Annotated in this window: 49 protein-coding genes (2 of these 49 running past the window's edge); 29 read left to right on the plus strand and 20 right to left on the minus strand. The window is 71.7% G+C overall.

The window, feature by feature from the left end:
• A protein-coding gene (locus ACZ7OU_RS15280) for an acyltransferase domain-containing protein (RefSeq protein ID WP_470255447.1) crosses the window boundary here: on the plus strand, positions 1-3,262 show its 3' portion. It extends 1,652 nt beyond the left edge of the window; the window shows 3,262 of its 4,914 coding nt (coding positions 1,653-4,914); its start codon lies beyond the left edge, outside the window; its stop codon occupies positions 3,260-3,262.
• 129 nt (positions 3,263-3,391) lie between these two features.
• On the opposite strand, the gene ACZ7OU_RS15285 is transcribed toward ACZ7OU_RS15280, so the two are convergent.
• The 4 genes from ACZ7OU_RS15285 to ACZ7OU_RS15300 form a co-directional block, all read right to left on the minus strand.
• Entirely contained in the window at positions 3,392-4,585 is a 1,194-nt protein-coding gene (locus ACZ7OU_RS15285) for a PucR family transcriptional regulator (RefSeq protein WP_470255448.1), read from the minus strand.
• 27 nt (positions 4,586-4,612) lie between these two features.
• Positions 4,613-5,968, minus strand: a complete 1,356-nt coding sequence (locus ACZ7OU_RS15290; protein WP_470255449.1) for a PucR-like N-terminal domain-containing protein — start codon at positions 5,966-5,968, stop codon at positions 4,613-4,615.
• 216 nt (positions 5,969-6,184) lie between these two features.
• Entirely contained in the window at positions 6,185-7,117 is a 933-nt protein-coding gene (locus ACZ7OU_RS15295) for an alpha/beta fold hydrolase (RefSeq protein ID WP_470255450.1), read from the minus strand.
• Between the two features lie 335 nt (positions 7,118-7,452).
• A complete protein-coding gene (locus ACZ7OU_RS15300; protein ID WP_470241319.1) occupies positions 7,453-8,661 on the minus strand; it encodes a PucR family transcriptional regulator in 1,209 nt (402 codons plus the stop codon).
• A gap of 196 nt (positions 8,662-8,857) precedes the next feature.
• Between ACZ7OU_RS15300 and ACZ7OU_RS15305 the strand changes: the two genes are divergently transcribed.
• A complete protein-coding gene (locus tag ACZ7OU_RS15305; RefSeq protein ID WP_470255451.1) occupies positions 8,858-10,054 on the plus strand; it encodes a PucR-like N-terminal domain-containing protein in 1,197 nt (398 codons plus the stop codon).
• 491 nt (positions 10,055-10,545) lie between these two features.
• Positions 10,546-11,241, plus strand: coding sequence for a GNAT family N-acetyltransferase (locus tag ACZ7OU_RS15310; RefSeq protein ID WP_470255452.1), 696 nt, complete (start codon positions 10,546-10,548; stop codon positions 11,239-11,241).
• Here the strand turns inward: ACZ7OU_RS15310 and ACZ7OU_RS15315 are convergent.
• Positions 11,131-11,664: a GtrA family protein gene (locus ACZ7OU_RS15315; protein ID WP_470255453.1), complete on the minus strand. Its 534-nt coding sequence runs from the start codon at positions 11,662-11,664 to the stop codon at positions 11,131-11,133. The genes ACZ7OU_RS15310 and ACZ7OU_RS15315 overlap by 111 nt on opposite strands.
• A gap of 39 nt (positions 11,665-11,703) precedes the next feature.
• Between ACZ7OU_RS15315 and ACZ7OU_RS15320 the strand changes: the two genes are divergently transcribed.
• Positions 11,704-12,297, plus strand: a complete 594-nt coding sequence (locus ACZ7OU_RS15320; protein ID WP_470255454.1) for a hypothetical protein — start codon at positions 11,704-11,706, stop codon at positions 12,295-12,297.
• Here the strand turns inward: ACZ7OU_RS15320 and ACZ7OU_RS15325 are convergent, their stop codons facing one another.
• Together ACZ7OU_RS15325 and ACZ7OU_RS15330 are read right to left on the minus strand one after the other, a co-directional pair.
• Positions 12,298-13,482 (minus strand): lipase family protein, encoded by a 1,185-nt coding sequence (locus tag ACZ7OU_RS15325; protein ID WP_470255455.1) that lies wholly within the window; start codon positions 13,480-13,482, stop codon positions 12,298-12,300.
• Complete coding sequence (locus ACZ7OU_RS15330) at positions 13,479-14,042, minus strand: hypothetical protein (protein ID WP_470255456.1); 564 nt, start codon at positions 14,040-14,042, stop codon at positions 13,479-13,481. Before ACZ7OU_RS15330 ends, ACZ7OU_RS15325 begins: the two co-directional genes overlap by 4 nt.
• 317 nt (positions 14,043-14,359) lie before the next feature.
• Here ACZ7OU_RS15330 and ACZ7OU_RS15335 point away from each other — a divergent pair, with 317 nt between their 5' ends.
• The 4 genes from ACZ7OU_RS15335 (at position 14,360) to ACZ7OU_RS15350 (ending at position 18,342) form a co-directional block, all read left to right on the plus strand.
• Complete coding sequence (locus tag ACZ7OU_RS15335; protein WP_470255457.1) at positions 14,360-15,586, plus strand: DUF6801 domain-containing protein; 1,227 nt, start codon at positions 14,360-14,362, stop codon at positions 15,584-15,586.
• 65 nt (positions 15,587-15,651) lie between these two features.
• Positions 15,652-16,704: a DUF6801 domain-containing protein gene (locus ACZ7OU_RS15340; RefSeq protein ID WP_470255458.1), complete on the plus strand. Its 1,053-nt coding sequence runs from the start codon at positions 15,652-15,654 to the stop codon at positions 16,702-16,704.
• A 79-nt stretch (positions 16,705-16,783) separates the two neighbouring features.
• Complete coding sequence (locus ACZ7OU_RS15345; RefSeq protein WP_470241310.1) at positions 16,784-17,122, plus strand: YciI family protein; 339 nt, start codon at positions 16,784-16,786, stop codon at positions 17,120-17,122.
• Positions 17,119-18,342: an RNA polymerase sigma factor gene (locus ACZ7OU_RS15350; RefSeq protein ID WP_470255936.1), complete on the plus strand. Its 1,224-nt coding sequence runs from the start codon at positions 17,119-17,121 to the stop codon at positions 18,340-18,342. Before ACZ7OU_RS15345 ends, ACZ7OU_RS15350 begins: the two co-directional genes overlap by 4 nt.
• Here ACZ7OU_RS15350 and ACZ7OU_RS15355 read toward each other — a convergent pair.
• Positions 18,329-18,676 carry a hypothetical protein gene (locus ACZ7OU_RS15355; protein WP_470241309.1) on the minus strand — a complete coding sequence of 116 codons (348 nt, stop codon included), beginning with the start codon at positions 18,674-18,676 and terminating at the stop codon, positions 18,329-18,331. The genes ACZ7OU_RS15350 and ACZ7OU_RS15355 overlap by 14 nt on opposite strands.
• A 196-nt stretch (positions 18,677-18,872) precedes the next feature.
• On the opposite strand from ACZ7OU_RS15355, the gene ACZ7OU_RS15360 reads away from it, so the two are divergent.
• Genes ACZ7OU_RS15360 through ACZ7OU_RS15385 form a run of 6 tightly spaced genes read left to right on the plus strand, consistent with a single transcriptional unit; the run spans position 18,873 to position 23,373 of the window.
• A complete protein-coding gene (locus ACZ7OU_RS15360) occupies positions 18,873-20,069 on the plus strand; it encodes a PP2C family protein-serine/threonine phosphatase (RefSeq protein ID WP_470241308.1) in 1,197 nt (398 codons plus the stop codon).
• Positions 20,066-21,586, plus strand: coding sequence for a sensor histidine kinase (locus ACZ7OU_RS15365; RefSeq protein ID WP_470255459.1), 1,521 nt, complete (start codon positions 20,066-20,068; stop codon positions 21,584-21,586). Before ACZ7OU_RS15360 ends, ACZ7OU_RS15365 begins: the two co-directional genes overlap by 4 nt.
• A complete protein-coding gene (locus ACZ7OU_RS15370) occupies positions 21,583-22,023 on the plus strand; it encodes a response regulator (RefSeq protein WP_470241306.1) in 441 nt (146 codons plus the stop codon). Before ACZ7OU_RS15365 ends, ACZ7OU_RS15370 begins: the two co-directional genes overlap by 4 nt.
• A 46-nt stretch (positions 22,024-22,069) precedes the next feature.
• The gene (locus ACZ7OU_RS15375; protein WP_470241305.1) at positions 22,070-22,429 is read left to right on the plus strand and encodes an STAS domain-containing protein; all 360 of its coding nucleotides are present in this window, start codon (positions 22,070-22,072) and stop codon (positions 22,427-22,429) included.
• A 20-nt stretch (positions 22,430-22,449) separates the two neighbouring features.
• Positions 22,450-22,869: an ATP-binding protein gene (locus ACZ7OU_RS15380; protein WP_470255460.1), complete on the plus strand. Its 420-nt coding sequence runs from the start codon at positions 22,450-22,452 to the stop codon at positions 22,867-22,869.
• A gap of 45 nt (positions 22,870-22,914) precedes the next feature.
• The gene (locus ACZ7OU_RS15385) at positions 22,915-23,373 is read left to right on the plus strand and encodes an alpha/beta hydrolase family protein (RefSeq protein ID WP_470255461.1); all 459 of its coding nucleotides are present in this window, start codon (positions 22,915-22,917) and stop codon (positions 23,371-23,373) included.
• Between the two features lie 51 nt (positions 23,374-23,424).
• On the opposite strand, the gene ACZ7OU_RS15390 is transcribed toward ACZ7OU_RS15385, so the two are convergent.
• The 5 genes from ACZ7OU_RS15390 to ACZ7OU_RS15410 all read right to left on the minus strand — a co-directional run bounded on the left by ACZ7OU_RS15390 (position 23,425) and on the right by ACZ7OU_RS15410 (position 29,420).
• Positions 23,425-25,047 carry a phospholipase C gene (locus ACZ7OU_RS15390; protein WP_470255462.1) on the minus strand — a complete coding sequence of 541 codons (1,623 nt, stop codon included), beginning with the start codon at positions 25,045-25,047 and terminating at the stop codon, positions 23,425-23,427.
• A 33-nt stretch (positions 25,048-25,080) separates the two neighbouring features.
• Positions 25,081-26,319, minus strand: coding sequence for a Dyp-type peroxidase (locus tag ACZ7OU_RS15395; RefSeq protein WP_470255463.1), 1,239 nt, complete (start codon positions 26,317-26,319; stop codon positions 25,081-25,083).
• A 191-nt stretch (positions 26,320-26,510) separates the two neighbouring features.
• Complete coding sequence (locus ACZ7OU_RS15400; RefSeq protein ID WP_470255937.1) at positions 26,511-27,668, minus strand: EfeM/EfeO family lipoprotein; 1,158 nt, start codon at positions 27,666-27,668, stop codon at positions 26,511-26,513.
• A gap of 204 nt (positions 27,669-27,872) precedes the next feature.
• Positions 27,873-28,655, minus strand: a complete 783-nt coding sequence (locus tag ACZ7OU_RS15405; protein ID WP_470255938.1) for an ArsR/SmtB family transcription factor — start codon at positions 28,653-28,655, stop codon at positions 27,873-27,875.
• Positions 28,656-28,733: 78 nt separating this feature from the next.
• Entirely contained in the window at positions 28,734-29,420 is a 687-nt protein-coding gene (locus ACZ7OU_RS15410) for a hypothetical protein (protein WP_470255464.1), read from the minus strand.
• Positions 29,421-29,695: 275 nt separating this feature from the next.
• Here ACZ7OU_RS15410 and ACZ7OU_RS15415 point away from each other — a divergent pair, with 275 nt between their 5' ends.
• Together ACZ7OU_RS15415 and ACZ7OU_RS15420 are read left to right on the plus strand one after the other, a co-directional pair.
• Positions 29,696-30,502 (plus strand): hypothetical protein, encoded by an 807-nt coding sequence (locus tag ACZ7OU_RS15415; RefSeq protein WP_470241298.1) that lies wholly within the window; start codon positions 29,696-29,698, stop codon positions 30,500-30,502.
• Entirely contained in the window at positions 30,499-32,385 is a 1,887-nt protein-coding gene (locus tag ACZ7OU_RS15420; protein WP_470255465.1) for a serine/threonine-protein kinase, read from the plus strand. Before ACZ7OU_RS15415 ends, ACZ7OU_RS15420 begins: the two co-directional genes overlap by 4 nt.
• Here the strand turns inward: ACZ7OU_RS15420 and ACZ7OU_RS15425 are convergent.
• Complete coding sequence (locus ACZ7OU_RS15425; protein WP_470241296.1) at positions 32,363-32,785, minus strand: hypothetical protein; 423 nt, start codon at positions 32,783-32,785, stop codon at positions 32,363-32,365. The two genes, ACZ7OU_RS15420 and ACZ7OU_RS15425, sit on opposite strands and share 23 nt — an antisense overlap.
• A gap of 282 nt (positions 32,786-33,067) precedes the next feature.
• Between ACZ7OU_RS15425 and ACZ7OU_RS15430 the strand changes: the two genes are divergently transcribed.
• From ACZ7OU_RS15430 to ACZ7OU_RS15470, 9 genes are all read left to right on the plus strand, one after another.
• Positions 33,068-33,619, plus strand: coding sequence for an AAA family ATPase (locus tag ACZ7OU_RS15430; RefSeq protein WP_470255466.1), 552 nt, complete (start codon positions 33,068-33,070; stop codon positions 33,617-33,619).
• Positions 33,620-34,027: 408 nt separating this feature from the next.
• Complete coding sequence (locus tag ACZ7OU_RS15435) at positions 34,028-35,794, plus strand: chitinase (protein ID WP_470255467.1); 1,767 nt, start codon at positions 34,028-34,030, stop codon at positions 35,792-35,794.
• 46 nt (positions 35,795-35,840) lie between these two features.
• Positions 35,841-36,578 (plus strand): IclR family transcriptional regulator, encoded by a 738-nt coding sequence (locus tag ACZ7OU_RS15440; RefSeq protein WP_470241293.1) that lies wholly within the window; start codon positions 35,841-35,843, stop codon positions 36,576-36,578.
• A gap of 69 nt (positions 36,579-36,647) precedes the next feature.
• Positions 36,648-37,799 carry a 4-hydroxybenzoate 3-monooxygenase gene (locus ACZ7OU_RS15445; RefSeq protein ID WP_470241292.1) on the plus strand — a complete coding sequence of 384 codons (1,152 nt, stop codon included), beginning with the start codon at positions 36,648-36,650 and terminating at the stop codon, positions 37,797-37,799.
• A 208-nt stretch (positions 37,800-38,007) separates the two neighbouring features.
• Complete coding sequence (locus ACZ7OU_RS15450; RefSeq protein ID WP_470255468.1) at positions 38,008-39,627, plus strand: FAD-dependent oxidoreductase; 1,620 nt, start codon at positions 38,008-38,010, stop codon at positions 39,625-39,627.
• A 48-nt stretch (positions 39,628-39,675) separates the two neighbouring features.
• Complete coding sequence (locus ACZ7OU_RS15455) at positions 39,676-40,731, plus strand: LacI family DNA-binding transcriptional regulator (RefSeq protein WP_470255469.1); 1,056 nt, start codon at positions 39,676-39,678, stop codon at positions 40,729-40,731.
• 73 nt (positions 40,732-40,804) lie between these two features.
• Entirely contained in the window at positions 40,805-42,097 is a 1,293-nt protein-coding gene (locus ACZ7OU_RS15460; RefSeq protein WP_470255470.1) for an ABC transporter substrate-binding protein, read from the plus strand.
• Complete coding sequence (locus ACZ7OU_RS15465; RefSeq protein WP_470255471.1) at positions 42,094-42,978, plus strand: carbohydrate ABC transporter permease; 885 nt, start codon at positions 42,094-42,096, stop codon at positions 42,976-42,978. The genes ACZ7OU_RS15460 and ACZ7OU_RS15465 overlap by 4 nt, the downstream gene beginning before the upstream one ends.
• Positions 42,968-43,795 (plus strand): carbohydrate ABC transporter permease, encoded by an 828-nt coding sequence (locus tag ACZ7OU_RS15470; RefSeq protein ID WP_470255472.1) that lies wholly within the window; start codon positions 42,968-42,970, stop codon positions 43,793-43,795. Before ACZ7OU_RS15465 ends, ACZ7OU_RS15470 begins: the two co-directional genes overlap by 11 nt.
• Positions 43,796-45,538: 1,743 nt before the next feature.
• Here the strand turns inward: ACZ7OU_RS15470 and ACZ7OU_RS15475 are convergent.
• Together ACZ7OU_RS15475 and ACZ7OU_RS15480 are read right to left on the minus strand one after the other, a co-directional pair.
• Positions 45,539-47,443, minus strand: coding sequence for a sensor histidine kinase (locus ACZ7OU_RS15475; RefSeq protein WP_470255473.1), 1,905 nt, complete (start codon positions 47,441-47,443; stop codon positions 45,539-45,541).
• Entirely contained in the window at positions 47,433-48,128 is a 696-nt protein-coding gene (locus ACZ7OU_RS15480) for a response regulator transcription factor (protein WP_470255474.1), read from the minus strand. Before ACZ7OU_RS15480 ends, ACZ7OU_RS15475 begins: the two co-directional genes overlap by 11 nt.
• Positions 48,129-48,285: 157 nt before the next feature.
• Between ACZ7OU_RS15480 and ACZ7OU_RS15485 the strand changes: the two genes are divergently transcribed.
• Positions 48,286-51,423, plus strand: a complete 3,138-nt coding sequence (locus ACZ7OU_RS15485) for a GH92 family glycosyl hydrolase (protein WP_470255475.1) — start codon at positions 48,286-48,288, stop codon at positions 51,421-51,423.
• Positions 51,424-51,427: 4 nt separating this feature from the next.
• Here ACZ7OU_RS15485 and ACZ7OU_RS15490 read toward each other — a convergent pair whose 3' ends face one another.
• Positions 51,428-52,288, minus strand: coding sequence for an esterase/lipase family protein (locus ACZ7OU_RS15490; RefSeq protein ID WP_470241283.1), 861 nt, complete (start codon positions 52,286-52,288; stop codon positions 51,428-51,430).
• Positions 52,289-52,403: 115 nt separating this feature from the next.
• Between ACZ7OU_RS15490 and ACZ7OU_RS15495 the strand changes: the two genes are divergently transcribed.
• The 3 genes from ACZ7OU_RS15495 to ACZ7OU_RS15505 all read left to right on the plus strand — a co-directional run bounded on the left by ACZ7OU_RS15495 (position 52,404) and on the right by ACZ7OU_RS15505 (position 54,639).
• Positions 52,404-53,516, plus strand: a complete 1,113-nt coding sequence (locus tag ACZ7OU_RS15495; RefSeq protein ID WP_470255476.1) for a PucR family transcriptional regulator — start codon at positions 52,404-52,406, stop codon at positions 53,514-53,516.
• A gap of 201 nt (positions 53,517-53,717) precedes the next feature.
• On the plus strand, positions 53,718-54,206 hold the full coding sequence (locus tag ACZ7OU_RS15500; protein WP_470255477.1) for a hypothetical protein: 489 nt from the start codon (positions 53,718-53,720) through the stop codon (positions 54,204-54,206).
• Positions 54,207-54,213: 7 nt separating this feature from the next.
• Positions 54,214-54,639, plus strand: coding sequence for a hypothetical protein (locus tag ACZ7OU_RS15505; protein ID WP_470255478.1), 426 nt, complete (start codon positions 54,214-54,216; stop codon positions 54,637-54,639).
• 106 nt (positions 54,640-54,745) lie between these two features.
• Here the strand turns inward: ACZ7OU_RS15505 and ACZ7OU_RS15510 are convergent, their stop codons facing one another.
• The 3 genes from ACZ7OU_RS15510 to ACZ7OU_RS15520 all read right to left on the minus strand — a co-directional run.
• Positions 54,746-54,841 carry a hypothetical protein gene (locus tag ACZ7OU_RS15510; RefSeq protein ID WP_470241279.1) on the minus strand — a complete coding sequence of 32 codons (96 nt, stop codon included), beginning with the start codon at positions 54,839-54,841 and terminating at the stop codon, positions 54,746-54,748.
• A gap of 102 nt (positions 54,842-54,943) precedes the next feature.
• Complete coding sequence (locus ACZ7OU_RS15515) at positions 54,944-56,566, minus strand: DUF885 domain-containing protein (protein WP_470255479.1); 1,623 nt, start codon at positions 56,564-56,566, stop codon at positions 54,944-54,946.
• Positions 56,567-56,588: 22 nt separating this feature from the next.
• Positions 56,589-57,340 carry the 3' portion of an IclR family transcriptional regulator gene (locus ACZ7OU_RS15520; RefSeq protein WP_470241278.1) on the minus strand. The gene runs 19 nt beyond the window's last position, so only the last 752 of its 771 coding nucleotides appear in the window; its start codon lies beyond the right edge, outside the window; it ends in the stop codon at positions 56,589-56,591.

The following is a 57,340-nucleotide window of genomic DNA, read 5'->3' on the forward strand; positions in this document are numbered from 1 at the left end:
CGCCAGCGGCGGGACGACGGCGGGCGTCGTGGGGGCTGCCGCTGTCACGTCTTCGCGTGCCAGGCTGGCCGGCGGCAGGACCACCGCGGACCTCGTGCGGGACCCGGCCGGGCGTGAGCCGCGTCCGGTCTTCGTGTTCTCCGGGGCAGGCTCGCAGTGGCCTGCGATGGGACGGCGGATGCTGGGCGCCGAGCCGGAGTTCCGGGCCGCGGTGGCCGCGCTCGAGCCGTTGTTCCTGGCCAAGGCGGGGTTCTCGCTGCGGGGTGCGCTGCGCCGCCCGCTCGGTGACCCCGCCGTGGTGCCGCCGCTCGTGTACGGCCTGCAGGTCGCGCTGGCGGAGTGGTGGCGGGCGCACGGCGTCGAGCCCGCCGCCGTGGTCGGGCACGCGGCGGGCGAGATCGCGGCGGCCGTGGTGGCGGGTGCGCTCGACCCCGGCGCCGGGCTTGACATCGTCGTCAGCCGGGCGAACCTCCTCGCGGAACTGCCGGCCGGCGCGATGGCCGTCGTCGAGCTGTCCGCCGACGAGGTGCTCGCGCTGGGGTTCCCGGGCATCACGGTCGTCGACCACGCGTCGCCGGCGCAGTGCGCGGTCACCGGCCGCGATGACGACATCGCCGCACTGGTGTCCCATGTGGATGGACTCGGCCTGCTGGCGCGCCGGCTGGCGGGAACCGCGAACTCGGCCGCCGCCGACCCGATCCTGGACCGGTTCCGCGCCGGGCTCGGGGACCTGCGGCCGCGGCCGCCGATGACGGCGTACTACTCGAGCGTGCTCGACGACCCGCGCGCGGTGCCGGCCTTCGACGCGGACTACTGGACGGCGAACCTGCGGCGTCCGGTCCGGTTCACCCAGGCGGTCGCCGCCGCGGCCGGCGACGGGCACCGGTGGTTCGTCGAGATCTCGCCGCACCCGATCGCCCTGCCCGCGGTCGAACAGACCGCGCCCGGCGTCCGGACCCTGCCCACCCTCAGCCGGCGCGACAGCGAAGAAAACGCTTTCGCGCGCTCGCTGGCCGAGCTCCACGTCGCCGGGCACCCGGCGGTGCTCGACCGGCGCTACCCGGAGGCGCCCGTGCTCGACCTGCCCCCGCCCCCGTGGGAACACCGGACGTTCCGGTCGCCGCGGCGGCCGTCCGGCCATCCGCTGCTCGGCGTCCGCGTCGAGGTGCCGGACGAGGGCCGGCACCTGTGGCAGGCGACGATAAGGCCGGAGGAGCCCGCGTGGCTGAACGAGCACCGGGTGCACGACGTCGCGGTGTTCCCGGCGACCGGGTTCCTGGAGCTGTTCCTGGCCGGCGCCCGGGAGCTGTTCGGCACCGGACGCGTCCGGGTCGACGGTCTGGAGGTGCACCGGACGCTCGCGGTGACCGGGGAAACGGTGCTCAGCACGGAGATCCGGGCCGACGGCACCGCCGTGGTGCGGGCGAAGGCCGGTGCGTCCTGGGTGCGGTACGCGACGGCGTGGGTCTCGGCCGACACCGAACCCGCCCCGCCGCCCATGTCCGATGTGGACGAACGGGCTTACCTGCCGGGGAAACCGCTCCTCGCCGCGGCCTTGCCCGAAGGTGCCGTGGCGAGCGGGTTCGGCCGGGTCCGGCTGCTCGGCGACGCGGACCTGGGCGTGCGGTGCCTGGCCGACGGCGCCGGCGCGGTGCAGCTCGTCAGCGCGGACGGCGAGGTCGTCGCCGACTTCGGCGACATCCGCGTCCAGGCCGCCGGCGGTGTCCCGCTCGCCGCCCGCGCGTTCGGGATCACCTGGCCGCGGACGCCGTTGCCGCCGGTCCCGCCGTCGGGGCCGGGATCGTGGCTGCTGCTCACCGACGAGCACCCGGCCGCGCTCGGCCGGGCCGTCACGCTCGCCCTGGCGCTGGCCGCGGCCGGGGACGAAGCGCTTTCCCTGCCGCAGGACGACCTCGACGAGCTGCCTGCCTTCCTGGCCGAACGGCCGGTGCGCGGCGTCGTCTTCCTCACCGGGGCGCCGCACGCCTACCGCGATCCCGGCGACTCCCAGTACCTGCTGCGCACAGTGCGCTCGGTGCTCGCCCGCGTCGGTCCCGGCGTCCGGTTCCACCTGGTCACGCAGTCGAGGGGCGAGCCGGGGCTGGAGTTCCTGCGCGGGTTGGTGCGGGTGCTCGCGTTCGAGCGGCCGGGACTGCGGGCGACCATTGTGGACTGCGACACGCGGTCCGATGTGGACGTTCTCGCGCGTGAGCTGCGTTCGGACGCGCCCGACGACGAGGTGTGCTGGCGCCACGACGTCCGGTACGCGGCGCGGCTGACCCGCGTGCCGCTCGTCGACGGCGTCTCGACCGGGCCCGGCGCGTACGTGGTCACCGGTGGATTTGGCACGTTGGGGCCGGCCACCGCGCGCTGGCTGGCGGATAACGGCGCGACGCGGATCGTCCTTTGTGGATCTTCGGGTGACGACATCGGACTGTCCGGAGTGGACGTCGTGTCCGTCGCCGGGGACATCGCGGCGCCCGGCGTCGCGGAACGGCTCGTCGCCGCGGCCACCGCGGACGGGCTGCCCCTGCGGGGAATCGTGCACGCGGCGGGCGTTCCCGGCGACGACGTCACGGCCGTGTGGCGACCCAAGGTGCTCGGCGCGCGACGGCTGCACGAAGCGACCGCGGACACTCCGCCGGAGTGGTGGCTGACGTACTCGTCGTCGGCTGCGTTGTCCGGCGCGCCCGATCGGACGGCCGTCGCGACCGCGGACGCGTGGCTGGACGCGTTCGCCGCCTGGCGCCGGTCGCGGGGACTGCCCGCGATGACGGTGAACTGGGGCGCGGACCCGGTGCTGGACCCGCTGCCGGTGGCCGAGTGCCTCGACGCCCTGCCCGCGGTGCTCGCGTCGGACCGGCCGTCGGTCGGGATCGCCCGGCTCGACGCGGATCGCGTCGCCGGACGGTTCCCGGACCTCGTCCGGCGCCCGTTCTTCTCGGCGGTGCTGGCCACCGTTCCCGTGCCGCCGACCGCGTCCGAGCGGCTCGCGGCGATCGTCGCCGGACTGCTCGGCGGCGCGGTGCCTCCGGACGTGCCGCTGGTCGAGCTGGGCCTGGACTCCCTGACGGCGATGCGGACCCGAACGGCGGCCGAGCGCGAGTTCGGCGTGACCCTCCCGGTCCCGCTCCTGCTGCGAGGCGCGAGCCTGGACGACCTCACCGAGTACGTAACCCGACCCCCGACCCGCCCCGGCCCAGGTCGCCCGGAACCCAAGATCCCGTCCCCCGACCCGTGTCGACCCTCCAATCACGAGTGATGCCCGCCCAATCACACGTGATGCCCCTCTGATCACACGAGAGTCCCGTTTCCGCACGGGACGGCCGAGTGGCGAGGGGCATCGGGCGTGATTGGGGAGGCATCACGCGTGATTGGAGGGTCGACACGGTCAGGTCAGGGTGGCGCGGAGGGCGAGGATCATCTCGAAGCGGTCGTCCGGGTCACGCAGGTGGTCCGCGAACAACGTCTCCAGCTCCTGGGCGCGGGCGCGGACCGTCTGGGGGTGGATCGCGAGGCGGTCGGCCACCTCGCGGACGTTGCCGCACGTCTCCAGCCACGCCAGCAGCGTCCCCGCCAGGCGGCTGTACTGCTTGGGGGTCAACGCCGTCAGCGGCGCCAGCCGGCGGCGGGACACCTCCGTCGCGAGGAACGGCTCCTTGCGCAACCACAGCGTCGCCAGGTGGTCCTCGCACCAGATCAGCGGCTCGTCCGGCAGGACCGCGGGGACCAGCCGCAGTGCCTCCTGCGCCGTCGCCAGCGAACGTCCCGCCTGACGCGGGGGTACCGGCGGGCCGACCGCGGCCCGGTGCCCCGCCAGCGCCGTGACCAGCGAAGAACGGTCCGCGGGCGCCGGGAGCAGCAGCCGCGGCGTCCCGTCTTCGAAGTCCTCCAGCGCGTCCAGGCCGGTGATGTCAACCGGCCCGTCCAGCGCCACCGCGACCAGCCGGTGCGGCAACGGCCAGTCCGCCGCCGTCGCCGCTTCCTGGACCGTCCGTGACGGCGCCGGCGGGTCCGCCAGCAGCAGGTCCAGCAGCCGGCGGCGACGGCGTTCGAGCGCGCCCGCCGCCCGGGCCTGCGCCGCCGCGTGCCCTTCGATCGACAACGCCGACAGCTCGTCGATGTAGGCGAAGATCGCCTCGGCCAGCACGCACAGCGTCGCCGACGGCACGCCCGCACGCGTCCCCACCTCGGCCATCCGCCGCCAGGTGACGCGCGCGCCGACGCGGTAGGCCGCCTGCAGGACGTCGAGGTTGCGGCCCTGCGCGAGCTCGTGCACCCCGAGCCCGACGAACACCTTCCGACGCGAGTCCGGCACCGGTCCGGACGTGGCGATCCGGTCGATGAACTGCAGGATCGCCGCCTGCACGCCCGCCCGCAGCGCTTTGCCGAAGGCGCCGTCGAGCGGCCGCGCGTAGTCCGGGATCGTCCGCTGGATCTCGCGCAGCACCTCGTCGGCGACGTCGAGCATCCGCGGCCGGAACACCCCGGCCAGCTCCCGCGGGAGCATGGCCCACAGCTGTCCCGGCCGCCCGTCGCCGCTCAGCATCGGCCCGAACGTCGTCTCGCCCGACGGTCCCGTCACGGAAACCCACCTCGCCCTTGAAGCGGTTCAGGAGCCGAGCAGGGCCTCCGCCCGCAGCGCGATCTCCATGTCGAGCCGGTCGTCGGCGTTGTTGAGCCGGTCGCCGAACAGGTCGATGAGCTGGTGCATGCGGTACCGCACGGTCTGCGGGTGCACCTTGAGCTTCTTCGCGATCTCGGGCGCGCTGCCGCGGGACTGCAGCCAGATCAGCAGCGTCTCGCCGAGCCGCGCCCGCTGCTTCGGCGTGAGGTCGCGGAACGGCTCCAGGCTGCGCGTGCACAGCTCGCGGACCAGGAACTCGTCAGCGAGCAGCCACAACGTGGAGAGGTGATCGGTGCAGTGCGTCACCGGCGCGTCCGGCAGCACCCCGCGCTGGACGAGCTTCAACGTCCGGCGCGCCCACAGCAGCGACCGCGGCGCGTCGGTGAGCCGCACGGTCGGGCCGATCACCGCACGCCAGCCCTGCAACCGCTCGGCGAGGTTCTTCAGGTGCTTTTCCGGGTCGCCGGTGACCAGGCAGGGCTCGCCGCCCTCGAGGTCGACGAGGACGTCGGTGTGCAGGTCGGGCGCGGCGAGACTGTGCTGGTCGGCGCGGGGTTCGAGGGCGATGACCGTGACCTCGGCGGGCAACGCCCACTGCGCGGTCGCGGCCTGCGCGCTGATCGTCTGCGGCGCCGACGGCGGGTCGGCGAGCAGCAGTTCGAGCAGCCGTCTCCGGCGGCGCGCGCGGGTGCCGGCGGCCCGGGTCTGCGCCGCCGTGTAGCCCTCGATCGAGAGCGCGGAAATCTCGTCGACGTAGGCGAAGATGGCCTCGGCGCTGGTGCAGAGCGTGTCGGCGGCGACGCCGTTGGCCTGCCCGAACTCCGAGATGTGCCGCCACGCGACGCGCCCGCCGACCCGGTAGGCCGTCTGCAGGCAGTCGAGGCTGCGGCCCTCGTTGAACTCGATCTTGCCCAGGTTGCGGAACACGGTCGTCCACGTCTCGAGCGGCACGGCACCGGGGGTGCCGACACTGTCGAGGCATTGGATGATCGACTGCCGGACACCCTGCGTGATGATGTGCCCGAACGCGCCTTCGAGCGGCTGGCGGTACTCGGGCACCGCCCGCTGGACCTCCTGCAGGATGGCGCGGGCCAGCGGGTCGACCCGCGGCTTGAAGCGGATCGCCAGCTCGCGGGGCAGGGACGCCCACAGCCCGATGGCGCCGGAAGCGCGTGCCGGCCGGGGTTCCCCCGAGGTCCGCTGGGTAGGAGGGTAGGTGGTCCTGGTCCGGTCGGCCGACACGGACTGCTGCCGGTACGCCGGTCCGGAAGAGCGCTCGCCGGGGTTGGGCCGGCCTGTCCGCAGTGCGGGGGCGGCGAACCCGGTGTCCACGTCGGTCATGTGTTTTATCCTTGCTGGCAACAAAACTGGCCTCTTCGTCGTCGAAGCCGGTCCGGATTTTGTGGCTCAGGCAACATAATTTCGCGCGAACGGCACTGTCAACGGGTTCGCCGCTGACTTCGGGGTAACCCGTCCGGACTACACCCGAACGGGTGGAGCGGCGCGATGTGAGGTGACACTTCCGCCGGGGGCGGATGGTGCGCGGATGACAACTTTTCAGGCGGGTGTTTTCGGGCCCGCGGCGGTCGTGAGCCGGGCGACGACGTCGTCGAGGGTCAGCCGCGCCGGTTCGGTCTCTCGGACGAACTCGTTCAGCAGCAGGCAGAACCCGTCCGGATCGGACACATGTGGAAAGTGTTTCGCGTTTTCCCGCACGGTCAATCGGCCGTTCGGCAGCAGCTCGGCCGTCCGGCGGCCGTGCGCGACGGGGATGAGCGGGTCCTTCGCGCCCCAGACCAGCAGTGTCGGCACGGCTTCGGCCAGGTAGAGCTTGTCGACGGCGCTCGCGCGCTGCCCGCGCAGGTCGATGAGGCTGCGCGCGATGAAGAGGAACGCCCGCCGCCGCGCGGGGTCGGCCAGCGAGCCGAAATGCCTGGCCAGCTCCCGTGTTTCGATTTTCAACGACCCGCCGAGGCGGCGTGCCGGCCGGGCGGCGGCCCGCGCGATCGCGAGCGTCACCCGGTTCACGGTCAGCGCCAGCACGACGGGCGCGCCCGGTAACGCCGTGGCCCGCAGCGCCGGGCTCACCTCCGGGCCCAGCCCGGCGCTGCCGACCAGCACCAGCCGGTCGCACATTTCCGGGAACTGGTAGGCGAACTGCATCGCGACGCCGCCGCCGAGCGAGTGGCCGACGACGGTCGCGTGCCGCACGCCCGACACCGCCAGCACGTCCCGCACGATGCTCGCCATCGCGCCGAGTCCGTAGTCCGCGCGCGGCGCCTCGGATCCGCCGTGGCCGGGCAGATCGAGCGCCAGCACGCGGCGGCCGAGCGCGGCGCACCGCGCCAGCACCGGTGCCCAGGTCTCGGCGCTGCCCGCGATCCCGTGCAGCAGCACGATCGCTTCGTCACCCGCATCGTCCGGGGGCAGGTGCTCGTGCAGCCGGATCCGGCGGCCGTGGAGGGTGAGCGTGTACGTTTCGAGTGTCATCGGCGGCCTTTCTCGGGAACCCGAAAATAGGGCATCCGACTACTCGCGCCCGATGTGTCGAACACCACTGTCGGCCGAATGCGGGCGGGCATGACAAGAACGGGGTCGAAAAGGCGATCACGCGTGCGCTTTTCCCCGGTTCCACCTGTTTCGCGGATCGACATTCCGCCGGTATCCGCGTATTCCTCGAAGGTATGGCCGCAATGACGCACCGGACGCCGTGATGTCCTGCCGCGCGAGTTTTTCCTGCCCCGATCGGGAGCGCCGGCCGCGGCTGGGCCGCCGTCCGTGGCGGCGCGTGCTGCCGATGCCGGTGCGCGTGCTCGACCGCGCCCTCAGCGCTCCCGCTCACCCTCCGGCCGGTGGGCGCGCATGAGCCGCTGGGCACGCAGCGCGAGCTGCATGCCGAGGCGGTCGTCGGCGTCCTTGAGACGGTCGCCGAACAGCTCCTCCAGCTGCCGCAGCCGGTTGCGCACGGTCTGCGGGTGCACGCCGAGGCGCTGCGCGATCTCCGGCGCCCCGCCGCGCGTCTCCAGCCAGGCCAGCAGCGTCTCGCTGAGCCGGTCACGCTGCTTCTCGCTGAGCGAGGCGAAGGGGTCGAGGCTCTGGCGGGCCAGCTCGGCGGCCAGGAAGTCCTCCGCGAGCAGCCAGAGCGTGGCGAGGTGGTCGCGGCACCAGATGATCGGGCCGGGGATGTCCGGGCCGGACAGCAGCAGCGCGCGGCGGGCGGTGCGCAGGGCGGCCGGGGCGTCGGCCAGCGGCACGGTCGGGGACACCGCGAGCCGCCAGCCGTCGAGCTTGGCCTCAAGGGGCGCCAGGTCGGCGTCGGGATCCCGGGTGAGCAGGTGCGGCCCGGGACCGTCGAGGTCGGCCAGGACGCCGTCGCCGAGCAGGTCGGCGGGGAAGTCGGCGGCGTCGGGGCCGCGTTCGAGGGCGACCATCGCGGCGGTCTCCGGCAGCGGCCAGCCCGCGCCGCCGGCGAGCCCGGCGATGCTGCTCGCGGCGCCTTCGGGACCTTGGACGATCAGCTCCAGGAGCCGTCTCCGCCGGACCGGGACGGCGCCCTCGGCCTCGGCCTGCGCCTGCTGGTAGCCCTCGATCGCGGTGGCGCACAGCTCGTCGACGTAGGCGAAGATGGCCTCCGCGGCGACGGAGATGACGGCCGGGTCGACCCCCGCGTTGACGACGCCGGGGTGCATCGCCCGCCAGGCGACCCTGGCCCCGATCGTGGCGCTGTCCTGCAGGGCGTCGAGGTTGCGGCCTTCGGTGAACTCGATCCGGCCGCGGCGGCGGTAGAACTCGACCCAGTGCTCGTGGGACAGGCTCGGCTCGCCCATCGAGTCGACGCAGTGCTGCACGGCGTACTCGACGCTCTTGACCAGGACTTTCCCGAACACGCCCTTGAGTGGCAGGCCGTAGGCGGGGACCGTGCGCCGGACCTCCTGGATCATCGAGGCCGCGGCGTGCCCGACGTGCGGGCGCAGGCCCGCGCCGAGTGCGCGCGGCAGCGAGGCCAGCAGGCGGAAGCTGCGGTACTCGACCACGAATCCCCCTTCGAGTTCGTCCGGGCGGAGCCGAGCGTATCCGACCGTTGTGTCACTGAAAAATCAACGAGCTATGGCCGGAAAGGGTGACGCGATGACGTCCTTTTGACACGGACGGGTGGGCGTTCTACGCTCCGTGTCGGATGGTGGGGGTCAATTCCGGGCGCCAATTCCCCAGTGAAGGACTGAATTCCGCATGCGTGGTTCGGCTGCCTCGGACGGCTCCGTGTGGGCCCGGCTGCCCCACGCGCTCGGCGACGCGGTGCGCCCGCGGATCCCGGAGATCGCCCGGGCCTGCGTCGACGGGATCGCCGCCGAGATTCCGGATTATTCCGTTGCTTTCGGCCACGGTCCAACCCGGACGGCCGCGATCGAGCAGGCGCGGCGCGGGATCGAGCGGGACATCGACCGCGTCGGCACGCCCGCGCTGTGGCAGGCCGACCGGCTGGCCGAGTTCCGCGGGCACGGGCGCGAGGCGTTCCACAGTGGTCTGAGCCGCGAGTCGGTGCAGGCGGCGGTGCGCGTGTCGAGCCGGGTGACGTGGCGGTGGATCGCCGACGTCGCCCGGGATGCCGGCCTGTCCGGCGACGTCCTGTACGGCGCGGCCGAGGGGATGTTCGCCGACGTCGAGACGTCGATGGCGGCGGTCGCCGAGGGTTACAGCGCGGCGGAAGCGGCGATGTCCGGCACCGGCGAGCGGCACCGCCGGCTGCTGCACGCCCTGATCGGCGGCCGCACACCGGCCGAAGTGGACGGTCTGGTCGCGGCGTCCGGGCTGCCGGTGCCGTCAAGTTTGGCGGTGGTGGCGTTCCGGGCGTTGCCGGGCGCCCCGGAGTTCCCGCCCGGGCTGCTGCCCGAGCACGTCCCGGCCGACCCGTCGGGCACCCCGCCGTCGGCGCTGACCCCGGCCCCGGACACGGACCTGGCGGGGCTGGCGTCGTTGCCGGCCGGCTGGCTGGCGGCGGTCGGTCCCCTGGTCCCGCCGGCAGCGGCCCCGGAGTCGTTCCGGGTGGCCCGCCGCGCACTGGACCTGGCGGCGCGCGGGCTGCTGGACGCACCGGGCCCGGTGGTGTGGTGCCGCGACCACCTGACGACGCTGTTGCTGCTGGCGGACGAGTTCCTGGTGGCCCAGCTGGCATCGACGACGCTGGCGCCGCTGTCGGAGCTGTCCGGAAGGCGCCGGGAGCAGCTGGCGGAGACGTTGCTGGCGCTGGTCCAGACCCGGGGGAGCGCGCCCGAGCTGGGGAGGTTGCTGGACTTGCACCCGCAGACGATCCGGGCCCGGTTGCGGAAGCTGGGCGAGCTGTTCGGGGCGCGGTTGGATGATCCGGGGGAGCGGTTGCGGTTGGAGTTGGCGTTGCTGGCGGAGCGGGCGTTGCCGGGTGAGGAGTGAGCGGGAGCTGGGTGAGTTGTTCGGGGCGCGGTTGGATGATCCGCGGGAGCGGTTGCGGCTGGAGCTGGCGTTGCTGGCGGAGCGGGCGTTGCCGGGCGAGGAGTGAGCCGGAGCTGGGTGAGTTGTTCGGGGCGCGGTTGGATGATCCGCGGGAGCGGCTGGAGCTGGAGCGGGCGTTGCCGGGCGAGGAGTGAGCCCGGGGGCTTGGCCCCGTCCGAGGAGGGGGCCAAGCGAGGTCGGCGCTGTTCTCCGAGCACCGAGCACCGAGCACCGAGCGGCGGCGGAGACGCCCCGCCCTTCCCCTGGGGGGCGTCCCCTGGTCCAGTTTATCGGCGGGGCACGACGAAACCCGGCGATCGTCAGGCGAGCGGCCGAGGCATCCACATTCGCGCCGGGCTGTGGACAACTCGCGAACCGCGGCGAAGTGGCCCGGTCCGCGCGGTGTCGATTGGCTCTGGGGGCCAGGCCACTCGCGTCCTAAGCTGCCCCGCATGACCGGACTGCTCACCGAACGTCTTCGGCAGGCCTCCGAGAACGCCGTCGGCATGTGGACCGCCCTTGCCCGCGCTCGTGGGGACCGCGTCCACGAACACTCCACCTTCACCGCCGTCGACGGCCGGCGGTTCCGGATCATGGTCACCACCGGTGCTCCGGACCAGGCCGAGCTGATCGCGGTCGCGAAGCGGCAGCGGGAAAACGGGCGGACCGTCGTCGTCGAGGATCCGTTCCGGGTCCTCGATCTCGGTGGGATCGGGATGAGCCCGCGGCAGCTGCCCGTCATGGTGCGTGAACCCGCGCCCGTCCCCGAAGAACCCACCGTCACCCGCGTCGAAACTCGCGCCGAGTTGCGGAAGGCCGAGGACATCGTCGTCCATGGCTTTCCGCTGGAGGAGTACCAGCCCCTCGAGGCCGGGACGGTCTTCCCGCCCACGCTCCTGGAGCAAGCCTGCTTCCTCAAAGACGGCGAAGGCGCCTGCGTCACCATGGCCGACGACCGGGTCGCCGGCGTCTACTGGGTCACCACCCTGCCCGAGCACCGGTCGAAGGGCGTCGGGCGAGCGCTCATGCACGCCGTCCTACGGCACTTCGAGGACCGTCCCGTCACGCTGACCGCCTCGCGGTCCGGCAAGCCGCTCTACGACAAGCTCGGGTTCACCACTCTGGGGGACGCCAACTGGTGGCGTTGATCTCGGGAACACCCACCGCCGGTAGCCGTACCAGCGGAACGCCGTGCCCGCGCCCGTCCCCAGCACCATCCCCGCCACGAAGTCCGCCACCTCCTGCGCCAGGTAGCTCACGTGCGGGACCGACAGGTGCAGCGCGTATCGCGAGACCAGCGGCGGCACCAGGTTCACCGCCACCGCACCCGCGTTGACCACGACGAACAGTGCCGCCTCGCGCATCGGCCGGTGGCCGCCGCGGCCCGCGAACGACCAGCGGCGGGACAGCAGGTACGCGAACGCCGTGGCGGCCACCGTCGCGAGGAAAAGCGCCGTTACCGGTTTCTCACGGAACACGGTGAGCTTCAGGCTGTAGTCGCCCAGTAGGGTGACCCCGTACGCGGCCAGGCCGACGACGGCGAAGCGGAGCAGCTCTCGCGGCTCGGGCATGGTTCCTCCAGGTGATGCCGACAGGGTGGAGGTCTTTCGATGGCACGCACGGGCGGTGAGGGTGAGCTCCCCTCGGTCGCCGAGCTGGTGAACCTTTCGCAGACGAAACCGCTGATGATCCGCGGCGACCTCGACGCGATGCTCACCAGGGAAGCCGAGGCCGAGCCCGAGACCAAGCCCGACCCGCTCGCCATCCTCGACGCCGAGCTGGCGGCGCCGGAGCCCGAGGACGAGCGCCCGCTCGAAGCTCCGCCCGCCGACTCCCGCCGGACCAAGCCGTACGTCCTCGCCGCCGGTGCGGCCGTCGCGCTCGGGCTGGCCGCTGTCGTGCTCTTCCAGCCGCAGCAGGTCGGCGGGACGGCGACGCCGCCGCCGGGCGCGACCGCCCCCGCCGCGCCGCCCGCCTCGAGCGAGGCGGTGGAGACGATGAGCGCCTCCGCGGAGCCGCCCCCGCTCACCGCGGAGGTCCACGACTCGCCGGTCCGGACCACGAACCCGCCGGCCGCCGCGGGACGCAAGCCCGCGCCCCCCACGACGTCGGCGCCGCCGGCCGAGGACCAGTGGCAGCAGTACGTGAGCTCGGTGGTCAGCTCGTGGCAGCAACAGCACCCGCACGGCCGGCCGAACCGCTGATCAGCAGTTCGACGTCGCCGGCTTCCCGGCGATCCGGTCCTTGACGAACGCCAGTACGTCGGCGTTGCCGGTGTAGACCAGCGTGATGTGGTCGGTGTCGTAGGTCTTCCACGTCTCCTGGACGCCGGCCGCGCAGTACGTCTTGTGCAGGCTGTCCGCCTGCGCGAACTGCACCAGCTGGTCGCCGGTCCCGTGGTACTGGAACACCGGCACGCGCGGCGGGCTGCCGCCGAGCTTGTTCTCGGTCAGCCGCGCCACCCACGCGGGCTTGATGTAGCCCGGGCCGGTCGTGTAGTCCGCGATCTTCTGGTTCGCGTACGTCGTGAGCAGCTCGAACGTGCACGCGCTCTGCTTCATCTCGGCCAGCTTCGCGCGGCCGTTGTCGCTGAGGAACGAGTCCAGCTGCAGCTCCGGGTAGGCCTGGTCGAGGCCGAGCAGGGCGTAGGCGAACACGCCGAACCCGAACTTGCCGTCGAGCTGCAGCGTCACCTGGACGAGGTCGGCCGGCACCCCGCCGGCCGCGACGCCAACGAGGTTCAGCTCCGGCGCGTACGCCGGCTGCAGCTCCCCGGCCCACGCCGCGGCGCCGCCACCCTGGGAATACCCGCGGAAGACCACCTTCGACGTCGCCGACAGCCCGGCCGCGGGGAGCCGCTGGGCCGCGCGGACCCCGTCGATCACCGCCGGGCCTTCGGACCGGCCCACGACGTACGTCGTCTTCGGCGCGCTCTGGTAGCCCTCGTAGTCGGGGACGGCGACGGCGTAGCCCGCGTCGAGCAGGTCGTCGAGGCCGGGCTGCTCGTAGAACGCGCCGATGTCGATCATCTTCGACGGCGTGCACTCGAAGGCCGGGCCGTGGGTGCCGGGGTCGAACGAGACGATCGGCGCGGTCGCGCGGTCGGCGTTCTTCGGGACGAGCACGGTTCCGGTGACGGCGTCGGGCTGCCCGAGCGCGTTGGTGGACAGGTACATCACCTGCCACGCATCGACGGATGCCTTGCGCGGCCCGGCGTTCGACGTCCGCCAGCGGATGACGTCACCCGGTTTGCCCGCGGGCAGCGGCGAGGGCGGGGTGTAGAAGGAGTCGTCGGACGGACCGGGAACCGGCGCCGCCGACGCCGCGGGCGCGAGGGCCGCGGTGACGACCAGCGCGGCGAACGCGGCGAGCGCCCGGCGGGCCGTCACGAGCCCGTCCCGTAGACGCGCTTGCAGGTCGCGGACTCGCTGAAGGCCAGGTTCAGCTCGGGGTTCGCCTTGAGGTCCTTGATCGGGCCTTCCGGGTCGGCGAGCTGGCCCATGGTCGCGTCGGCCTCGGAGATCACCTGGCGCAGGCTGCCGTGGTCGGTCACCTTCGCCTGCTCCATCTTGGACTTCGTCTCGGCGAGCTTCGTCCTGGTCTGGGTGAGGTTGCCGGTCGCCTTGTCCACAGCGGACTGTCCATCCGGGACGGGTGGGACGCCGGCGCCGCGGATGCCGCCCGCCATGTCGTCGAGGGCCGAGCCCAGGCGGCCGAGGAAGTCGACCATCGCGTCCCGGGTCTTCACCGGGTCGCCGTCGTCGACCGCCGGCGGCTGCGAGAGCTTCGCCGAGCCCGCGGCCACCCCGGTGCACACCTTGTCGACCCAGGCCAGCGCCGCGGGGTCGGCGTGCCGGCCGGGGTCGGCCGGGGTGTCCGACCCGCAGGCGGCACACGACAGAAGTGCGGCCGCCGCCATTGCGAGCACCGCGCTGTGCATTCTTTTCATGGGTTTCGAAGCTACGCGGCGCGGTTGTGCGCGAGCAAGGATAGAAAGACCGATTGGCACCCGCGTCAACATTTCGCGACGAGGATTTGTCACGCACGTCAGCGCTTCGGCGACCGTGCTGTGCTGGGGAAACCTTCCCGCGCCTGCTAGGAACCCGAGCCGGGTGACGTGTCGGCGTGACAATTTGCCGATGCCGTGTGACGTTTTCACCAAAAGCTCTTGATTGACGCCATCGGCGCTCGTTAGCTTACGGTCGGTCGCGATTCTCGGAAAGTGCGCGCAGTTTCGTATCACTGTTGATACACGGAAGGACCAACGTGAGTCACCCAAGAGGCAAGAAGAAGACGGTCGCGGCCGCCGCGGCCACGGCGGCGGTGGGGCTGGTCGCCACCGCACTGGTGCTCGGGGCGCAGACCAGTGCCGCCGACCCGATCTCGCTGACGCTGAACTACCACTGCACGCTGCCGCTGGTGGGTTCGCAGTCGCTGAAGGTGGTGATCAACACCGACCTGCCGACCACGGTGAACACCGGACAGCCGACCGGCGCGTTCGACATCAAGGCGGTGTCCACCATCAACGCGGACACCGTCGCCGGCCTGAGCCTGATCGGGGCCACGACCATCGAGGGCACCGCGACGGCCGCCGCGACCGTCGCCGCGCCGAGCCTCAACCTGCCGGTCAACGTCCCGATCACGCTGGACAAGACGAACATCCCGGCTTCGGGCGAGCTGAACATCAACGCGGCGGGCAAGACCCCGTCGCTGACGTTCACCCAGGCCGGCCAGGCGAAGATCACCGTCGGCGACCTGAACCTCAAGGTCACCCCGCGCAAGGCCGACGGCTCGGTCACCGGCATCACGCCGGACGGCACGATCGACGCGCCCTGCACGCAGGACGCCGGCCAGAACAACACCCTGGCCACGATCACCATCGCCGGCGGTGGCGGGACGACCCCGCCCACCACCACCCCGCCGACGACGACACCGCCGACCACCACACCGCCGACGACCACCCCGCCCACCACGACCCCGCCGGGCGGCGGCATCAAGTACTCGTTCGGCATCACCGGGTCGACGTCGCTGAAGTCGCTCGGCAGCACCGCGCCGATCACCGGCTCCTTCGACGCCGACGTCAACCTGTCGGCCAAGACGTTCACCGGCGACCTGAAGCTGAACCCGACGCACACCGACTTCAAGCTGTTCGGGTTCATCCAGGGCAGCTCGGACGTCAAGGTCGTGCAGAACGGCCAGCAGACCGGTGAGCTGGTCGGCACCGGCTTCAAGGCGCACATCAAGTTCGACACGTTCCTCACCACGGTCAACCTGTTCGGCATCCCGATCAGCACCGACCCGAAGTGCGGCACGGTCAGCTCGTCGACCAGCGAGATGACCACCGGCGCCGACTTCGACCTGCTCAAGGGCGGGAAGCTGTCGGGCACGTACTCGCTGTCCGCGCTGCAGAACTGCGGCTCGTTCAACGACATCATCAGCGCGTTCGCCAAGAGTGACGGCAACTCGCTGGACCTCGTGCTCGCCAAGAAGTGATCCGAGCTGCCGGCCCCCGTCGCGCCGCGGCGGGGGCCGGTGCCACGCCCCGGAAAGGAGTGCCCGTGCCGAAAGCCCGGTCGTCGCTCGCGGCGGGCCTCGCCTGCCTGGTGCTGCCGTTCGCCGCCCCGCCCGCGGACGCGTCGACGCCGATCGACGAGGTGCTGAGCTTCACCTGCCCGTTCCCGTTGATCGGCAAGCAAAAGCTGGACGTCGAGGTGCGGGCGTCCTTCGAGGTGCCGTCCGCGCCCGGCGGCACGTTCACGACCTCCGACCTCACGGTCGCGGTGACCGTGCCGGACAAGTCCACCCGCGGCCTGGCACTGGTCGGCGCGGCGAGCATCGAAGGGACGGCGTCCGCAGGGGTGACGCTGGCCAACGGCTCGTTGACGCTGCCGCTCGCCCTGCCGCTGACCGTGGCGAAGACGGCCGTACCGGCGTCCGGGGCGTTCACCACGCGGGCGACCGGGTCGGTGCCGCCGGTGCGGCTGCCGAACTCGGGCCGCACGACTTTGACGATCGGGGACTTCAGCACCCGGCTGACGCCGAAGAAGGCGGACGGCTCGTTCACCGGGCTCGGCTCGTTCACCTCGGACTGCACGCTCGACCCGGGGCAGGACCCGGTGCTGCTGAGCTTCGACGTGGGCGCGGCGGCGCGCGACTACGGCGTCACCGGCACGACGACGCTGAAGGCGCTCGGGGCGACCGCGCCGATCACCGGGTCGTTCACGGGGTTCAGCCCGGCGTTCGACCGGACGCGGGCGGAGTTCAAGGTCTTCGGTTTCGTGCCAGGGACGGCCGACCTGGTGTTCACACCCGAAGGCCCGCAGACCGGCGAGCTGACCGGCGACGGCTTCGTCGCGCATTCCCGGCTGGCCCTGACGCTGCCGCAGGTGACGCTCTTCGGGCTGCCGGTCGCCGACGCGGGCTGCCGCGCGAGCGCGCCGATCCCGGTCGACCTGCGCACCGGCGGCGGGTTCGCCCTGGCCACGGGTGGTCCGGTGACCGGCACCTACGCGATCCCGGCCCTCACCGGCTGCGGCACGTTCACGGCGTACCTGAGTTCGCTGGTCCAGGGGGACGGCACCACGTTCGCGCTCACCCTGACCCCGCGCTGAAAAGATTTCTCCGGCGTTGTCGATTCCGCCGATCCCCGCGTGACGGGGTAGGAAAGGACCACGACGAGAGGAACCGGACATGGCGCAGTACGCGGTGCTGATCTACGAGCGGGTGCCCCCGGAGGACCTGCCGAAGGAGATCATGGACCGGCACCTCGGGTTGCCGGACCGGATCGGCGCGCTGGGCGGCAAGGTGACCGCGGGCCTGGCCCTGCAACCGAACGAGACGGCCACCGCGATCCGCGGCGACCTGGTCACCGACGGGCCGTTCGTGGAGACCAAGGAGGTGCTGGCCGGGGTGTACGTGCTCGAGGCCCGCGACCTCGACCACGCGCTGGCGTGCGCGAAGCTGACGCCGGTCGTCGAGGGCGGCGTCGAGGTCCGGCCGCTCGTCGACTTCCAGGTGGTGCCGGACTGACCGACGTCACCGACGCCGTCGCCGAGGCGCACCGTCGCGAGTGGGCCTACGTGCTCGCCGCGACGGTGCGGGTCACCCGCGACCTCGACGAGGCCGAGGAGGCCGTCCAGGACGCCTGCCTCCAGGCGCTGAAGCGCTGGGCGAGCGACGGCGTCCCGGACCGGCCCGGCGCGTGGCTGACCACGGTCGCGCGCCGGACCGCGCTCAACGGCGTCCGGCACCGGGAAGTGCTGCGGCGCAAGCTGCCGCTGCTGGTCGAGCCGGACGCCGCCGAGCCGCCCGAGCCGACCGGGCCGATCCCGGACGACCGGCTCCGGCTCGTCTTCACGTGCTGCCACCCGGCGCTGGCGCAGGAGGCCCAGATCGCGCTGACGCTGCGGCTGGTGTGCGGCGTCGCGACCGCCGACATCGCGCACGCGTTCCTGGTGCCCGAGCCGACGATGGCGGCCCGGATCACCCGCGCCAAGAAGAAGATCGCCGCCGCGCGGATCCCGTACGCGGTGCCGTCGGCCGAGGACCTGCCGGCGCGCGTGTCCGTCGTGCTGACGGTGCTGCACCTGCTCTACTCGGCCGGGCACACCGCGGCGTCGGGCGACGACCTCGTGCGGGATGAGCTGACCGCCCGCGCGCTGGACCTCGCGCGGATGCTGCGGGCCCTGCTGCCCGCCGACACCGAGGTCGCCGGACTGCTCGCGCTCCTGCTGGTCCACCAGGCCCGCCGGGCCACCCGGACCGACGCCGCCGGACGGCTGCTGCGGCTCGAAGACCAGGACCGGTCCCGCTGGGACACCGCGATGATCGCCGAGGCCGACCGGCTCGTCGTCGAGGCGCTCAAGGGCGGGCCGCCCGGGCGGTTCAGCGTGCAGGCCGCGATCGCCGCCCTGCACGCCCAGGCGCCGAGCTACGCCGAAACCGACTGGCCGCAGATCCTGGCCCTCTACGACGTGCTGCTGCGGCTGTGGCCCTCGCCGGTGGTGGCGCTCAACCGCGCGGTCGCCGTCTCCCTGGTCGACGGCCCGGCGGCGGCGCTGGCCGAGATCGCCCGGCTGGAGGACGACGGGCGGCTCGCCGGCTACCGCTACCTGCCCGCCACCAAGGCCGACCTGCTGCACCGCCTCGGCCGCGACGCGGAGGCGGCCGAGGCCTACCGGGCCGCGCTCGCGTTGAGCGACAACGCCGTCGAGCAGGAGTTCCTCGCCGCGCGGCTCAGCGGGGCCTGAACAGCAGGACGTACCCGGCGCCCGAAAGGACCAGCGCGGCCAGGAAGAACCCGCCGTGCAGCGCGGCGCCCATGGCGACGTCCCCGAACAGCTGCACGACCAGCTCCACGATGCCGAGCGCGCCGGCGATCGCCAGCGCGACGCGCGTCCCCCTGACCCCGCGGTAGGCGCCGTAGACCAGCAGCGCCCACAGCCCGGCGCAAACGACGTACGCGAGGATCGCCACCGGGAACGGGACGGCGGCTTCGACGGCCGTCCGCCGGCCGCCCAGCAGTGAACCGAGGAACCAGCACGCGGTCGCGCCCCACCAGGCGAAGGCGGCGCGCGAGGACATGACGGCAGCGTAAAACCGGACCGTCCGGTTCCGGCACGGTCACGACCCGAACCGTTACCCGCGGGGTGTCACACCGAGGTGCTATAAAACGCTACCTCCGTGGGACCGGTTCCACGGTCGTAGGCGGCCGCCGCCGGTGCCGCTAGGGTGATCGTCTGGATGTGCTGGCTCACGAGCAGCCGAACGGGAGAAGCCGGTGACCGCCGCGCACGACTCATCGTGGGACTCCGGCACCCGCCTGCGCGTGCTGCTGGTCGAGGACGACGACGGCGACGCGCTGCTGGTCGAGGAGATGCTGGCCGACACCTCCGTCCCGTTCTCGCTCGAACGCGTCGACACGCTCGCCGCGGCCCTGGCCGGCCCGCTCACCGCCGACTGCGTCCTCCTCGACCTGCAGCTGCCCGACGCCATGGGCCTGAGCGGGCTGACGAAGCTCGGCCAGCGCGCGCCCGGCGTCGCGATCGTCGTCCTGACCGGCGGGCACGACCAGGCCACCGGCGTCGCCGCGGTCGCCGCCGGCGCCCAGGACTACCTCGTCAAGGACCAGGTGGACGGCCCGCTGCTGGTGAAGGCCCTGCGCTTCGCCCGTGAACGCAAGCGCGCCGAGCAGGTCGAGCAGCAGTTCCTGCAGCAGCAGCTGCTCGCCCGCGAGAACGCGCGGCTCGAACGCGGCCTGCTGCCCGTCCCGCTGCTGCGCGACCCGCACCTCGAACTGGCCTCCCGCTACCGCCCCGGCCGCAACGGATCCCTGCTGGGCGGCGACTTCTACGACGCGATCGAGCTCGCCGACGGCACCGTGCACATGATGATCGGCGACGTCTGCGGCCACGGCCCGGACGAGGCCGCGCTCGGCGTCGCGCTGCGGATCGCGTGGCGCTCGCTCGTGATGGCCGGCCTGCCGATGGCCGACGTGCTGAGCATGGTCGAGCGGGTGCTGGTGCACGAGCGGATCGAGCCGCTGTTCGCCACCGTCTGCATGGTCGTCGTCGCGCCGGACCGAAGATCCCTGCGCCTGTCGCTGGCCGGGCACCTGCCGCCGCTGCTGCTCACCCCCGGCGACGGGCACCTGCTGTCCGGGAGGTGCCTCGGGGTCCCGCTCGGCGTCGTCGAAGGCACGAAGTGGGAGGCCCTCGACGTGCCGCTGGAACCGGGCTGGTCCCTGCTGCTCTACACCGACGGCGTGTTCGAGGGCCGCGTCGGCGCCGGGTCGGAACGGCTCGGCCACGAGCGGATGGCCGCCATCGTCCTCGAGATCCAGCACGACGCCGGGCTCGACGGCACCGACCTGCTCGACGAGCTGATCGCCCGCGCCGAACGGCTCAACTCCGGCCCGCTCGACGACGACGTCGCCCTCGCCCTGCTCAGCCACGACCCGGGGAAGCAGGTTCGATGAGCGCCGACGCACGCGGCTGGACGATCCGCCGCTGGCTCACCCTGTTCGCCGTCGTCGAAGCGGTCCTGCTGCTCGCGGCGCTGGCCGGCGGCGGGATCGCGATGAACAACCTCACCGACGCCCGCAACCGCCTGCTCGACGTCATCGGCGCCCAGCGGCTCGCCGCCATCCAGCTGTCGACGGCCCTGCTGAACCAGGAGACCGGGGTCCGCGGCTACCAGCTCGGCCGGCAGCCGGACTTCCTCACCCCGTACACCGACGGCGTCCGCGCGCAGGCCGACGCCGTCACCCAGCTGCGGCGGCTCGGGGCCACGCCGGGCACGCAGATCGGCGACGACCTCGAGCGCGTCCAGCGGGCCGCGTCGATCTGGCAGGCGACGATCGCGCCCACCATCATCCCGGCCGCGCCCCCGGTCACCCCGGCCCAGGCCGACCGCAACCGGACCCAGTTCGACGCGGTCCGCGGCGCCCTCGACGCGCAGGCCGCGCACTTGGCGACGCTGCGCAACGAGGGCCGCGCCGACCTCGACGGCGCGGCGAGCTTCCTGACCGCGATGCTCATCGCCGTCGCGGTACTGGTCGTGCTGCTGTTCGTGGTGCTGTTCCTCGGGCTGCGGCGAGTCATCACCCGGCCGATCCTGCGGCTGGCGGGCGAGGTCCGCCAGGTCGCCGACCAGGACGTCCACCGGCCGGTGCACGGGAGCGGGCCGCGCGAGATCGCGCAGCTCGGCGCCGACGTCGAGGCGATGCGGCAGCGCATCCTCGACGAGGTCGCCGAGCTCGAGCGGGCGCACGCGATGCTGGACCGCCGGACGCGCGAGCTGGAGCGGTCGAACGCCGACCTGGAGCAGTTCGCCTACGTCGCTTCGCACGACCTCCAGGAGCCGCTGCGCAAGGTGGCGAGCTTCTGCCAGCTGCTGCAGAAGCGGTACCAGGGCCTGCTCGACGAGCGCGGCGAACAGTACATCGAGTACGCCGTCGACGGCGCGAAGCGGATGCAGATCCTGATCAACGACCTGCTGGCGTTCTCGCGGGTCGGGCGCAAGCCGGGCGAGCACGTCATGGTCGAGGCGACCCGGCTGGTCGACGACGCCGTGGCGAACCTGGAGGTCGCGCTCTCGCTGAGCGCCGGCAAGGTCGAGCACGGCGAGCTGCCCGAGGTGCGCGTCGAGCCGGCGCTGATGACGGCGGTGTTCCAGAACCTCATCGGCAACGCGCTGAAGTTCAAGGGCGAGACGCCGCCGGAGGTGCGGGTCACCGCGGAGCGCGACGGCGACGACTGGGTCTTCGCCGTGTCGGACAACGGGATCGGCATCGACGCGGAGTACGCCGAACGGGTCTTCGCGCTGTTCCAGCGGCTGCACACCCGCACCGCGTACCCCGGCACCGGCATCGGCCTGGCCCTGTGCCGCCGGATCGTCGAGCACCACGGCGGCCGGATCTGGCTCGACACCGAGGCCGAGAACACCACGTTCCGCTTCACCATCCCGGCCGGCGAGGACCAGGGGGACGCATGACGCAGACGCACGGCCCGATCGACATCCTGCTGGTCGAGGACGACCCCGGCGACGTGCTGATGACGCGGGAAGCCTTCGAGCACCACAAGATCCGCAACGCGCTGCACGTCGCGAGCGACGGCGTCGAGGCGCTCGAGTTCCTGAACCGGAAGGGACGCTTCGGGCAGGCGCCGCGGCCGGGGCTGATCCTGCTCGACCTCAACCTGCCCCGCAAGGACGGCCGGGAGCTGCTCGGCGAGATCAAGCAGGACCCGTCCCTGCGCACCATCCCGGTGGTCGTGCTGACGACGTCCGAAGCGGACGAGGACATCGTGCGCAGCTACGACCTGCACGCCAACGCCTACGTCACCAAGCCGGTCGACTTCGACAAGTTCGTCGAGGTGGTCCGGAAGATCGACGACTTCTGGGTCACGGTCGTCCAGCTGCCGCACCGGTGAGGCCATCGTTGGCGTGCCGGCGGAGATTGGGGCACCATAAAGCGCCGTGACCTCTTCATCCCGGGATCTTCCCGCCGTCGAGCTGGCGGTCACGCTCGACTGGCGGGACACGGCCGCGGTGCTGCGCGTCGCGGGGGAGATCGACCTGGTGAGCGCGCCGGAGTTCGAGGAGGTCGTCGGCGTCGTGCTGGCCGGCGAGCCGCGGACGCTGGTGGTCGACCTGCGCGAGGTGACGTTCTTCTGCTCGGCGGGCCTGCAGGTGCTCGCGGCGGCGCACCGCAGGCTGCCCGAGCACGCACTGCGGGTGGTGAGCGACTCGCCGGTGACGTCGGGGCCGCTCAAGACCACCGGCCTCGACACGTGGATCGGCATCCACGCGACGGTCGACGAAGCGCTGGCCAAGTGACGGGCCCGGAAAGGCAACCGATGGACGAACCTCCGGGACCGTTCCGCTGTCACGGCGTGCAGGCGGTGCCCCAGGCCCTGCGGCGGCTCCGGCACGACCTGATGGCGTGGGTCCTCACGGCGGGCGTCGACGCGGGCCGGGCGCAGGACATCGTGCTGGCGAGCTACGAGGCGCTGGCCAACGTCGCCGACCACGCCTACGACGGGGCGGGGTCCGGGGCGGTCGACCTCGACGCGGAGGTGCACGCGGACCGGATCGAGGTGGTCATCACCGACCAGGGCAAGTGGCGGACCCCGGTGGTGGACCCGCGCCCGGTTTCCGCGCGGGGACGCGGGTTGATGCTGCTGCGGGCGAGCGCCGACCGGGCGGACATCGCGTCCGGCGAGTCGGGCACGGTCGTCACCCTGGCCTGGGACCTGGCGCCCGTGCACCCGTCGTGAGGGAAAACCGGTCGGGCGGCCCGGCTCCGGGCACACGCGCCACTGGTGCTGATGGGGCACGGCGGCGGCCTGCACAAGAAGACGCCGGCCCTCGCGGCCCGGGCCCGCGACGCCGTGACCCGCCATGGCTTCTTCGTCGTGGCCATCGACGCGCCCGGGCACGGCGACCGCCCGCGCTCGGCCGAAGACGAGCGGGTCCGCGCCGGCTTCCGGCGGGCGCACGCTTCCGGTGACACCGAACGGTTCCGCTCGATCAGCATCGGCTACGCCCGCTCGCCGGCGGAGCGGGCCGTCCCCGAATGGCAGGCCACCCTGGACGCCCTTCAGCGGCTGCCCGAGATCGGCCGGGCCGCGCCGATCGGCTACGGCGGCGGCATCTCGCTGGGTACCGCGATCGGGGTGCCGCTGACCGCGGCCGACCCCCGGATCGCGGCGGCCGGCGATCACCGGCGGATCCGCTGGATCGGCGTCGACGAGGGTTTCCTGGCCCGGCACCTGAACTGACGGAAAACGGGCCCGTGGCGGAGTCGCCACGGGCCCGTCGTCCACTGCGGACTAGCTGTGTGTCACCGCACCGGTCTTCGGGTCGAGCGTGACCTTCTTGGCCTGGGGCCACCAGAAGTCGAACATCCCGGTCATCGACCCGGCACGCGAGTCGAACGACGAGTCGCCGATCCGGCCGGCGAACCAGTTGTCCTCGATGAACTTCAGCACCGAGGTCTGGTCCGTCTGCGTGTGGTCGACGTGGTTCACCTTGCTGTACGGCGAAATCACCAGCAGCGGCAGGCGCGGGCCGTAGCCGCAGCGGTCCGCGTACGTGCCCACCTTCGTCGGCTTGCCCGTGCACACCGCCTGGTCCTGCGCGGCGTCGTGCGAACCGTTGACGACCTTCGACTGCTGGTGGTCGTACCAGCCGTCGGAGTCGTCGTAGGCCAGGACGATCGCCGTCGACTTCCAGTCCGGGGACTGCTGGATCTTGTTGATCTCACCGACGACGAACTGCTGCTCGTCCAGCGGGTCCGAGTACCCCGCGTGGCCGTCCTGGTACTCCGGGGCCTTCAGGAAGCTCACCGCGGGCATCGAGCCGGCCTTCAGCGCGGCGTCGAAGTCCGAGGTGTCGTACTGGTGGTTCGCGCGGTCGGTCTGGCCGATCGCCTGCACCGACGACGGCGGGACGTGCTTCGGGTTCGCCGTCGACGGGTAGTACTGGAACGGCTCGTGGTGCGGGCTGTAGTCCACCGCCGCGTTGCCGCCGACGTTGGTGTGGGTCTGGCCGCACACCGCGTAGCCGTTCGCTTCGCCGGTGGGACGGAAACCGCCCTGGAACCAGCCCCAGGTCACGTGGCGCTGGTTGAGCAGGTCACCGACGTTGCGGCCGTGCATCGTGGCCAGGTTGTCCTTGCTCGTGTGGTTCTTGTCCGAGCAGTCGTCCCACGCCGGGTCCGGGTCGTTGATCACCGTGCCGACGCCGTGCGCGTCCGGGGACTGCACGGCGTAGGCGTCGCTGACCGGCTCGTGCGTCACCGGGTCGACCGCCTGGCCGCCGTGGGTGTTGCCCGAGATCAGGTTGAGCGCACCCGGGGTCGACGGGCCGAACACCGTGTTGAACGAGTTGTCGCTCATGGCGTAGTGCTGCGCGTAGTTCCACATGCCGGTGACGGTGTTGCCGTCGTAGTAGTCCATCACCAGGCCGGGCTCGCCGAACAGCACCGGCTGGCCGGTGCACTTGTCCGTCTCGGTCTTCTCGACGAACTTGTCCATCTTGCCGCCGTTGAAGGCGGCCTGCTCCGCGCCGTAGTTGTGGTTCTGGTCGCAGGTCAGCGCCTGCTCGTGCGTGAGCCGCTTCGGGTTGTAGGCGTTCGGGTTGTTCGTCAGCAGCTTCTTGTCGAGGCCGTTGACCTTCGGGGTGTTGCGCGCGGCCTGGAACGGGGTGCCGTCGGTGTTGGCCGCGTTCGGGTAGGTGCCGAAGTAGTGGTCGAACGAGATGTTCTCGCCGAAGATGACCACGACGTGCTTGATCGGCGTCGCCGTCGGGATGCCGTGTGCGGGGAACAGGTTCAGCGGCTGGGCGTCCGCGGTGCTCGCCGCGGAGCCGGTGACGACGGCCAGCGTCGCCACCGAGGCGAGTGCCCCGGCGCCGAGTAGCCCGCGCCGTCGTCGGCGGGTTCTCTTGTCCACAGTGGGTTCCTTTCGTGGTGGTGGGTTCGCGTGTCAGGCGAGCAATGAGCGGCCGAAGTGGTCGTCCGGGCCGGTGACGCCCGGCAGCGCGAAGAAGTAGCCGCCGCCGAACGGGGAGATGTAGTCGGTGAGGGGTTCGTCGGCCAGCCGCGTCTGGACCGCCTCGAACTGGCGCTCGAGGTCCTGCTGGTAGCAGACGAAGATCAGGCCCATGTCGAGGTTGCCGTTGCTGTCGACGCCGCGGTCGTAGTTCACCGCGCGGCGCAGGATCCGGCTGGCGTCGGTCTCGGGGGTGCGGGGGTTGGCCTTCCGGATGTGGCTGGTCAGCGGGATGACGGTGCCGACCGGGTCGTCGGCGTAGCGGGGGACGTCGGTCTCCGCGGTGCCGTCGAGCGGGGCGCCGGTGTCGCGGCGGCGGCCGAACATGTTCTCCTGCTCGGCCAGCGAAACCCGGTCCCAGAACTCGACGAGCATCCGGATCAGCCGGACGACCTGGTAGCTGCCGCCCGCGGCCCACGCGGGCTCGCCGGCGTTCATCCACACGAGACTGTCCGCTTCGGACGGTTCCGGGTTCGCGATGCCGTCCTTGAAGCCCATCAGGTTGCGCGGGGTGCCTTCCGGTCGCGGCGGTGAGCTGAAGCCGTTGAGCTTCCAGCGCGGCTGCATGCCGCCGCGGGTCGCGCGGGCGATGTCGCGCAGGGCGTGCAGCACGGTGTCGGTGGAGTTCGCGGAGAGGGTGAGGCTGAGATCGCCGTGGCACTGGGCGGGGTCGAGGGCGTCGTTCGCGAACGTCGTCATCGGCTTCAGCTTGGCGGGCTTGAGTTTCGCGAGACCGTACCGGTCATCGAACAGCGACGCGCCGGCGCCGAGGATCACGCCCAGATCGCCACCGGGGACAACGGGCCCGAGCACCCCGGAGTCGGCGGGCGGCGCACTGATCCCGAGGGCGGCGGGTGCCCCGCCCCCGGTGAGGAACCGCGCCCGGTCGGTGATGGCCCGGAAGAGATCGGTCAGCTCGGCTTTGTTCTGCGCGACGACATCGAAGGAGGCGACGATCGTCTGGGTCGGCGGGGTCCGCAGGATGGCGGCCTGGTTCTTGCCGTGGAAGGCGACGGGAGCGGTGCTGTCGGTGGCGGAGCCGCCGGAGGAAGCCCCGAGCCCGGCCCCGGCGGCGACGGTCAGGCCCGCGCCGACCGCGGCCCGGCGCAGGAAGGACCGGCGGGGAACGCCGGAAGCCGGGTGGGGCACGGGACAACGAGACTGGTCGGTCACGAGACCCTCCTCGGCTCGGTGGTGGCGGCGCGGTGCGGCGCGGTCCTGCGAGGCCGGCCCATCACGAGACCCTCCGCGGCTCGGTGGTGGCGGCGCGGTGCGGCGCGGTCCTGCGAGCCCGGCTCATCACGAGACCCTCCGCGGCTCGGTGGTGGCGGCGCGGTGCGGCGTGGTCTTGCGAGGCCGGCCCATCACGAGACCCTCCTCGGCTCCGCGATCGCGGCGATCGGGGCCAGCAGCTCCGTCAGCTCGCTCACGTCGGCGTTCAGCTTCTGCCTCTCCTTCCGCGGCAGCTGCCCCAGCGGGGTCCACGTGCCGTCCGGGTGGTGGGCCGCGTCCAAAGTGGTCTGAGTGCGCGTCAACCAGCTGTCCACCTTGGACAGATCCGGGTACCTCGGTGCCAGCAACGGGCGGAGCACGTCCAGCACCGCGCGGGTGCCGTCGAGGTTGGCGCGGGCCGTCGCGAGGGTGGTGCCGCTGCCGTAGTCCGTGCGGCCCGTCAGTTCGAACTGCAGCGTGTTCTCCATGATCTCGTGCGCGCGCAGGCCGAGGTCGTTGCCGTCGACCTGGCTGTCGGCGAACGACGCCTGCAGCGCGCGGGCGTCCGTGTCCAGCTGGTCGGCCACCGGCGCGAGCGCGCCCAGGTCTTCGGCGTGCCAAAGGCCCTGTTCAAGGCGGTGGAAGCCGGTGAAGCCCTCGTCCGAGGTGCCGTTCGGGAGGCCGTCGGCGGTGCCGTTGAGCGCGCCGTCGGAGTCGCCGAACGCGTCGTACGCCGCGCCCAGCCGCTCGTACGTCAGGTGGGCCGTCAGCCACGCGGCCTCGCTCGCCGCGCGGTCGCCGCCGTGGACGGCGTTCTTCAGCGCGCCCGTGTTCGCGACCAGCTCGCCGAGACCCGTCGTGACGTGCTGCTGGTACGCCTTGAGCGGCCCGAGCAGGTCGTTGTGCGTCACGGGCGCGACGCCCGGGCCGGTCCGCTCGGCCCCGCCGCTGACCTGCACCGCCGGTCCGACGATCGCGCCGGCGTCCTCGGGCAGGCAGCGGAACGCGTAGCTGCCGTTGCCGAGGTTGACCTGCAGCGGCCGGGTGGTCGCCGGGCCGAGGCCCTCGACCTCGCCGTAGATCACGCCGGTCGCGGGGTCGATCAGGTCGACCTCGGCGGTCACCGACCCGGTGTTGTGCAGGCGGAACGTCTGCGGCCCCGGCTTCGGGTCGGCCCAGCCGGTGCCGCACGCCGAGCGCGACACCGCGATCTCGGGATCACCGGCGGACGCGCTGTCCGGCCAGAACGCCACGACGGCTCCCGCCGCGGCGACCACGACCACGGCCGCCACGATCCAGCGGCTACGCACTGACCCCGGCACGCACGCTCTCCCGTCACTCGATCGGACCATCACCGGTCACGGATTATGCGAGCCTATCGCCCGAAAAACCGCATCGGATGCCGTCGAGAGGAGGGAATTCACCGGGACTTCAGCCCGGCGCCCACGAAAGGGGGAGAAACCAGACGATTTCCTGTGCCAGATCTGTCTGGTTGGGACGATTGGTCCGGTTGGTTACGCTCCGGGCAGTGGAGAGCCGGTCTCCAGCAGCGTCTTCAGGCTCGAGAGCAGCGCGGGCCAGCCCTGGCTGCACATCGCCATGACCGTGCTGCCGGGCTCGAAGCCGTCGTGCAGCACCGTCAGCTTCACGGTTTCCCCCTGCGGTTCGAGGGTGAAACTGACTTTGGAACGGCCTTCCTGGCGCAGCTTCGAAAGCGTTTCCGCGTCGATTCCGTTTCCGGTCGCCCATTCGTCGGTGAATGTGTGCCAGGTGTAGGAAAGACGGCGGTACGGGTCCGATTCGAGGACGACCTGGTCGGGGTGGCTCGTTTTCGCGCCGCTTTCCGCCCAGACCATCGGCGAGCCTTTTTTCCAGTCGGTTTCGAAGGCGACACCCCAGTACTGCCGGGTGAACGCCGGTTCGGTAAGCGCTTGCCAGAGCTTTTCCGGGGTCGTGCTGATGTAGGAGGTGTAGACGAATTCGTTCATGGGTTCGGACTCCAGGGCTCGTTTCAGATCGGCCAGCGCGCCGGCCCGCCGCCGGTCGTAGCGGGTCATCCAGCGCTCGGCGATCGCGTTGATCGGCGCCGCGTCGAGGTGGTGCAGCTTTTCGCGGCCGCGCCAGGTCGTCGTGACCACGCCGGCCGCCTCGAGCACGGCCAGGTGCTTGCTCACCGACTGGCGGGCCATGTCCAGCCCCGCGCACAGTTCGCGCAGGGTCTGGCCGTTGCGCTCGTTGAGCGCGTCCAGCAGCTGACGGCGGCTGGGGTCGGCCAGCGCCTTGAACACCTCGTCCATCGCGCCTTCCCGTTCACATGCAGCCGTTCGGCTGCCTATGCACGATAGGCAGCCGAACGGCTGCATGTCAACCGGGGGTCAGCGGAAGCGGACCACCGTGATGCCCGCGAGCACGAAGAACACGAGGATGACCAGGGTGCCGGTCTGCCCGCCGGACGACCGCGTCACGACCTGGTCGACCGCGCCGGTCAGCCGCACCCCGCACTCGGCGACGACGGTGTGCGGCCCCGCCTCGATCCGCGTGAACTCGACAGGCGCGGTGAAGGCGCCGGAAGCGTCGGTGTAGGCGGAGCCGACCTCGACGCCGTCGGAGGTCAGGGTGACCATCCGGCTCGGCTCGCAGCCCTTCCCGGACGCCGACAGCTCGTCACCGGGCTGGACGCTCGGCCGGTCGAGGACCAGTTCGCCCGGCTTGGGCTCGGTGCTGGAGGTGGTCGTGGTGCCGGGGGTGGTCGGCGTCGTGGACGTCGGGGGTGTCGTCGTGGTCGTCGGCGGAGTGGTGCTGGTCGTGGGCGGCGGGGTCGTGGTGGTGCCGGGCTTGGTTGGCTGAGTGGTCACGACCGGCGGAGTGGTGGTGGTCGGGGGCGGCGGGGTTGTGGTGGGCGTGGCCGTGACGGTGAACCGGCTGCTCGCGGTGAGCGGCTGCTTGGTCCGGGCGTTGGTGCACGTGCCGGTGACCGGGTAGGTGCCCGGCTGGGCGCCGGCGGGCACGGTGGCCGCGACCGTGCCGCTGGTCTCCTGGAGGGTCGCGTTCCCCGTCCACATCGGCGTGCCGTTCCAGGAGAAAGTGATCGCCGTGCCGCAGGGGTAGAAATTCCAGGAAATGGTGAAGGAACTGCCCGCCTTGCCACTCGACGGTTTCAAACCAACCGTCGATGTGTATTGTGCATTGGCGTTACCCGCGAACGCCAGAAGCAGCATCGCTCCGGCGACGGCGCCGAAAAACAGCCGAACCACGATTCGCATTGGGACGTCCCTCCCCGGTGTGTGCTCGCTGTAGCATTCCGCACGACTCGGATAACGCAAGTAGGGGATGCCCAATGGGACGTGTCATCGCGGCGGGGGTTGCGTTGGGTTTGTGCGGGGTGCTGCTCGGCGCGCCACCCGCGTCGGCCGAAGCGGGCTCGCTCGGCGTGCAGGTGACGATCGACCGGCGGCCGATCGCCGACGCCACGGTCCCGATCGACCCGGCCAAGCAGGTCGAGGTGCAGGTCGTGGCCACCAACTCCGGCAGCGCCCCGGTCAAGGTCCGCAGCGTCCGGCTCTCCGGCGTCGCGCTCGCCCTCACCTTCTTCGCCTACGACACCACCGCGCCGTTCGAAGTGCCGGCGCGGGGCTCGGTCACCCGGACGTTCGTGCTCGACCTCGGCGACCTCACCGGGCAGGCGACCGGGCTGCTGCCGTCGTCGGTCGAGCTGCTCGACGCCCAGCGCGCGACGCTCGGCGAGGCGACGACGGTCGCCGACGTCCGGGGGTCCTTCTGGTCGGTCTACGGCGTCTTCGGCCTGGCGATGCTCGTGCTCACCGTCCTCACCTGGCTGACCGCGCTGCTCGCGCTCGCCCGGCATCGACTGGCCCCCAACCGCTGGCGTCGCGGCCTGCGGTTCCTGCCCGCCGGGTTCGGCACCGGGCTGGTCGCGGTGATCACGCTGTCGGTGCTGCGGCTGGTCCCGCCGGAGCCGGCGATCGAGATCCCGGTGGTGCTGGGCGCCGCGGCGATCGCGTTCCTGCTCGGCTACCTGACGCCGCACCCGGCGCCGCCGCCGGTCGTCACCGGCGGTGACGACACCGGCCGCGACACCACCGTCCGGATGGCGATCCCGCCCAGGCAGGAATTCACCCGATGAGCGCACCGGCCGAACTGGTCGCCGCGCTGCCGCAGTACGACATCGGCGCCGAGATCGGCGAAGGCGGCATGGGCGTCGTGTTCGCCGGGACGCACCGGACGCTGGGACGCAGCGTCGCGATCAAGCAGCTGCCGTGGGACGTGCTCAACCACGCCGCGAGCAGCGAGCTGTTCGACCGCGAGGCCCGCGTGCTGGCCAGCCTGGACCACCCGCACATCGTCCCGGTGTACGACTACGTCCGCACCGGCCGCGAGCACCTGCTGGTGATGGAACGGCTCGACGGCGGCACCGTGCACAGCCGGTTCCACGGCGGCGGCGTCAGCGGCGAGCAGGCGTGCGCGATCGGCCTGGCGATGCTCGCCGGGCTGCACGCGGCGCACCGGGCCGGCGTGCTGCACCTCGACGTCAAGCCGCGGAACCTGCTGTTCAACATGCAAGGCGTCGTGAAGGTGGCGGACTTCGGCATCGCGCGGGTGATCAGCGAGGGCGCCACGCTCGTCACACACGGGGGCGAAATCCTCGGCACCCCGGCGTACATCGCGCCCGAACAGGCGATGGGCAACGCGCTGAGCCCGGCGGCCGACGTCTACGCGGCCGGCACGGTGCTCTACGAACTGCTGTCCCGGCAGCTGCCGTTCGACAACACGCGCGGCGCGATCAGCATGATGCGCCAGCACATGTTCACCGACCCGCGGCCGATCGCGGGCGTCCCGATGCCGATCGCCGGCGTGATCATGCGCAGCCTCGCGCGCGAGCTCGATTCGCGGTACCGCGAGGTCGAGTCCTTCGCGGCCGACCTGGCCGGGGCCGCCACCGCCGTCTACGGACCGGGCTGGCTCGAGCGGTCCGGGGTGCCGGTGCTGCACCTGACGCCGCGGGTGATCGCCGGGCTGAACTCGCCCACCGCGCCGGCGCCGCCGGGGGAGGCCCGGACACGGCCGGTCCAGCGGCCGTCGGGCCCGAACGCGACGCTGGTCGCGCCGGGTGGGGTGCCGGACACCGGTCCTGGCTCGGGCGGCTGGCCGGGAGATGGCCCGGGCGGCGGCCGGCCGGGTGATGGTTCGGGAGGCTGGGCGGGAGATGGCTCGGGTTCGGCCGGCGGTGCGGGCGTCGGTGTTGCCGGCGGCGGCCCGGACTCCGGCCGCACCGGTGGCGGTTCCGGCCCGCTCGACCCGGCGGCCGGCTCGAAGGCCGCGGTGCTGTGGCTGCGGCTGGCCGCGGCGGCGGCCGCGATCGTGCTGGTCGTCCTCGCGCTGCTCAACCCGGAACGCTTGCCGCACCAGGCGTCCTCGACGCTGCTCCTCGGCACCCAGCCCGTCACGACGCCGGTCGAGGTGGACCTCAGCAAGCCGCTGGCGCTGGCCGGCACCGGCAACCCGGGGCACATCACGCTCACGCTGTCCGCGGCCGGGATCCCGCTCGGCTCGGCCGAAACCGACGCGAAAGCGGCCGGCAACGGCTTCACCGCGCAGCTCACCCTGCCGGCGATCGCGCGGTGGGTCGTCGGCGGCGCGGTGACGGCGACGGTGCAGACCGGGCCCGTCACGCAGACGTTCACGCTCCTCACCAGCCAGCACCCGCTGGCCAGCGCGATGGGCGCGGGCAGTCTCATCCTGGCGCTGTTCGCGCTCGCCTACCTCGAGTCCGGGCTGCGGACCATCCGCAACGGCCACCGCTGGCGCGGCGCGTCGGTCGGCGGGCCGGTGCTGGGCCTGCTGTTCGGCGCCGTGACGTGGCTGTGCGTGTCGGTGCTGCGGGTGCACGAACCGTCGCCGGGGTTCGGCGCCGGCTGCGCGGTGGCGGGCGCGGTCGCGGCCGGCCTCGTGGTCGCGGCGGCGCGGCGCCGGGCGTCCACAGTGGTCAGTCGACCATCCGGACGGTGACGTGCGGGCTGTAGCTCTTGCGCCGGCTCCACCCGGTTTCGGCGCAGAGGCTCAGCTGGATGGCGCGGTCGGCCGGCGCCCAGTAGCCGGTGCGGACGAAGTAGCCTTCCATCGTGTTCAGCGCGCCGAGGCGCTTGCGGGCCGAACACATCTCCCAGCCCCATTGGCGTCCGGTCTTCTCGACGCCGTTGCGCCGCACGGACAGGCACGGGTTCCCGACCGCGCGGATGTCGGCGTCGCCCTCGGTGACGTAGACGACGCCGTCGATCTTGTAGAACCGGTTGTTGTCGAGCAGGGAGACCTGCCCGGAGAGCGTGATCCCGACCCGGCCGCCGTCGTCGCCGGTGAGCGTCCAATCGAGACAGAATTCCTGGACCGGGAGTTCCAGCGACTGGGTCATGTCGAGTTCCCCTGTTCGAGCAGTGCGTCCCTTCCAGAAGATAGGGAAAATCCGGACGCCGGGAAGGGCTGCGGACGATCTTCACCCGAAGCGGTTCCGGAACGACGAATGCCTTGCCGCGCATGGGTTTTCAGGCGAGTGGGTGACTTCCCGCACGGGAGGTGACATCGGGTCGTCTTTCCGGGTGGCGCGGGCCGCACGGTCGAGTCCGCGTTTGGTTTGGTCACACTCCGTGAGCTTTAGGTAAAGGAACCATTACCTTTTCCCGGGCGTTGTCGGGGCATGAGCGAGACCACGGTGATCGAGCTCGGGCCCCGCGACCTGCTCGTGGTGGCGGGCCTGCCGGGCGCGGGCAAGACGACGATGCTCAACCACGCCGCGCCCGGCCTGGTGGTGCTGGATTCCGACCAGGTCCGCGCCCGCCTGGCGGCGGCGGTGCCCGCGGTGCCGTACCGCTGCTACCGGCCGGTGGTCCACGCGTGGCACCGCGCCCGGGTGGTCCGCCGGGCATGCGCGCCGGGGCCGCTGGTGGTCCACGAGCCGTCGACGCGCGCATCGACCCGGGCGTTGCTGGCGCTGGTGGGGGCGGTGAGCGGCCGGCCGGTGCGGCTGTTGTTCCTGGACGTGACGGCGGCGGAAGCATTGGCCGGCCAGCGCAGCCGCGGCCGCGTGGTGCGGCCGCGGTCGTTCGCTCGGCACGTGCGGCGGGCCGGGCGGTGGCGGGAGGCGTTGCTGGCGTCGCGGGTGCCGGTGGGGTGGAGCAGTGTCCAGGTGATCGACCGGGCCAGGGCCGGGCGGACGCGGGTGGTGGCGAAGCTGCTGGTGAGCTGCTGAGGGGTGGGTGCCGGCGCGGGTCGCGGGTGTTGCCGAGGCGCTGAGGGGCGTGGCCTCCGGAGGCGGTGCTGGCGGGTAGCCGAGAGGGGGTGCCGGCAGGGGTGTGGCTTCCGGGCTCGGTTGAGGCGAAGGCGAAGGCGCTGAGGGACGTTGCCTGGCCGCACGCGTGCCGCGATGGCCGGTTCGCGTGCCTCGCGTGCCGGATGGTCGGCTTGCGTGCCCGGGCGGTCAGCCAGATGCCCAAGCCGGGCAGGCGCGGGAGGCCAGGCGAGCCGGGCAGAGCGGCGGGGAGCAACCCGGGGAGGCCACTCGCGGTAGCCCCCGCAGCCGCCCATCACCCTCAGTTGGTCTGGACATTTTACATATTGGTCTAGACAATATCGGGTAACTCCCCGACTGGAGGACCCGATGAGGCGTTCCAGACTGTCCGCAACCCTCGCCGCCTTCGTGCTCGCGCTCTCCGGTCTGGTGACCGGGAATGCCGAGGCCGCCAACCTCCTCACCAACCCCGGTTTCGAAGCCGGCTCGCTCTCCGGCTGGACCTGTGCCAACGCCACCACCGTCAGCTCACCCGTGCACGGTGGTGGCTACGCGCTCGCCGGCACCCCCGTCGGTGCCGACTACGCCCAGTGCGCGCAAACCGTGTCCGTTCAGGCGAACACCACCTACACCGTCTCGGCCTGGGTGCGCGGGAACCCGGTCTACCTCGGCATCACCGGCGGCGCCTCCACCTGGTCCGGCAACTCCGGCGCCTACAACCAGCTCTCGCTCACCTTCACCACCGGCAACCAGACCTCCGCCCAGCTCTACCTCCACGGCTGGTACGGCGCCGGCACCTACTACGCCGACGACGTCGTCCTCGACGGTCCCGGTGGCAGCACCCCCGGTACTCCCGGTGCGCCCGGGACCCCCGCCACCGGCGGCATCACCAACACCTCCATCGCCCTCAGCTGGGGCGCCGCCGCCGGGACCGTCACCGGGTACCGCGTCTACGAAGGCGGCACCGTCGTCGCGACGACGACCGGCACCAATGCCACCATCTCCGGCCTGACCGCCTGCACAACCCACAGCTACTCGGTCGCGGCCTACAACGCCGCCGGTGAATCGCCGAAGAGTGCGACCACCAGCGCCACCACCAGCGGCTGCGTCGACACCGGGCTGCCGAAGCACTCGCTCATCGGCTACCTGCACTCCAGCTTCGCGAACGGCTCCGGCTACGTCCGGATGGCCGACGTCCCCGCCGCCTGGGACATCATCGACCTCGCGTTCGGCGAACCGACGTCCGTCACCTCCGGGGACATCCGCTTCAACCGGTGCCCGGCGACCGAATGCCCGAACGTCGAGAGCGACGCCGACTTCACCGCCGCCATCAAGGCCAAGCAGGCGCAGGGCAAGAAGGTCCTGATCTCCATCGGCGGCCAGAACGGCCAGGTCCAGCTGACGACGACCGCCGCGCGCGACAAGTTCGTCAGCTCCGTCTCGGCGATCATCGACAAGTGGGGCCTCAACGGCCTCGACGTCGACTTCGAGGGCCACTCGCTCTCGCTCAACGCCGGGGACACCGACTTCCGCAACCCGACCACCCCGGTGATCGTCAACCTGATCTCCGCGCTGAAGTCGCTCAAGGCCAAGTACGGCTCGGGTTTCGTGCTCACCATGGCGCCGGAGACGTTCTTCGTGCAGGTCGGCTACCAGTTCTACGGCGGCACGAGCGCCGGTGACGCGCGGACCGGCGCCTACCTGCCGGTGATCCACGCGCTGCGGGACTCGCTGACCGTGCTGCACGTCCAGGACTACAACTCCGGCCCGGTCATGGGGCTCGACAACCAGTACCACAACATGGGCGGCGCCGAGTTCCACATCGCGATGACCGACATGCTCAAGGCCGGCTTCACCGTCGCGAACACCGGGCAGTTCTTCCCCGGGCTGCGGCCGGACCAGATCGCGGTCGGGCTGCCGGCGGCGGTCAGCGCGGGCAACGGCTACACGTCGCCCGCGGACGTCCAGACGGCGGTCAACTGCCTGGTCAAAGGCAGTGGCTGCGGCTCGTACACACTGCGCGGCGGGACGTCGCCGGCGCTGCGCGGGCTGATGACGTGGTCGATCAACTGGGACAAGTACTACAACTGGGAGTTCCAGAACAGCCACGAGCCGTTCCTGAACTCGCTGCCGTGACGCGTCGCGGTGTGCCCCGCTCCCGCGGTGGGGCACACTGCCTGACGTGGTGAAACGCGACTCCGTGCTGACGCGCGTCGTCCGGATCTTCGAGACGTTCGAGCCGGACGCGCCCGCGTTGCGCGTCACCGACATCGCGCGGCGGGCCGGGCTGCACGTCGCGACGGCGTCGCGGCTGATCGAAGAGCTGGTCGGGCACGGCTGGCTGCGGCGCGACCCCGATCGGAGGATCCGCGTGGGCGTCCGGTTGTGGGAGCTCGCGTCGCGCGCGTCGCCGACGCTGGGGCTGCGCGAAGCGGCGATGCCGTTCATGGAGGACCTGCACGCCGTCGTCGGGCACCACACCCAGCTCGCCGTGCTGGAGGACCGCGAGGTGCTGTTCGTCGAGCGGCTTTCCGCGCCCGGCGCGATCGTGAACGTGACGCGGGTGGCCGGGCGGCTGCCGCTGCACGCGTCGTCGTCCGGGCTCGTGCTGCTCGCCCATGCGCCCGCTGACCTGCAGGAACAGGTGCTGGCCGGTCCGCTGGAGGCTTTCCGGCGCACGACGTTGACCGACCCGGCGCGGCTGCGGCGCTTCCTCGCCGACGTCCGGCGAGACGGCTACGCGTACTGCGCGGGCTTCATCGACGAAGAGACGACGGGGATCGCCGTCCCGCTGCGGGGACCGGGTGGTGACGTCGTCGCGGCGCTGTCGGTGATCGTGCCCAACGACGACTCCGCGCGGATGCAGATCCCGGCGTTGCGCGCCGCGGCGCGCGGAATCTCGCGGACACTCTCTCACTGAATGAGAATGGTCTGGAGTGCGCGGGCCGGCGGGGAGATGCTCGGGCTCTCCGCGTGAAAGGACGTTGCCGTGCGCACCCAGGTCGTCATCGTCGGCGCCGGCCCGGCCGGGCTGCTGCTGTCCCACCTGCTCGGCCTCGAAGGCATCGACTCGGTGCTCGTCGAGCGGCAGACCGCCGAGCACGTCCAGGCGCGGATCCGCGCGGGGATGCTTGAGGCGGGCACGGTCGAGCTGCTGCGCTCGGTGGGGCTCGGCGCGCGGCTCGACGTCGAGGGCATGGAGCACCGCGGCATCCACCTGCAGTGGCCCGGCGAGCGGCACCACCTGGACTTCGTCGACCTCGTCGGCCGGCCGGTGACGATCTACGGGCAGACCGAGATCACCAAGGACCTGATGGCGGCGCGGGAAAAGGCGGGCCGTCCGGTGTACTACTCGGCGTCGGACGTCGAGCTGCACGACGTGACGGGCTCGCCGTCCGTGACCTTTGTGGACGCCGACGGTGCGGCACGGCGGGTCGACGCGGACGTGGTCGTCGGCTGCGACGGGTTCCACGGGCCGAGCCGGCTGTCCATTCCGGACGCTCAGGTCTCGGAGCGGGCGTACCCGTTCGCGTGGCTGGGCGTGCTGGCCGACGTCGCGCCGTCGGCGGACGAGCTGATCTACGCCTGGCACCCGGACGGCTTCGCGATGCACAGCATGCGCTCGCCGCGGGTGAGCCGGTTCTACCTGCAGGTGGCGCCGGACGAGGACATCGCCGAGTGGAGCGACGACCGGATCTGGACGGCCTTGTCGACGCGGCTCGCCTTTTCCGGCTGGACGCTCGGGACCGGCACGATCACCGAGAAGAGCGTGCTGCCGATGCGGAGCTTCGTGTCGACGCCGATGCGGCACGGAAACCTCTACCTGGCCGGGGATGCGGCGCACATCGTGCCGCCGACGGGCGCGAAGGGGCTGAACCTGGCGGTGGCGGACGTCGCGCTGCTGTCCCGTGCGCTGACCGCGTCCTTCCGCGGTGATGACACGCTGGCCGACGCGTACTCGGAGACGGCGTTGCGGCGAGTCTGGCGTTGCACGCACTTCTCGTGGTGGATGACGTCGATGCTGCACCGCCACGGCGACGACTTCGACGCCCAGCTCCAGCTCGCCCAGCTCCGTCGCACGGTGAGCTCGGTGTCCGCGGCGACCGAACTGGCCGACAACTACTCCGGCATCCCCCTGTAACCCGTGACGGAAGGGGCATCACGCGTGATCAGCGGGGCATCACTCGTGTCTGGAGGGGCATCGCGCTGATGCCCGTCTGATCACGCGTGATGCCTGCTCAATCACGCGTGATGCCTCTTCGCGCACAATCTGGCTCTTGACGTCCGGCCTGGTCCCAGCGCACCATACCCGCGTAGTAATTCGAATTATCAGCGCCGGGGAAGGCTTCATGAGGGAACTGGACACGGAGATTCTGGTGGTCGGCGGGGGACTCGGCGGGGTCGCCGCCGCGCTGGCCGCGGCGAGTCACGGCCGGCGGGTCGTGCTCACCGAGGAGACCGACTGGCTCGGCGGCCAGCTCACCGCCCAGGCCGTGCCGCCGGACGAGAACCCCTGGATCGAGCGGTTCGGCTCCACCCGCACCTACCGTGACCTGCGTGAGGGCATCCGCGACCACTACCGCCGGCACTACCCGCTGCGCGCCGAGGCTGCGAAGCGGCCGGAGCTCAACCCGGGCGCGGGACGGGTCAGCAAGCTCTGCGGCGAACCCCGCGTCGCGCTGGCCGTCATCGAAGCCATGCTCGCGCCGCACGTCAGCGCCGGGCGGATCCACGTCCTGCGTAACCACCGGCCGGTCGAGGCGCACACGACGCACGACCGCGTCGACGCCGTGGTGCTCGAAAGCGGCCAGGACAAAGTCACCGTCAAGGCCCAGTACGTCCTCGACGCCACCGAGAACGGCGACCTCCTGCCGCTCACCGGCACCGAGCACGTCACCGGCGCCGAAGCCCGCAGTGAGCACGGCGAACCGCACGCGCCGGAAGAAGCCGCCCCGGCCAACCTCCAGGGCATCACCTACTGCTTCGCGGTTTCCCACCACGAGGGGGAGAACCACGTCATCGACAAGCCCGCGATGTACGGCTTCTGGCGCGACTACCAGCCGGACTTCTGGCCCGGCCCGCTGCTCGGCTTCGTCGCGCCCGACCCCCGGACGCTCGAACCGGGGAAACGCACCTTCGTCCCCAACCCGCCCGGCGACCCGCTGGCCGTCAGCGCCGACCAGAGCGCCGACGCCGGGGACAAGGAGCTGTGGGCCTTCCGCCGCATCCTCGCCCGCAACCTCCACACCGACGGCGCGTTCGACTCCGACATCACGCTCGTCAACTGGCCCCTCAACGACTACTGGCTCAAGCCCGCGCTCACGATCCCCGGCCACACCACCGAGGACGACGTGGTGACCGCGCACTACGAAGCCAAGCAGCTGAGTCTGTCCGTCCTGTACTGGCTGCAGACCGAAGCGCCCCGCGCGGACGGCGGCACCGGCTTCCCCGGGCTCAAGCTCCGCCCCGACGTCACCGACACGAAGGACGGACTCGCGAAGTCCGCGTACGTCCGCGAAGCGCGGCGCATAAAGGCCGTCACGACCGTCACCGAGCACGACGTCTCTGCCGAGATCCTCGGCGTCGACGGCCGCGTGCGCCGCGACGACGCCGTCGGGGTCGGGAGCTACCGGATCGACCTGCACCCCTCGACCGGCGGGGACAACTACATCGACGTCGCGAGCGTCCCGTACGAGATCCCGCTGGGTGCGCTGCTGCCGGTCCGCACGAGGAACCTGCTGCCGGCCGGCAAGAACATCGGCACCACGCACATCACCAACGGCTGCTTCCGGCTGCACCCGGTGGAGTGGAACATCGGCGAGGTCGCCGGGCTGCTCGCCGCGTTCGCCATCGGCGAGGACGTCGAACCGCGGGCCGTGCGGGAAGACCCGCGGCACTTCGAGGACTTCGCCCGGATGCTCGACCACGCCGGGGTGGAGCGCCGCTGGCCGGAAGTGCGGGGCTACTGATGCGGCCGCCGGTAAGGTCTGGCGGAGACGAGCCGGAGGGAGTCACGGATGACGGCGGGTTCGGGCCGGGTCACGCAGGCCCAGGTGGCGCGCCTGGCCGGCGTCTCGCAGGCCGTCGTGTCCATGGTCCTCAACGGCTCCGACAGCCTGCGCATCACCCCGGAGACCCGCGACCGCGTGCAGCAGGTGCTCCGCGAGACCGGGTACACCGTGGACATCATGGGCCGCCGGCTGCGCGGTGGGACCAACCAGATCCTCGGCGTCTTCACCTACGAGTCGGTGTTCCCGTCCGGGGTGGCCGACTTCTACCGGCCGTTCCTGCTCGGCATCGAGGAAGAGGCCGAGAAACAGGGCTTCGACCTGCTCCTGTTCACCAGCGGTGGCCGCCGCGACGGGCGCCGCCGCATCTACGAGGCGGGCACGAACCGGCTGCGCATCGCCGACGGCTCGATCCTGCTGGGCCGGCACAACGACCCGCAGGAGCTCGCGCAGCTCGTCGAGGAGCAGTTCCCGTTCGTGTTCGTCGGGCGCCGCGAGTCGCCGACCGGGCCGATCAGCTACGTCGGCGCGGACTACGTCGCGGCCACCCGTGAGGTCCACGACCGGCTGTGGGCCCTCGGGCACCGGCGGATCGGCCTGCTCAGCGTGACCGAGGAGAACGAGCCGACGCTCGACCGCCGCAGCGGGTACGAAGCGGCGGCGCGCAAGCGACGCCGTCCGCCGCTGGTGTTCCTCGAAGAGGACCCGGCGATCGCGCTGCGGCAGGTGCTCGACACCGGCGTCACGGCGTTGCTCGTCGAGAGCTCGGCGATGGCCGACGCCATCCTCGCGTGCGCGCACGACCTCGGCCTGGACGTGCCCGCGGACCTCTCGATCGTGGTGCTGGGCGACGCCGACCCGTCGCAGCAGCCGCACGCGCACGCCGTGCCGAGCACCGCCACCGACTGGTCGATGTTCCGCATCCCGCGCCACGAAATGGGCGTGCACGCCGTGCGCGTGCTCGTCGAGCTGTTGAAGAACCCCCGGTCGCGCCAGCTGCTCCTGCCGTGCAAGATCCACGAGGGCGCCACCGCGACGGGACCCTCCACACCAGACTCCCGCTGAGGCCGAACGGCCTGTTGACAGTGCACGGGGCGACGCTTACCGTCCCTGCTAATTCGAATAACCAGGAGGCATCGTGGCCTACCGTAGAACCCGGCTGCTCGCCGCCGCGGCCCTGTCCGCCGTCGCACTGGCTTCGACCGCCTGCTCCGGCGGCGCCGGCGACGACACGAACATCGCGCTGCGCATGACGGTCTGGACGACCGACAAGAACCAGCTCGCCCTCTTCGACTCCATCGCCACCGAGTACCGCAAGGCCCACCCGGAGGTCGCGTCGGTCAAGTTCGACGTCGTCCCGGGGGACACCAGCGCCTACTCGGCCGCGCTCACCACCCAGCTCTCCGGCGGCAACCCGCCGGACCTGGCGTGGATCCTCGAGCGCGATGCCCCCGACTTCGTCCAGTCCGGCGCGCTGACGAACCTGAAGCCCACTTTGGACGCCGCCGCCGGGTACAACGCCGGTGAGCTGGTCCCGTCGGCCACGAAGCTGTGGACCAAGGACAGCGGCCTCTACGCCTACCCGTTCTCGACGTCGCCGTTCGGCATGTTCTACAACAAGAACCTGCTCACCCAGGCGGGCATCACCGAGACGCCCGACCAGCTGCTCGCGAGTGGACGGTGGACGTGGGACGCCGCCAAGCAGATCGCCACCCAGGTCGCCGCGAAGGACACCGGCAAGGCCGGACTGGTGATCCGCGAGTTCGAGTACAAGCAGTGGGTGCTGCTGGCCTCGGTCTGGCGCGGCTTCGGCGCCGACGCGTGGGGCCCGGACGGCAAGACCTGCGGGTTCGCCAGCCCCGAGATGACGTCCGCGATGACGTTCCTGCACCAGGCGATCTTCACCGACAAGGCGCTGCCGGGCCCGGGTACGACGGCGGACTTCTTCGCCGGGGAAAGCGGCTTGACCATCGCGCAGATCAGCCGGGCCGGGCTGCTCAAGGCCAAGCCGTTCGAGTGGGGCATCGTCCCGCTGCCCGCCGGGCCGAAGGCGAACGCGCAGGTCATCGGCCAGGCCGGGATCGGCGTCCCGGTGAAGGGCAAGCACGCCAAGGCGGCGGCGGACTTCCTCGCGTTCTTCACCAACCCGGCCAACTCGGCGAAGCTCGGCCAGTACTTCCCGCCCGCCCGTGACAGCCTGCTCAACGCGGCCACCCTCGCCAAGGCGAACCCGTTGTTCAGCCAGGAACAGCTGCAGAACGTCGTGGTGAACGGAATCAAGACCGGCGCCGTGCTCCCGTCGCACACCGGAAGCGCGCGGATCGCGTCGCTCGTCCAGTCCGCTTTGGACCCGATGTGGAAGCCGGACGCGAACGTGCCCGCCGCGCTGGACGGTGTCTGCCAGGCGATCGACCCGGCGCTGAGCCAATGACGTTGACGTCGAAGAAGCGCGACGCGCTGGCGGGGTGGATCTTCATCGCCCCGCAGGCGCTGGGCTTCCTCGCCTTCGTCGTGGCGCCGCTCGCCGCGGTCGTCTGGTACAGCTTCCAGGACGTCAACCTGCTGGCCGGGACGTCGGCGTTCGCCGGCGCGGACAACTACGCGAAGCTCTTCGACGACCCGACCGCGCCGAAGGTCGCCCGCGCCACGGCGATCTTCTGCGTCGGCCTGGTCGTGCTCAACCTGACCCTCGCGCTGTCGCTGGCGTTGCTGCTCAACCTGAAACTGCGCGGTACCACGGTGTTCCGGACGGTCTTCTTCTCGCCGGTGGTCGTCACGCTCGTCGCGTGGACGATCGTCTGGAACTTCCTCCTTCAGGACAACGGCGGGATCAACGCGCTGCTGCAGACCGTCGGCATCGACGGGCCGAACTGGCTGCGCGGCAACGGCACCGCGATGCTGTCGGTGATCGTGGTGCAGGTGCTGAAGAACGTCGGGCTGAACATGGTCTTGTTCCTCGCTGCCCTGCAAGGCATTCCGACGTCCATCATGGAGGCGTCGCAATTGGACGGTGCCGGGCCGTGGCGGCGGTTCCGGTCGGTGATCCTGCCGATGATCAGCCCGACGACGTTGCTGACGGCGATCATCACCGTCGCCGGCGCGTTGCAGGTGTTCGCGCAGATCCAGGTGCTGACCCTCGGCGGGCCGGCCGACAGCACCAACGTGCTGGTGTTCTACTTCTACCAGCAGGCTTTCGCCAACCACGACCTCGGCTACGGCTCCGCGCTGGCCGTCGTGCTGTTCCTCGTCATCCTCGTGCTCACGCTGCTGCAGTGGCGGATGCGGAAGCGGTGGGTGTTCCATGAGTCGTAGGGCCAAGATCGCGAGCTACGTCGTGATGGTCGTGCTGGCCGTGCCGTTCGTGTTCCCCACCTGGTGGATGATCACGGCCTCGCTACTGCCGGCCAACGAGGTGCTCGCGTACCCGCCGAAGCTGTTCCCGAACCAGCCGCAGTGGGAGAACTACAAGGCCGCGTTCACCGACTTTCCGTTGGCGCGGCAGTACTTCAACAGCCTCTACATCGCCGTGCTCGTCACGCTCGGCACGATGTTCTTCTCCTCGCTCGCCGGGTACGCGTTCGCCCGCATCCGGTTCCGCGGCGAGAAGCTGTTCGGGCTGATCCTCGTCGGGCTGATGGTGCCGAGCGAGGTCACGATCATCCCGCTGTTCCGGCTGGTCGACGACCTCGGGCTGACCAACACGCACTGGCCGCTGATCGTCGTCCCGATCTTCGGCGCGCCGAGCGTGCTCGCGACGTTCGTGATGCGGCAGTTCTTCATCACGATCCCGGGCGAGCTCGAAGAAGCGGGCCGGCTCGACGGTCTGTCCCGGTTCGGGCTCTACCGCCGCGTCGCTATGCCGATCGCGAAACCCGCGTTGGCCGCGGTCGCCATCTTCACGTTCCTCAACACGTGGAACTTCTTCCTGGAACCGCTGGTCTACCTGACCGACAAGGACATGTTCACGCTGCCGGTGGCGCTGACGCAGTACGTCGACGTCTACGGCGGTCACCTCTGGAACGTCCAGCTCGCCGCCGCGACCACCACGGTCGTGCCGGTCCTGGTCGTGTTCATCATCGCGCAGCGCCAGTTCGTCGAAGGGCTCGCCCAGAGCGGCCTCAAAGGCTAGGAGGCAGTTGTGATCGATCGCAGAACCTTCCTCGGCGGGGCCACCGCCGCCGCGGCGCTCGGCATCGTCGGTGCCGGGACCGCGTCCGCCGCGGTACCCCCGCCGGTGGGCCCGTACCCGCCGCTCGCCGCGCTGCCGCCCGGCGCCCCGGTGCGGCGGCTCTTCACGCCCGCGGAGCAGCGCTTCGCGCCCTACCTCGCCATTTTGCCGGGCATTGTCAACGATGTCAGCACCGATCCCGCCACCCTGGGGTTCTTCGGCGGCGGCTGGTGGCGGACGCCGAGCGAGCCGTACAACGCCCGCGTCCAGGAGCACGTCTACACGCTGAGCTGGTTCTACGCGAACCGGCGGCTGTGGAACCCGTACCACCTGGACCCGGCGCTGCGGAACCGGCTCGACGCGGCGATCGCGCACTACCTGAACCTGCAGCACGCCGACGGCTCGTTCCCGGAGTACTCGATCACCGAGAAGTCCAAGGCCGCCACCGGGTTCGGCCTCGGCTACCTCGCGAAGACGCTGGCCAACCTGCGTCAGGTCGACGCGCTGCCCGCCCGCCGGGCCGACCTCGAAGCCTCGCTGCACCTGGGCATGACGTGGTTGCTGAACCCGGCCAACCCGATCTGGGCGCACCCGATCGAGTTCGCCAACCAGAACACGTCCGGGCTGTCGTCGTCCCAGCTGGCCTTGAAGCTGAACCCGGACGCCGTGCTCTCGAAGCAGCTGCACGACCGCATCGAGTTCCTCGCGGTGAACGGCCAGAGCCCGGCCGGCTTCTTCTACGAGCCGACCGGGATGGACGTCAACTACAACTTCGAGGTGATGCTCCCGGAGCTGGCCGAGATCTACGCGCTCACCCGCAATCGCACGGTGGTCGGGATGGCCCGGAAGTTCGCGGACTGGTTCGGCTACAACGTCGTCCGCGAACCGGACGGCTCGGGCTCGCTGACCTACGTCGCGACGTCGAGCCGCACGCACGTCTCCTACTACGACGACGTCATCCCGGATCCCGACCGGACCAACCTCGCCTCGCTGTTCGTGCCGGAAGTTCCGGACCTGGCCGCGTTCTTCACCACGCGCGAGGACCGCGCCGAGACGCGCAGGCAGTGGGCGAAGGTGCCCGGCCCGGCGATCGGACCGGCCAAACAGGACACCTCGCCGCGCATCCTCGCGCACGTGTCGTACGGCGAGGCCTTCCCGTCGCACGGCGAGAAGCAGGCGTCCATCCGGCAGCTCCCGTACCTGCGCTCGAACGACTTCGCCGTGCAGCGCCGGGACGCCGAGCTGAACCAGACCTACGTCTACGTGCGGCGCCCGCAGCTGTACCTGGCCGGGTTCTGGGGCACACGGCCGTCGACCTACGTCCGGGGCGCGCAGGGCATGCTGTGGCACCCGTCGGCCGGCATGGTCGTCCACTCGCAACAGGACGACACGCAGTGCTGGGCGAGTCTCCTGCCCAACGGCAGCCCGGACGCCCGCGGTCTCCTGGACGCGACCTACGCCATCGGCGACCGCGCGTGGGACGGCAGCCGGAAGGTGCCCGGCGCCGCGCCGGTCGTCGTCCGGTACGGCCTGGACAACCGGATCCGCACGGACCTGACGATCACGCGCGACACCGTCACCCGCGCGGTCCGGGGCGCGACGCCGCTCACCGAGCAGGTCCCGCTGGTCCTGCGCCCGGGCGACGACGTGCGTTTCTCCGACGGCACACCGGTCGCCCACGGCGTCAACGCGAGCGCGACGGCGTCAGGCCTGACGATCCGCCGCGGCCGCACGACGATCACGATCGGCTGGGGCACCGCCCTCGCCGCGACCGTCACCGCCACCGCCGTCACCTTCCTCCGTGACGGCGCCCGGCGGCTGCACGTCCTGCGCGTCCCGCACCCCGGCACCCTCACCACGGAGATCCGGCTTCGGTAGCCGGACGGTGAACGTCGATCCGGCGTCCACTTCGGACTCGACGGTCACCGTTCCGCCGTGCGCCTCCACGAGGTGCCGCACGATGGCGAGGCCGAGCCCACTGCCGCCGGTCTGGCGGCTGCGGGACTTCTCGGCACGCCAGAACCGGTCGAACACGTGCGGCAGGTCGGCGGCGGCGATGCCCGCGCCGGTGTCCGCGACGGCGATCACCACCTCGTCCACAGTGGACGAGACGTGGATCGTCACGCGGCCGCCGGGCGGCGTGTGCCGGACCGCGTTGGTCACCAGGTTGGAGACGATCTGGCGCAGGCGCACCGGGTCGGCCGCCAGCCCGGTCTCGCCGTGGGGCGAGACGGTGAGCGTGACGCCGGCCGCGGCGGCCCGGTCGGCGTGCGCGGCGGCGACGTGGCCGGCCAGCTCGGCCGCGTCGAGCAGCTCCGGGTGCACCCGCAGCCGGCCGGCGTCGGCCGCGGCGAGGTCCTGCAGGTCCTCGACGATGTGCTGCAGCAGCACGGTCTCCTCGAGCAGCGACGCGCTCAGCGCGTGGTCGAACGGCAGGTGCCCGTCTTCGGCGGCCTCCAGCCGGCCGCGGATGACGTTGAGCGGGTTGCGCAGCTCGTGGGCGATGTCGCTGACCATCGCCTTGCGCTGCTCCTCGATGCGTTCGCGCCGGGCGGTGAGGTCGTTGAACGCGGTGGCGAGGTAACCGACCTCGTCGCGGGACTTCACCGGGGCCGGCCGGTCCTGCTGCGCCGCCTCCGTCAGCGCGCGCAGCGGCCGGGCCAGCCGCCGCGCGACCAGCACGGTGATCGCGGCCGCCAGCAGCAGCACGCCGCCCGTCACCGCGAGGATCCGCGTCAGGTTCTCCTGCGACAGCGTGAACGTCGGCAGCGGCGACCCGCTCGGCCCGAGGGTGAACAGCAACGCGGGCGGCGCGACGAACGGCGTGAGCTGCTCGCGGCGGGCGGAGTCGAGGCAGCCCTGGCTCGGTCCGGGGTCCGAAGTCGCGAGGATCTCGAGGTCGAGGTCCAGTTTCACCGGATCCGCGCCCTGGTTCCGCAGGCAGCGGTTCACGGCGTCGTTGAGGCTGCCGAGCGCGGCGTCCTCGGTCGGGGTCGGCGTGGCCAGCTCGTAGACCCCGCACTTCGCCGCGAAGTAGCGGACGCTGAGCGGGTCCGCCCCGGTGAGCTGCGCGCGCCCGCTCGCGGACTCCCGCACCTGGCCGGTGATGCCCAGCGAGTCGAGGCAGGCGACGGCCTTCCTGGCCAGCCCGTCGAGGTCGTCGCGTTCCTTCGGCGGCAGCCGGAACGGGCCCACCGCGCGCGGGTCGATGCCGCTGGTGCCGGCCTGGGGCAGCAGGACCGGGTCGACGTGCAGCGGGTCGACCGACGCGGTCGCCTTCACCGGCAGGGTGACCGGCGCGCCGCCGGAGTCGCCGAGGACGTGCCGGTCGAGGGTGGTCAGCACGATCCGCCGGCCGGTCTGCTCCGACAGCGTCTTCAGCTTCGGCCCGACCTGGTCCCAGGTGTGGTTGGCCGCCGCGAAGCCGAGCACCTCGGTGTAGATGGTCGCGTCGCCGGAGAGCGCCTGGCCCTGTTCCTGCTGGATCGCGCGGGTGGTCGTCTGCACGGCGAGCCACGCGGTCGCGGCGATCGAGCCCAGCGCGATCAGCAGCGAGACCGCCGTCAGCCGGACGACGAGACTGCGTCGCAGCGGAAAGCTAGGCGTCATCGTCCGCCGTCAGCTTGTACCCGACACCGAAGACGGTCCGCAGGTAGACGGGGTTCTGCGGGTCGGGCTCGAGCTTCTTGCGCAGGTTGAGCACGTGGACGTCGATGATCCGGGTGCTGACGAACCGGTCGTCGCCGCGGGTGAGCTCCAGCAGCTGCCGGCGGGTGAACACCCGGCCCGGCTGCCGGATCAGCGTCTCGAGCAGCTGGAACTCACCCGGCGTCGTCTCGACCGGGCGGCCGTCGATCGCCACCTCGTGCCGCACCGGGTCGAGCCGCAGCGGGCCGGCGCGCAACGCCGTGTCGGGGGGTTCGTCGCGCACGGCCGTGCGCCGCAGCAGCGTCCGGACCCGGGCCATCAGCTCGCGCGGGCTGTAGGGCTTGGTCAGGTAGTCGTCGGCGCCGAGGTCGAGGCCGAGCAGCAGGTCGTCCTCGGTCGCGCGGGCGGTGAGCATCAGCACCGCGACGTCGGACTCGCCGCGCAGGATGCGGCAGACGTCGAGGCCGTCGACCTTGGGCATCATCACGTCGAGGACCAGCAGGTCGGGGCGATCGCGGCGGGCCTCGTCGAGCGCCGCCCGGCCGTCCGGGGCCAGCACGACGGTGTGACCCTCGCTTTCGAGGTAAAGCCGGAGCACCTCGGCCTGCTTCTCGTCGTCCTCGGCGACCAGTACACGTGCGCACACCGCGTCGAGGTTAGGCGCCCTGACACCGTCGCCACCCGATCCTGACCGGATCTTCATACGTTGAGGGCACGAGCCAGGTCTTTGTCAAAGTGTTGACCCCGGCCCCGGGCACAGGCAAAGGTCGGATGACAGGTCTGTCAGCTCTGGGAGGCACCGGGTGCGGTACAGGTTCATGGCGGCGATCGTCGCGACGGCGGTGATCGGGGTACCCGGCGTCGCTTCAGCGGCGCCGACAACGATGTCACCGCTGGTCGGCGACCCTTCGGCCTACGTCGACCCGCTGATCGGCACGGGCCGCGGCGGCAGTTCGGTCGGCGAAATCAACAACTTCCCCGGCCCGGCGGCCCCGTTCGGGATGATGCAGTTCTCGCCGGACACGCAGGGCGCGTACGCCGGCTACCAGTACCACTCCGATCAGATCCGAGGTTTCAGCCTCGATCACGCCTCGGTCGGCTGCAACGCGTTCGGCGACGTGCCGATCCTGCCGATCACCGGCGACGTCGGCAGCGCGCCCTGGGACCGCACCGAGCACTTCACCCACGACGACGAGCAGGCCGAGCCCGGCTACTACGCCGTGACGCTCGCCGACTCGAAGGTCCGGGCCGAGCTCACCGCGACGACCCGCACCGGGCTGGCGACGTTCACCTACCCGGCCGGCTCGACGCCGCAGGTGCTGGTCAAGGGCGGGGCGAGCCTCGCCGGGAACTCCGCCGCCACGCTGAAGATCACCGGCGACCGCGAGGTCAGCGGGTCGGCGACCACCGGCAACTTCTGCGGCAAGGGAAACAAGTACACCGTCTACTACGACGTCACCTTCGACCAGCCGTTCACCGCGCACGGGACCTGGGACGGCTCGGCGGTGAAGCCGGACACCGACAGCGTCGACTCGCCTCGTGCGGGCGCCTACCTGACCTTCGGTTCGGCGGCCGTGGTGCACGCGAAGGTGTCGATGTCCTATGTGGGCGTCGACGGCGCGAAGGCCAACGCGGCCGCGGAAGTCCCGGGCTTCGACTTCGCGTCGGTCCGGAAGTCCACTCGCGACAAGTGGACGCAGGCGCTCGGCAAGATCCGGGTCGCGGGTCGCGACACCGCGCAACTCAAGACGTTCTACACCGCGCTGTACCACTCGCTGATGCACCCCAACACGTTCGACGACGTCGACGGCCGGTACATCGGCTTCGACAACCAGATCCGGACGTTGCCGAAGGGGCGGCACCAGTACGCGAACTTCTCCGACTGGGACACCTACCGCTCGCTCGCGCCGCTGCACGCCATGCTGTTCCCGAAGGAAGCCAGCGACATGGCACAGTCGCTGACCAACGACGCCGTGCAGGGCGGCTGGTGGCCGCGCTGGCCGATGGCGAACGCCTACACCGGCCAGATGACCGGAGACAGCTCGGTCGCGCTGATCTCCAACCTGTACGCGTTCGGCGCCCGCGACTTCGACGTCAAGACCGCGCTGAAGTACCTGGTCAAGGGCGCGACTTCGGTGGACGACACTCCAGGCGCGTACCAGGAACGCCGCGGCATCGCGGACTACGTCGCCCGCGGGTACATGCCGAACAACGACGCTTCGCGTGGTGACCACGCCCGCGTCGGCGCGTCGATCACGCTGGAATGGGCGATCGACGACTTCGCCATCGCGCAGTTCGCGCAGGGCATCGGCGACCGTGACGTCGCGCGTGAGTTCACCAAGCGTGGGCAGAACTGGCAGAACATCTTCAACCCGGCGACCGGCTACCTCCAGCCGCGCGCGCAGGACGGCCGCTTCCCGGACGGCCCGGCGTACGTGCCGCCGCCGCCCGGCAAGTTCGGCCAGGACGGCTTCGACGAGGGCAACGCCGCGCAGTACACCTGGCTGGTGCCGCAGGACCCGGCCGGTCTCGTCACGGCGATGGGCGGTCCTTCGGCGGTGGCGTCCCGTTTGGACACCTTCTTCCAGAAGCTGAACGTCGGCCCGAACGAGCCGAACATGTGGGCCGGCAACGAGCCCGACTTCGGCGTCCCGTTCCTGTACAACCACGTCGGGCAGCCGTGGAAGACGCAGCAGGTGGTCCGCGAGATCGCCACGACGCTGTTCAGCGCGACCCCGGACGGCGAGCCGGGCAACGACGACCTCGGCGCGCAGTCGTCGTGGTACGTCTGGGCCGCGCTCGGCATCTACCCGGCGACCCCGGGCACGCCGGACCTGGTCGTGGCCAGTCCGCTGTTCGAGCGGGCGGTGCTGTCCCTCCCGAATGGACGGACGATCGACATCCACGCGCCGAAGGCGCCGGCGACGTACGTGCACGACCTGTCGCTCAACGGCCGTGACTGGAACCGCACGTACCTGCCTGCGAACACCGCGCGCGAGGGCGGCCGGCTGGACTTCTCGCTGGTGTCCACTCCGGACAAGCGGTGGGCGGCCGGGTCCGTCCCGCCGTCCTACCAGGACAACGAGAAGCCGTTCCTGACGTCGGCGACCAACCAGGTCGTCGTCGCACCCGGGACCAGCGGCGTGGCCACCGTGAGCGGGCAGCGGCTCGGCGGGCACGACCGGGTGCTGGACGTGTCCACGCAGGCGCCGGCGGGGATCACGGTCACCGGCCCCCGGCAGCTCCGGCTCGACGACCGGACCGGCAGCGGCACCGCGAAGCTGAGCGTGTCGGTGGCGGCCGGGACGCCCGAGGGCTACTACCAGGTGCCGGTGACCGTCCGCGGCGGCTCGACGTCGGTGCCCGGGTCGGTGATCGTGCTGGTCGCGCCGCCCGGCGGGCTGGCGGCGGCGTATGCGAACGTCGGCATCTCCGACGACGGCGACACCGGTTCGGCCGACATCGACGGCGCCGGGAACAGCCTGTCGCGGCAGGCCCTGGCCACGGCGGGCCTGGTCGGCGGGAAGGCGTCGCAGGCGGTGGGGACGACGTTCACCTGGCCCGCCGCGCCGGCCGGACGGCCGGACAACGTCGTCGCGGCCGGGCAGACGATCCAGGTGAGCGGGACCCGCCTGTCGTTCGTCGGCACCGCGTCCAACGGGGACCACCGCGGCACCGCGACGGTCACCTTCACCGACGGCACCACCGCCCCGGCGGACCTGTCGTTCGGCGACTGGGTCTTCCCGGGCGGCGGCACCGATCCGGTGTTCGGCAACACGCTGGTGGCCCGCACGGACCACCGCAACCAGCCGGGCGGCCAGGGCGGCGGGGCGTCGGTCTACGCGACGACGCCGTTCGACGCCCCGGCCGGGAAGACGATCGCTTCGGTGACCCTGCCGTCCGACGCGGACCTGCACGTGTTCGCGATCGGCCTGGCCTGACCCCTCAGCCCGGCGAACCCACCGCGCAGATCCTGATCGGGGTGGCGTTCGCCGGGTCGAGGGCGTTGCGGACCAGGTGCCACACGTTGAGGTCGTACGCCTCGCCGATGTGGCCGACCGGGTCGAACGGGCACGAGTCCTGGACGTAGCGGTTGTGCACGCCGGGCTCGCGGATGAACGACGTCTCGGTCGGGGTCACCAGCTCGTCGTAGCGCGAGGTGATGATCGTGTAGTCGATGCCGGGCTGGGCGACCGGGCCGGTGTTGAGGGCGACGATCGCGGCGCCGCCGTCCAGCTCGTCGGCGAAGATCGGCAGGCCGATCGTCTTGACGATGGTGTCCCAGGTGGACTTGCCGAGCACGGTGTAGGCCAGCGTCAGGAGGCCGGAGGCGTTGGCGCCGTGCGTCGGCGGGGCGATCGCGACGACCTTGCCGATCTCGCTCTGGATGCCCTGCATCTTGGCCAGGTAGATCGACTGGAGGCCGCCTTCGGAGTGGCCGACGACGTCGACCTTGGCCGCACCGGTGGCCGCGCGGACCTTTTCGACGAAGTTCTTGATCTCCAGCGACGACTCCGCGACCGGCTTCAGCCCGCCGACGAAGGGGAACTGCGGGTAGGCGCCGTAGGTCAGGGAGAACGTGCAGTAGCCGCGGGCGGCCAGGTCGGCCTGGAGGAAGTTGAGGTCCTCGTAGTAGGTGGCGAAGGTGCCGTGGAGCAGCACGACCGGGTTCGGGTGGGCCGCGCCCGGGCGGCAGCCGAAGTCGTTGTTGCCGCCGCCGGCCGCCTGGGCCGGCGCCGCCGCGCCCAGGGCGAGCAGGCTCGCGATGCCGAGCCCGGCCAGCCATCGTTTCGTTCCCCGCGCCATTGCCGAGTCCCTTCGTCTGGTTGGTATGCACAGCATGCGCCGACTGATCAACGCTGTCTGCTGGCAGAACGCGCAGAAACTTGCCGCGGCCGTTTGTGCATGGTGACAATGTGGCATGGATCCGGTGGCCGAGCTGTTCCCTCGATCGGGTGAGATCGCGGCCGCGATGATGGCCCGCTGCGCGGCCGAGATCCCGGCGTACCGGCTGCTGCCGGCCACGGTCCTGGAGGGCGACCTGGTCGCCAACGCGCGGGCGGTGTTCGAGCTGTTCCTGACGACGGTCGCCGAGAACCGCCGCCCGACCCCCGACGAGCTCGCCCTGCCGATCGCGTGGGGCGCGGAGCGGGCGCGCGACGGCCTGCCGCTCGAGGCCGTGCTGAAGGTGTACCCGCTGGCCGCGAGCGTCGCGTGGGAGCTGGCGGACGGCGACCGCCGGACGCTGGGCGCCCGGATGCTCGACTTCCTCGGCGAGGTGATGCCGCGAGTCGCGGAGGCGTACCTGCGCGAGCGCGACGACCTCGACTGGGAGCGGCGCGAGGACCGCCAGAACCTCGCGGCCAGCCTGCTCGCCGGTCGCCCGGTGCGGGACCGCAGTCTCGCCGAGAGCTACCACGTCGTGGTGTTCCACCTGCCGACGCTGCCCGCGGACGCCGGCTCCCGGGCGGCGACGGACCTCTTCCGCGCGGTCCGGTCCGATTTGGACAGTCAAGCCCTGGTGACGTTCAAGGGTGACGGCGGCGTGCTGCTCGTGCCACCGGAGTCCGACGTCGACGCTCTGGCGGCGCGTGTCGACCGGATCTGCGGACGGCCTTGCATGGCGGCCGTTTCGCACGCTCCGTCGCGAGTGGACATCCCGGCCGCGCACGCGGAAGCCGTGGAAATCCTTGCCCTGGCGGAAAATCTGCGTCGCCCGGCCCGGCTGTACCGGCTCGCCGACCTGGCCATCGAGTATCAGCTCGCGCGGCCGGGCCCGGCGCGGGAAGCGCTCGCTCTGGTGCTGGCCCCGCTCGAGGACCACCCGCACCTGATCGACGCCCTGCGCGCGTTCGTGACATCGGACTACAACCGCGGCGAAGCGGCGACGGCGTTGAACATCCACCGCAACACGCTGACCTACCGGCTGGGCCGCATCCAGCTGATCACCGGCCACGACGCGACCCGCCCCGCGGACGCCCGCCACCTGGCCGCCGCGATGACGGCTTACGACATCGTCCGCCAGAACGGGTGAATTCCACCGGATACTGCGCCGTTGGTTACCGATCCGGCTACAGCCACGGCGGAAACCGGCGCCTTTGTGCCGATCAGTCGAGGAGCGTGTCCGCCTACTTCCGGCCGGATCGGTAACGCTTGCGTCGCGTTCTCGGGGATCTGTTGCGGAATCGTCCGCGCCGCCGATTTCAGGGGGCGGAGACGGAAGAAGTTGATTTCCATGAAAGCCGCCGGAATTCTCGTCGTCGCCCTGGTCTCGGTCTGTGCTGTCGCTTGTGGAACGCCGGTCGTCGGCGTGCCGGTGCCGGTCGCCGTGCCGCCGGCGCCGGCCACCAGCACGACCGTGGTCGCCGTACCCGCGGCGCCGCGGACGGTGTACGTCCAGCAACCGCCGGTGTACGTCGCACCGGCCGACACCGCGGAGGCGCGCACGGTCGTCGCGTACTACGACGCGATCAACCGTCGTGACTTCGCCACGGCGTGGTCGCTCGGCGGCAGCCGCATCGCCGGCGGCGGCGGGTACACCAAGTACGTCAACGGTTTCGCGACGACGTCGTGGGACACGGTGACCGTCACGGACGTCCGGGGGAGCACGGTGTCGGTCGTGCTGTCCGCCGTCCAGACCGATGGCAGCACCCGGACCTTTTCCGGCACCTACACCGTTTCCGGCGGCGTCATCGCCGGCAGCCACATGACCCGCACGAAATGAGCCAGCCATGCGCCTTTTCCGCGCCACCGTCGCCACCGCCGCCCTGTCCGCCGTGCTCGCCCTCGCCGCGTGCGGGGTGCCGGTCGCCGGGAACGCCGTTCCCGCGGGTATCCAGACCGTGGTCACGACCGCACCGAGCACGCCGACCGTCACCGTGGCACCCCCGCCGACGCAGACGGTGACCGCCGTGGCGCCGCAAAAGGTGTACGCGCCGGCGAGTGGCCAGTGGTACGCCCAGTCGAGCTGGATCTACGCGCAGCCCTGGATCACGATCACCCCGGGCGCGAACCAGACGCCGTGCCAGTGGCTGCACGCCACGGGGTACAGCTACGCGCAGGCGTACGCGGCCTGGGCGCAGAACGGCTACCCGTCGAGCTGGTCGGCCACCGGCGACGGCTACCCGTGCCAGAAGTCCTACGGCATGCAGCATTAGCGGTGGGAGTGGAAGCTCCAGGCGTCGGCGACGATGTCGCGCAGATCGGGCCGGCCGGGCTGCCACCGCAGCTCCTTCCGGGCTTTCTCGCTGCTCGCGACGGTGATCACCGCGTCGCCTTCATCGAACCGGTCGACGAGAAGATCATGCGCCGGACACGCGCCGCGCGGGCGGCCTCCAGCAGCGCGAGGGAGCCGCGCACGTTAGCCCGCCCCGCCTGTGACCAGCAGCTTCACCCTGAGACCCTTCCTCGCCGATTGGTCCCGGCAGCCTGGCGACCGGCCGGCGGGGCACGGACTCCGCGCTACCCGGCCCAGGCGCGGACCACGTCACCCAGCACCTTCAGCGGCAGCGGGCCGCCGCCCAGGACCACGTCGTGGAAGTCCTTGATGTCGAACGCTTCCCCGAGCTTCTCCTCCGCGTACCGGCGCAGGCGCAGGATTTCCAGCCTCCCCGTCATGTAGGCCAGCGCCTGGCCCGGGCTCTCGATGTACCGGTCCGTTTCCGTCTGGACCTCGACCTCGCTCAGCACGGTGTGCCCGCGGAGGAACTCGACGCACTGCTCGCGCGTCCAGCCCAGGGCGTGCAGGCCGGTGTCGACCACCAGCCGTGCGGCGCGGACCGAATCCTCCGCGACCATGCCGAGCCGCATGAGGTCGCTCGAGAACAGGCCCATCTCGTCCGCGAGCCGCTCGGTGTAGAGGCCCCAGCCCTCGCTGTACGCGGTCACCGGCGCGATCCGGCGCAGCTGGGGCAGGTCGGTCAGCTCCAGCGCCAGCGACGTCTCGAAGTGGTGGCCGGGCACGCTCTCGTGGAACGCCACCGTCTCGGCGATGAACCGGTCGCGCGTGCGCACCTCGTGGGTGTTGGTGAAGTAGATGCCCGGGCGCGAGCCGTCGAGGGCGGGCGGGAAGTAGTACGCCGGGGCGGCGACGGGCGCGTCGGCCTCGGGGACCGCCCGCACCACGCACTCCGCGCGGGGCATCCGGTGGAACCAGTCCGGCGCCGCGGCGGTCGCGCGGGCGACGGCGGCGCGCGCGGTCTCCAGCATCTCCTCCGCGTCACGCCAGCGGAGGCTTTCGTCGGTCCGCAGCCGGCGCCGCACTTCGGCCGGGTCGGTCAGCCCGAACTCCCGGCCGCCCAGCTCGGCGTACTCGGCCTCAAGCCCGGCGAGCACGTCCAGGCCGAGCTGGTGCAGCTCCGACGGCGTGTGGTCGGTGGTGGTGTGCATGCGCGCCAACGCCGCGTAGTGCGCTTCGCCGTCTTCGAGCCAGCACAGTCCCGGCCGGTCGCCGGGACGGCCGTTCCCGGCGACCTCGGTGGCGACGAACTCGCGGTAGCGCGCCAATGCCGGCCGGACCACCTCGGCCACCAGCCGGTCACGCCGCTCGCCGCGGCCGCCGGTCAGCGGCTGGGCGAACAGCTCCTCCTGCGCGAGGTAGCGGTCCAGGAACGCGATGGCGTTGCCCACGTTGCGGTCGACCGGTGTCCGTCCCGCGCGAAGCCCGTCTCCTTGGCGTTGCGCCAACGCCTCGTAGAAGGCCGGGAGCGCGGCCAGCCGCGCCAGGTAGTCCTCCTCGGCCCGCTCGCCGGACGGCGTGAGCTGCGGCAGGAAGGTGAGGTGGCTGATCCCGGTCGCGAACATCGGGTCGGCGAAGGTGAACTCGACGGTCCGCGCGTCGAGCTGGGTGACGACGGCCTCGGCCTGCTGGACGACGACGCCGAGCGTCACCCGGTCGGCGTCCGCCGACGCCCGGGCCCGCGCGCGGATGCCGGCGGCCCGGTCGCGGATCTCCCGCTGGGCGGCTTCGCCGGGGTCCGGCAGGTCGGCGTCGTGACCGGTGACGCCCACGAAGGTCGCCTCGAGCGGCATCAGGGTGGCCAGCACTTCCAGCAGTTCGTCCGCGAGCGCGGCGGCGGAGGTCATCTCCCCATTCTGTCGGCGCCGCTCACCCGCGATCCAGGGGATTTCGCACCGGGGCGAGCGCCAGCTCCCGCGACAGCGCGAGCGCCGCGGTCCGCACCGCCGGGGCCAGCCGGTCGAGGTCCAGCTTGGCCGCGTTGCCCGTGATGGACAGGGCCGCGAGCACCTGGCGCCGGGCGTCGAACACCGGCGCGGCGACCGCCGACACGCCGACCTCGTACTCCTCGTGGTTGACGCCGTACCCGCTCTCCGCCGCGCGCGCCAGCTCCTGCCGCAGCCGCCCGGGCGCGACGATCGTGCGGGGCGTCCAGCGCGCCAGCCCGGCCACGGCGACCCGGCGGAAGTAGTCGGGGGAGCCGAGCGCGAGGAAGAGCTTCCCGGTCGCGGTGCAGTACAGCGGCAGCTTCCCGCCGACCTCCGACTCGATCGGCATCGACCGGCGGCCGCTCACCTTCTCCAGGAACAGCGTGTGCGGCCCGTCCTGCACCGCGAGGTGGATGTTCTCGTGCGTCGCCTCGTACAGGTCCTCCAGGTACGGCAGCGCGGCTTCCCGCAGGTCACGCCGCCGCGGCACGCGCTGGCCGAGCTCGAACAGCTTCATGCCGAGCCGGTACCGGCCGTCGGTGCGCTCCAGCCCGCCCCAGCCGACGAGCTCGGCGGCCAGCCGGTGCACCGTCGGTTTCGGCAGGCCCGTGCGTGCCGTCAGCTCGGCGAGGGAGAGCGTCGTGTCGGCCGAGGCGAACGCGTCCAGCAGCGTCAGGCCGCGGGCGAGCACGG

Source organism: Amycolatopsis sp. NPDC114505, assembly GCF_055633615.1.

Bases quoted from the DNA above. Each gene is read 5' to 3' on its own strand.
- ACZ7OU_RS15290 (WP_470255449.1), bottom strand. From the start codon at position 5,968: ATGACCGACGTGGACACCGGGTTCGCCGCCCCCGCACTGCGGACAGGC.
- ACZ7OU_RS15295 (WP_470255450.1), bottom strand. From the start codon at position 7,117: ATGACACTCGAAACGTACACGCTCACCCTCCACGGCCGCCGGATCCGG.
- ACZ7OU_RS15305 (WP_470255451.1), top strand. From the start codon at position 8,858: ATGCGTGGTTCGGCTGCCTCGGACGGCTCCGTGTGGGCCCGGCTGCCC.
- ACZ7OU_RS15310 (WP_470255452.1), top strand. From the start codon at position 10,546: ATGACCGGACTGCTCACCGAACGTCTTCGGCAGGCCTCCGAGAACGCC.
- ACZ7OU_RS15315 (WP_470255453.1), bottom strand. From the start codon at position 11,664: ATGCCCGAGCCGCGAGAGCTGCTCCGCTTCGCCGTCGTCGGCCTGGCC.
- ACZ7OU_RS15320 (WP_470255454.1), top strand. From the start codon at position 11,704: ATGGCACGCACGGGCGGTGAGGGTGAGCTCCCCTCGGTCGCCGAGCTG.
- ACZ7OU_RS15330 (WP_470255456.1), bottom strand. From the start codon at position 14,042: ATGAAAAGAATGCACAGCGCGGTGCTCGCAATGGCGGCGGCCGCACTT.
- ACZ7OU_RS15345 (WP_470241310.1), top strand. From the start codon at position 16,784: ATGGCGCAGTACGCGGTGCTGATCTACGAGCGGGTGCCCCCGGAGGAC.
- ACZ7OU_RS15355 (WP_470241309.1), bottom strand. From the start codon at position 18,676: ATGTCCTCGCGCGCCGCCTTCGCCTGGTGGGGCGCGACCGCGTGCTGG.
- ACZ7OU_RS15365 (WP_470255459.1), top strand. From the start codon at position 20,066: ATGAGCGCCGACGCACGCGGCTGGACGATCCGCCGCTGGCTCACCCTG.
- ACZ7OU_RS15370 (WP_470241306.1), top strand. From the start codon at position 21,583: ATGACGCAGACGCACGGCCCGATCGACATCCTGCTGGTCGAGGACGAC.
- ACZ7OU_RS15380 (WP_470255460.1), top strand. From the start codon at position 22,450: ATGGACGAACCTCCGGGACCGTTCCGCTGTCACGGCGTGCAGGCGGTG.
- ACZ7OU_RS15405 (WP_470255938.1), bottom strand. From the start codon at position 28,655: ATGGACGAGGTGTTCAAGGCGCTGGCCGACCCCAGCCGCCGTCAGCTG.
- ACZ7OU_RS15410 (WP_470255464.1), bottom strand. From the start codon at position 29,420: ATGTGGACGGGGAACGCGACCCTCCAGGAGACCAGCGGCACGGTCGCG.
- ACZ7OU_RS15415 (WP_470241298.1), top strand. From the start codon at position 29,696: ATGGGACGTGTCATCGCGGCGGGGGTTGCGTTGGGTTTGTGCGGGGTG.
- ACZ7OU_RS15420 (WP_470255465.1), top strand. From the start codon at position 30,499: ATGAGCGCACCGGCCGAACTGGTCGCCGCGCTGCCGCAGTACGACATC.
- ACZ7OU_RS15425 (WP_470241296.1), bottom strand. From the start codon at position 32,785: ATGACCCAGTCGCTGGAACTCCCGGTCCAGGAATTCTGTCTCGATTGG.
- ACZ7OU_RS15430 (WP_470255466.1), top strand. From the start codon at position 33,068: ATGAGCGAGACCACGGTGATCGAGCTCGGGCCCCGCGACCTGCTCGTG.
- ACZ7OU_RS15435 (WP_470255467.1), top strand. From the start codon at position 34,028: ATGAGGCGTTCCAGACTGTCCGCAACCCTCGCCGCCTTCGTGCTCGCG.
- ACZ7OU_RS15450 (WP_470255468.1), top strand. From the start codon at position 38,008: ATGAGGGAACTGGACACGGAGATTCTGGTGGTCGGCGGGGGACTCGGC.
- ACZ7OU_RS15455 (WP_470255469.1), top strand. From the start codon at position 39,676: ATGACGGCGGGTTCGGGCCGGGTCACGCAGGCCCAGGTGGCGCGCCTG.
- ACZ7OU_RS15465 (WP_470255471.1), top strand. From the start codon at position 42,094: ATGACGTTGACGTCGAAGAAGCGCGACGCGCTGGCGGGGTGGATCTTC.
- ACZ7OU_RS15470 (WP_470255472.1), top strand. From the start codon at position 42,968: ATGAGTCGTAGGGCCAAGATCGCGAGCTACGTCGTGATGGTCGTGCTG.
- ACZ7OU_RS15475 (WP_470255473.1), bottom strand. From the start codon at position 47,443: ATGACGCCTAGCTTTCCGCTGCGACGCAGTCTCGTCGTCCGGCTGACG.
- ACZ7OU_RS15490 (WP_470241283.1), bottom strand. From the start codon at position 52,288: ATGGCGCGGGGAACGAAACGATGGCTGGCCGGGCTCGGCATCGCGAGC.
- ACZ7OU_RS15495 (WP_470255476.1), top strand. From the start codon at position 52,404: ATGGATCCGGTGGCCGAGCTGTTCCCTCGATCGGGTGAGATCGCGGCC.
- ACZ7OU_RS15500 (WP_470255477.1), top strand. From the start codon at position 53,718: ATGAAAGCCGCCGGAATTCTCGTCGTCGCCCTGGTCTCGGTCTGTGCT.
- ACZ7OU_RS15505 (WP_470255478.1), top strand. From the start codon at position 54,214: ATGCGCCTTTTCCGCGCCACCGTCGCCACCGCCGCCCTGTCCGCCGTG.
- ACZ7OU_RS15515 (WP_470255479.1), bottom strand. From the start codon at position 56,566: ATGACCTCCGCCGCCGCGCTCGCGGACGAACTGCTGGAAGTGCTGGCC.